The following is a 57671-nucleotide window of genomic DNA, read 5'->3' as shown; positions in this document are numbered from 1 at the left end:
TACGATAGAAGAAGTCGGCATCATCAGGATTGTCTTCTAATCCACTGATAACCAGATCGATAGCTTTATCGTATTCGCCTTGCTCGTAATAGATGTAGGACCAGTTGAGCCAGATCTCTTTGTCCTCAGGGGTAAGCATGCTGGCCTCTTCATACGCATCAATGCTGGATACAATATTTCCGATCTGATATTCTGTTTGCGCTACTGCTTTCCAATATTCAGGATTTTCGTGGTCCAGCTTTAGCGCTTTATTGTAAAAGTGCAGTGATTGATACCATTTTTGCTGTTTGTTGAGGCACTTACCTGCTCCGAACCAGGCTTCGTCATACAGGTTGTCGAGCTTGGTAGCTTTTTGAAAATATTTCAGGCCTAACTCATACTGCTCCATTTTTTCGTAAACGGTAGCCATCTGGCAGTATACTTCGGGGCTTGGACCTTCTATGTCTATAGTTTTTTTATAGGCATCCAGCGCCTGAGGATATTTTTCCATTTGAGCATAAGTATTGCCCATGTTAAAATATGCTGAAGAAAAATTCTCTTCAATGACAATGGCATAGTCATAAGCATGGATGGCCTCGTCAAACCTACCCAGTTTATTATAAACGATGCCCAGGTTGTACCAGGCCGCCTGGGAATAAGGATCGGCATCTATGAACTTTTTATAGTACGAGATACTGCTTTCCAACTCACCACAAATATCCAGACAGTATGCCAGCTCATACAGGGCGCCATCATGGAAAATATTTTCTTCGATAGCGTTTTTATAGGCATCGATAGCTTCCTGGTACTTTTCCATGCTTTGGTAAGCAAGGCCTATACTATAGTATACCTCGTCTGTGTCTTCAGCAAAGGGCAAGGCCTGAAAATACGTTTCAATAGCAGCCTCATATTGTGCTTGCAGGGAATAGATCGATCCTTTCAGAAAATATATTTCAGAGTCATTAGGTTGGAAAGATTCAGCTTTGTCTAGCAGGTCAAGAGCCTCCTCATATTCCTCGAGGTTGGTTAAAACCTGTGCTTTGGTAATAATTAATTCTGTGGAGAAGGGGTATTGCTCGGCTGCCAGGTTGATGGCGCTAAGTGCCTTTTTGTATTGACCACGCTCAATATATAAACCTATGATCTGCTCGAAGCTGTCAAGCTCAAAGAAATATGTGGCTCTATTTTTAACGTGATCCTCAAACCTTTTTATCAGTTCGTTCTCTTCTTTTCTCTTAAAATTCTCAGCCATTCAATCACCTCAAAAGTTTAAACAATTTAACTAATTAAACCCTAAAATAAATAAGAAAGTTGCTTAAATTTTAATCAGGATCTTTTTTATAAACCTCGCAGGTCCAATCAATTGTTTGTGAAAGCGGCACAAAGTTATAATTTAATTCCTTCCTTATCTTACTATTATCGAAGTATATTTTATTGTCGCCTATTTTGGTTGTTTCCCGGGTAATTAATGGCTTCTGACCTGTAAATATTGACTTAATGCCTTCCAATACCATGGCGAGCCTGACCAGCGAGGGAGTGGCCCTGGTACCAGGTGCTTTTTTCCCGGACTTGTTTGCTACTTCATCAAAAAAGTTTTTATAGGTTACTCCATCTGCATTTATAATGTATCGCTGGCCGGTGGTCCTTTTTTTTAGAAATGTGAATACAATATCAGCTACATCACGAACGTCAACATAATTGAGCAACCCTTCGGTGTAAAATTTTTTCTCATCCCAAACATATTTAAAAAGCCTGGCGCTGCTCCGTGACCAGTCGCCGGGTCCCAGTATCACTGAAGGGTTGAGGATAACGGCATTCAGTCCCTCCATTATTCCCCGCCAAACCTCTAGCTCAGCCAGGTATTTGGATTCGCCATAGCTGGTATTCCATTTGGAATGTTGCCATTTATTGTTTTCAGATATAGTGCCTGAAGGCTGATTCCTTCCCAGTGCCGCTACCGAACTGATGTGAACAAAATATTTGATGTTGTGGGCCAATGCCAGGTCTACCATATACTTTGTGCCGGTGACATTTACCTCATTCATTTGCTTTCTGTCACCCCTGTGATAAGACACCACGGCCGCGCAATGAATGATCGTGTCTATTTCCTCTATTATGCCTACAATACTGTCAGGATCGAGTACATCGCCGTGGTGTATTCTTATATCATCCTGAATGTCTTGCAGCATGCTAATATCGCTGGAAGGGCGTACCAAAGCTATAAATGGCTCCTTTTCACTGAGAAGCTTTTTGCATATATAGCTCCCTAAAAAACCATTTGCACCAGTAACCAGAATCATAAGTTGTAATTAATCAGAGGTAATTCTAATGCTTTAATATAGTATTTCTCTTGTCTGGCCTTTTTCAAAACCTCAAAATGCCGTAAGTTATGACAATCGCTGCCTAATAAATGAACTAATCCTTTGTCAACCAACTTTTCGGCAGTTTTCTTTACTTGTTTGGAGTAATAACCTGTAAATGAATTGATATTCACCTGTAGTAATACCTCCCGGTCTATGAGGTCAGATACCATATCAAAATCATTATAAATGAATGCGTATCGCTCCGGGTGTGCCATTACAGGGGTTATGCCTCTTGACCGCACCTCAAAAATAAACTCTTTCAGGTACATGGGCTCATTCATGAAAGAGGTTTCAAAAAGAAGGTAGTTATTTCCGAAGGTTAAAAGATCACCGGATCGATTTTTTACTTTGTGCAGGAGGTGATCATCCAGGTAATATTCTGCCCCGGCCAATACCTCTACAGGGATGCCTGCTTCCGCGACTTTGGCATTAAGCTCCTTTACCTTTTGTGTGATGCTGGCTTCGGAATTATTGTAAAAATCCTGCATGATATGAGGGGTGGTGATTAGTTTTCTGTACCCCATTTCATGAAAGCCGTTAATAATGACCAGAGATTCTTCATAATCCTCAACCCCGTCATCAAGGTCCGGCAGCAGGTGTGAATGTATATCAACCTGAATAGACCTGGCTGATCCCGATTGTTTTTTTCTAAAAAAATTAAACACCTTTATTGATCATTCTCTTGATGAAATTGCCGGATTTTTCCGGCTTCTCTTCATAGTAACCATAACCATAGCTGTCAGCTCCTGTATTGGAGGTAGCATTTAATACTACGGCAAGTTTCTTAAAATGGTTGATGTGGATCAATCTATTCAGTGTATTCATAAATATTTTTCTGGAATAATGTGCCCTGACGATGTATATCGCAAGATCAGCTTTTTTCATAGCCAGAATACCGTCAGTTACCAGTCCGACAGGTGGAGTGTCTAATAGAATAACATCGTAATCCAAACGAAGCCGTCTCAAAAGGCTATCAAACTCACCATTAAGCAAAAGTTCGGAAGGATTAGGAGGGGTGGGGCCGGCCGGAATATAATCCAGGTTTTCTATTACTGTCTTTTGTATGCATTCATCAACGCCATGCTTATTGATAAGAATAGTGCTTACCCCCTTGGCATGCGATGCATCCTGAAAGGCCATGTGTACCCGGGGTTTTCTCATATCGAGATCCAGGAGCAGTACCTTCTTCTTAGAGAGGGCCATTATTGCTCCGAGATTTACAGCCACAAATGTTTTTCCTTCACCGCCGATCGTTGATGTTACAGAGATCACCTGGTTTTTTCCCCCGGTCACCATAAACTCTATATTGGTCCGGATTGACCGCAATGCTTCGCTTACTGCAGACTTCGGTTTTTTGTCAATGATCAGTTGGGTTGCTTCGATTTTTTCCAAAGCAGTAGGCACGGTACCCAATATTGGCGCTGTAGTAAGCCTTTCGATTTCTTTTAAGGCGCTGATCTTGTTGTGCAGCAGGTATCTGACACTAACAAATATAAAGCTGAATATAAAGCCAGCCACAAGTCCTATACCATAAATAATGATCACATTGGGTGATATAGGCCGCTGCGGAAGTGTTGCGGAGGATAATATTTTAAATTCAGTAGTTGTACCCGCCTCGGCTATCTGAAACTGGGCCTTACTCTGCATCAATGACAGGTAAAATTCTTCATAAAGTTTAAAGAACCGCTGATTCTTATTGTATTCTGTGCCTTTTCCGGGTAGCTCAACGAAGTTGTCCTCTAACCTTCTTCTTCTTACCAGTAGATCTCGGACCTCTGATTCATCACGTGTTTTTAGTTTTTCAAGCTGGGCCTTTAGCGCTGTTTTTGAGTTTTTTATTTCTTCCTCCTTTCTTGTCAGCGCAAAAGTAGTTTCGTTATAGGAGAGCCTTAACTTATCTCTTTCGCTGATCTGAACCGAAAGCTCATTATAAGCGTCAGCAATGTGTTTTGGGTAGGTTTCCTGACTGATGCCAAGAAATTCTGTTTTATTATTTTCAAGATCTGCTAATAGCTGATCGAAAGCCTGAATTCTTTTTGTCAACTGAAACCTTTGAGAATCCAGGGCATTGATGGTTTCAATGGTTCTTTTCAGATCTTCGTTCAGGTCGCTGGTCCTGTTTTTGATAGTGAAGTTTTCAAAGTAGTGCTCATACCCTTCGAGTTGTGTTTCAATTTGCCGGAGTTCACTATTAAGCCATTCTATTTTCTGTTTATTTTCCAGGTTCTTTTCTTCTTCAGAATATTTCAGGTAGAGTGTGTCTATGGCATTTACCAGATCTCTTGCCTTAAGCGGGTTGTAGTCTTTGAAGGCGATGCGGATGGTGTTGGCATTCAGGTTAAGAGGCTCTACTGTCAGGTTGCTACCGAGGTATTTTATCTGTGCGGCTTTGCTATTGATTATAAAAAAGAAGTTTTTATCACCCTTTGGATCGAAATAGTTGGTTAGATATATGATAAATTCGATATCAGGGAGGTTTGCATGCTCGCCAAAGTTATACTTCATTGCTTTTTCCTGCTCGTCACCTGAGAAATTGATCGTATATGTCTTTTCATCAACTATATTGACAAAAATCCTTCTATCAAGTAGTTGCGGATTTTTCAGGTTATAATCAACAATAAAGGGAGAGGTTTTGAATTTTTCATCGTTCAGCACCTGGCCGGCCGTATAATAGCTAAGATCCAGGTCAACTGTTTCTATAACTTTGCTGAAGAAAAGTTTTGACTTGATCAACTCAATTTCTCCGGAAATAATATTCAGATTTTTATTCTCTGAAAGGCCCAAAAGCCCCAGTTCAGAAGCATCGGATTTTACATCCAGCTTCAGCTCCGATTCGGATTCATACAAGGGTTTGGTCCACCTGATGTAGAGGTAAGCCGAGAGGTTGGTAACAATAAAAATAAGTAAGATCCAGGGAATACTTTTTCTGAGCACTGTCAGCGCCTTGTCAAGGTCTATCCCTTCCGTGGGTTTTTCTGTGTCAGAATATATGTTTTTGTTTTCCAAATTACTTAATGCTTATCAGTACGGCTATTAATGATGCCACACTACTTAAAGCCGATATTACAGGGCCATTTTCGCGCATAAACTCCGTAAACGGTCTACGGATGGGTTCCACATATACGATATCTCCCGGCCTTACGATCATATTGGAAGCTTTGTATCCTTCAATAGTGCTGAGGTCTATAATATACGCCTCTTCACCCCTGAGTAACCTGATGTTTTGCACTTTTGCATTATTGTCTATGCCTTCTGAGAGTGCCAATACTTCGGTGACCTTAATGTTTTCGTTCTGCAGAGGTATTACATGTCCACCCAGAGCGCCTAATACGATCACTCTTTTGTTGATATATTTCAGGTTTACGAACGGGTCTTTATAATAGACTTCATATTTCTTTTGCAGTACCTCTTCAGCTTCTATAATGGTCATGCCTGTCAACTTCACTTCTCCGATCATCGGAAGTTTAACAAACCCATCGCGTCTTACCAGGTATTGCAGTTGCGGCCTTGCATTTTGTTGATTAATTCTGCTTTCACCAATTAGTTCAAACTCAGGGTCAACCAGTCGCTCGCCACTTTTTGTATATACCTGTAATTCTAAAAAATCGTTCTCTTTAATGATATAATTATTCTCAGCCTCCTGTAATGCAAGGTCGATATCGGCAATTGTGCTGTTTTCACCCTTTTTGAACATTATGTTCTGCTTATAGGATCCACAGGCTGATAACAGCATGGCTGCCAGTAGCAGGATTAAGCAGGATTTTTTCAAAGAGAACGGGTTAATATGCGATTTCATACTTTTCTAGAAACTCCTCAAAGGTAGGAAGTATTGCGTCCTTTTCCGAAACTATCGGATTTTCTACTTCCCAATCGATATTCAGAGTCTTATCGTTCCATATGATGCCGGTTTCCGAAGGTTTGTGATAAAAATTGCTACACTTATAATAAAAAACGGCGTCTTCTAATGCTGAAAACCCATGAGCGAAACCTTCCGGTACAAGAAGCGCATTATTTATCTTACTGTCAAGAATACATTTATATACTTTTCCGAAAGTTTTGGATGCAGGACGCATATCCACGGCTACATCACAAACTTTTCCTGTCATTACTTTTACAAACTTTGCTTGTGAGAATGGCGCCAATTGCATGTGCAGGCCGCGCACCACACCTTTAATGGAGAAGGATTGATTATCCTGTACGAAATCGTATTGTATACCGGCCTTTCTGAAAGCCTCCTCATTGTACGCTTCAAAGAAAAAGCCTCTTTCATCCTCAATGATTTTCGGGTACATTTCAACAAGCCCTTCAAAGCCGGTTTCTTTTATTATCATAGCGCTCAGTTTAATAGCTCAAAATTACTACGAATCCATTAATGATTTAAAGCTTTTAAACTTTTAAATTCACTAATGGACTGCAAGTAGCGTGAGATCACAATTTTTTCGCTAAACTCTCTTTCCACTTTCGTCCTGCTATTTTTGCCAAAAAGTTCTATTTTTTCGTCTTCCAGGCTCATCATGGTATACATCTTATCCGCAAGGTCATCGGCATTTTTTAGCTCGCACAAATAGCCGTTGTAGTTATTTTCAACAATATTATTGCAGCCCGGTACATCTGTAGCTACTATGGGTTTTGCAGAGCTTGCTGCTTCGAGCAGTGTTCTGGGTGTGCCTTCCCGGTATGAGGGCAGTACTACACAATCAGCATCATGGATAAATGATCTGACATCATCTGTTGTTCCCAGGTACTCGATGATATTGTTATCGATCCATTCATCAATAATCTCAGTTTTTATACCCCTTCGATGCTCAGGGTCTTTGGCCCCCAGTATCTGAAATCTGGCATCCACACCTTGCGACCGGAGTTTTTTTACTGCATCAATATACTCAATGATCCCCTTGTCATGTATGAGGCGGGATATTAACAGGAAGGTAAATTTCTTATTCCTTTTAAACTGCGATGGCGGAAAATGGTCAAGGTCGATCCCCGAACCAGGCAGTACATCACTTATGTTTTCTTTGACGAGCTTTTCCTTTAGAAAAAGATCAAAATCATGGTGATTCTGGAAAAATACTTTTTTGGGGAACCGGAAAGCCACTTTGTACATAAAAAGGGCTATTTTGGAAACCAGACCCTTTTGCAGAAATACGGTTCCCAATCCGCAAACATTGTTGATTACCGGTAGCCTAAGCGTACTTGCCGCAATGGTACCGTAGATATTAGGCTTTATGGTGTAATGGAGGATAATATCAGGATTTATTCTTTTGTATATCCCACGAAGCTCCATGGTGAGCGCAAAATCCTTGATAGGATTGGCCCCTCTGCTATCCATTCTTACCGGGTGAAATTCACAGCCTGCTTCTTTAATTTTTTGGGTGTAGTCATCTTCAGGTGCTACTACCAGCACATCATGCCCATTTTCCTGCAAAGCCCGGATCAACCCCATACGGAAGTTGTAAACATTCCAGGAAGTGTTTAAAACAATTGCAACTCTCATATTCGCCAACTATTATTCTTTCTACTGATATTAAATAATGCTAGGGGGATTTCATAGCTTTGCTTAAGATCGTATTTCATTTATTTTTTATTCTGAAAAAGTAAACAAAGTAACCAATTTTATTACATGTTTGGAAGTAAGTACGTAATTCTATTTCAGGTTCCAATATGAATTAAGTTAGTTTAATATGCCAGCTTTTTAAGATAAACAAATAAAATTTTCGATAGTTATATATTTATTGTATATGAAAGAAAAAAGTAACAAAGGAGTACTCGTGGCGGTGGCCAAGAAAGGGGAGAACGACAATGTTGTAGAGGAACACCTGGATGAGCTGGCATTTCTTGCCCTAACTGCTGATATAACTACCGAAAAAGTATTTATTCAGAAGCTGGAGCAGCCGGACACCCGGACTTTTATCGGTAAAGGTAAGCTGGAGGATGTTAAAGCTTATGTTGTAGCCAGAGAAATAGACATGGTGATCTTTGATGATGACCTGTCTCCATCGCAATTGCGCAACCTTGAGCGGGAGCTGAAATGCCAGATCTATGATAGGAGTTTGTTGATCCTTGATATTTTCCTGAACAGAGCGCAAACAGCACAAGCCAAAACCCAGGTGGAGCTGGCCAGGTATCAGTATCTGATGCCCAGGCTAACCCGTATGTGGACTCACCTGGAAAGGCAGCGCGGAGGAACAGGGACACGTGGTGGTGCGGGTGAGAAAGAAATAGAAACAGATAGGCGGAACATTCGAAACCAGATATCTGTGCTGAAGAAGAAGCTGGAGAAGATCGAAAAGCAAAATGCCGTACAGCGAAAATCCCGGTCTAATATTGTGCGGGTGGCGCTGGTAGGATATACCAACGTAGGTAAGTCTACGCTGATGCGTGTGCTATCGAAGAGCGATGTAAAGGCGGAGGATAAGCTATTTGCCACAGTAGATGCCACTGTAAGGAAGGTGATGCTCAATCATATTCCGTTTTTGCTTTCTGATACCGTTGGATTTATACGAAAGCTTCCGCACCACCTGATAGAATCGTTTAAATCTACCCTGGCGGAAGTGAGGGAAGCTGATATTTTACTACATGTAGTGGATATTTCGCACCCGGCTTATGAAGATCACATCAGGGTGGTGAAAGAAACATTGCGTGACATTGACGCTACTGATAAGCCGATTATTTATGTATTTAACAAAATCGATCTTCTGGAGCCCGAAGAAGATGGTGAACCGGTCGAAAAAATGCATTCGGTACATATAGAGCAAGGTGACGAGAAGGTGTTTATATCAGCAGAGAAGGGGATTAATATTGGAGGGCTGAAAGAGATGCTCTTTAAAAAGATAAAAAAGAGACACAACCAGATCTATCCGAATTATTTGAAGGATGAGTATTACAGCGGCTAATTCATTTGCCACCAAAAATTAACATCGACTGAAATTTGTCTGATTAAATTCATTTTTACCTATATTTGCATCCCCAAAGACTATGGCCCCGTAGTTCAATGGATAGAATAGAAGTTTCCTAAACTCCTAAGCTGATATAGATAATATAGAAATCTCTCTTATTTCGCTTTAAATCCAACTTTTTTAATCAGGTTCCCGTACAAAACAGAGTGCGAAATCCAGTATTTATGGTTTTTGTTCACTAATAGTTCACTAATTTTTGTCGGATTTTAAAGCCTGATTATCGAGCAATATAAGGGAGGTTTCTTATGAAAATAACTGTTCACTTGGACTGTAAAACTGGATATGTTTCAAAAGCCGGAGAGATTCCATTAACTCTTAGGGTTACAATCAATAGAAAGAATAACTATCTGCCGCTGGGAAGAAAGATTAAGCTTGAGCACTATGATGCTGAAAATAAAAAAATACGCAGGGGAATTAAGGGCTACTCTCAGGTTACATCATTTATAAAAAGACAAGAAGTTAAGGTTGACAAAATTATATCTGATCTTGAAAGACAGGGAGATGTTATTACCTTCAAAAAGATCAAAAGTCATTACAATTCAGAAACGGATAAGAAGCACGACACTGATTTCTATACCTATGTTAGCCAGGAATTGCAAAAGGAGGTTGAGGAGACAGAAATTAAATCTTCAACCGTAGGATATTGGGAGAAGCAAAGGGATAGGGTCAAGGCATATAGAAGTTCATTAAGTATCCATGAAGTTGATAAGGAATTCATTGAAGGGTTGGTTGCCGACTTAAAAAGGAAGGGTAAATCTGAAACTACCAGGTTTCACGTGTTGAGCTTTCTCAGGAAATATACTTTACGGCTTTACAAAGCTGGCCAAATTAAAAAGTATCCTTTCGATGACTACGTCATTGGTGTGCCCGAGACTAATGAGGCAGAGTATCTGGAGCCAGAAGAGATTGCTTTATTGCACGATTTATACGATAGTGGTGAATTATTAAAACAAGTGAAGAAAGCCAAGAGCAAATACGCTAAGGACTTTCACATTGGCGCTCGCTATCAAAGTACATTGCAGCAAGCGCTGACTGCTTGTTATTGTGGCTTTAGACATTCCGATATCAAGACCCTGCATAAAAGTCACTTAAAAAATGGCTATATCGTAAAACAGTTGCAAAAGGGAAGGCTAGGGAAGGTTAAAACTGTGCGGGTTCCCATAAGGAAGAGACTTTACTCATTATTGGATATGAGCAATCCACAAGGGCTGTTGTTTTCACAAGCCGTACAAGAGAATGGTACCACGAACAACTACTTGAAAGAAATTATGGAGATAGCAGGAATAAAAAAGAAAATAACTTTTCACTGCTGTCGCCATACGTTTGCCATCAATTCTTTATTGCTAGGAATCAAAATAGAGGTTATTAGGGATATTCTCGGTCACTCTTCTCTTGAAACCACTCAGCGGTATGCAAGAGTTGTGGATCGATTAAGAGATAAGGAAATGGACAAATGGGATCAAATGTTAGAAGAAGAATCTCAGCATGGTATTCATTGTCCGAATTGTAAAGCCTTTTTATTAGAGTACAGGCCAAAGTTGTTTTTGATGAATGAACTTAAGCTAAAGTGTTTTCGCTGTAACAACGAGTTTACGCATGAAATACCAACCGAAAGCATGCAATCTGCTGAAATTTAAGTTTCTTGGCCAAGTGAGGAAAAAAAGTTTGATTTTTTTTGAATTTTTTTTTCTGTCTTAATTTTCTGTAAACCAATTGTTTACGTGATGATAATATCCCCCCTATATACCCTCCTTCTACCATAATATACCCCCTATATACATGTTTTATATATGAAAAAATTGTATTTTATTTGTTTTCATAAGTTAAAATATTTGACAAATGAGAGCAGATGAATTAGCAACACTAGTAACCAAAAAGGATCTACTGGAACTACAGTATAGCTTAGAGGAAAGCCTACGAAAAATACTTAAAGAGAATCAACGAAAAGAGAAATTTCTGACTCCAAGAAAATTTTCAGAATTAACCGGTATGGCTTATAGTACCGTGGTTCAACATTGCAACTATGGCCTTTTAAAGGCGAGGCAGGACAGGCCGGGATCTTCGTGGCAAATAGACAGCAGTGAATTAGATAGATATACGGATGAATCAGCACAGAATGTATCTTAAATCACTGCATTCATGATGATTAACACAATAAATTGCAACATTTCGTGTTAATTTTGCGTCCTAACGAAGTTATTTTTATGTATTAGTTAAACCTTTGTTACTTTTTTGCCCCCTAACCTATGTCCGAAAAGAGATTTTACACCCCGACAGAACTGTTGAAAAAGTATCCCCAGGTAGCTGATAAGCTACGTTGGAGTAGAAATGATTTGGGTCACCTGGTTCGTACAGGTGTGATATATGGAGAACGAGTAAAAGGTAAAACAATTATTGACGAACAGTCCTTTTTAAACGCTGTACGCTTTACTAATTCTGTAATAGAATCGAGACTGATCAAAGTCTAATTCACTAGAGCTTTCAGGTATTACGGGTTTTGAACCCAACTTAAGAGGCACTTAAAAATGGTGTCAGGGGAAAATATTGTCCAAAAATTTTTGTGAACGAATTATTTCCCTTCGCGCGGGGAAGCAACAAGTGACATTATACCAATGAGTTTGTGACGTGTAAACATTTGTAAACATGATCAATATACATCACCAGATAGACTATATAAACCAAGAGCTTGAAAAGTATAGGACAGCCTATGATATATCGCTGAACAGTCTGATAGACGGCAATAAAGGTATGCTCCCTGTCATCGTCCTTATCCAAAACACTATTGATAACCTCCAAAGTATTAAAATATCATTGGAAACCTTAAAGAACATTGACTAATGACAGCAGTTACCCCAACAACTCCGCTTCACCTAAGTTTCGATTTCGGTGTAGTATTCAAAGCCCTTAAAGAGTACGTTGACAGCTATAACAAGCAGCACCCGGACTTAAAAGAAAAGATCAATGCAAGCCACCGGGGTACCGCGGAACTCATTGTTCGACTTTACATGAAGCAGTTGAACGACTTAACAAGTGTTGCACCTTATAGCCTTTCCGAAATGCCAGCTTTCAGAACGTATGTATCAAGCCTGGCAAGCTGCAAGGACTGCACTACACGCACTATATACAACCACAAGGAACGGTTGATGAAAGCTAACCTGATTACCGCAGAAAACCATCACGGTGGCGAAGGATTGGACTTGTGGATAAATCCAGAAATCATGTGGAAAGGGGCTTATATGATCACTTATTTGCCCGAAGGCGGCCTTCAAAGGACCCCTGTTTACCCTTTGATTACAAAGGATCGGAAAATAATTCAGCCTTTAGCACATGTGCTACAGGAGCAAGACAATATTAATAGCAATGTGGATAACAAAGGTGTCCTAACGGACATGTGTGGCTTGCCTAAAGGCGAAGCCGAAACAGGAGCATATGACAAGAGCACCAGAAAAAATGCCCATGACCTGGATGAAAAGCAAGCGAAAGAAGCTGTAGCCACCGCCTTGAATGCCTGTTTTTTGAAAAAAAATGAAGCAGCTCCTGCTAGAGAACCAGAAAAAATGCCGCAGCCGTGCTTACCAGAGAGGAAACAAGAGCAGCAGGCCGGGGGGGCGGCGCGCATTTTTTTACTTGCACTGGTGCAGGAGTTCTGGGCATACGCAAAAGCAGTATTATACCCGGACACGGATTACAAGCCGTATGAGGAATCTTCGATCCTGAACATGATTTACGTCTCGGTGTATGGTAGGTTTAATTCGCAAAAGACTCAGGAGGAATGGCAAGTATACCAGGAAACGCTTTTAGAGCGGGTGAATATTGTTAGGAAATGGCTGGATCGGTCACCGGACAGGTGGATACCCTCTGCCGATTTTTACTTTTCACCCGATAACCACAAAAATGGATTCGACAAAAACCGGATATGGTATGAGAGGCAGGAAACTTTAAAGCTGCAGGTCAGGAATGAGCTGGCCCTGCAGAAGATGAAAAAGGAACTGGATCTTCATAACCAGGGCAAAGGGGTTTATGGTCAAATGAGCCGCTATCAATTGTTCGTAGCCCATAAGAGAAGGCTGGATAAAATCAATGATGCTGGTATACGGGTGGCTTATGAAATTGCTTTTCGCAAAAGTCTGAACTTAAAAATGAAACCACATGCCTGAAAATCTCAAGAACACTTCGCTTACCCGGTGTTGGGTGGTAAAAAAGGATGGTACTAAAAGAGTGTTCTATTCCAGGGACAAGCGCAGTAGAAAAAGCAGGCCGGATATGGCCTTGGGTATCAAAAGGCTAAGAAAGATGTTGCTTGTGGGTGCCTTAAAAGATGATTGGTCGAAAGCAATTATTTATGAGAACAAGCCGGGAGGCACGGAAATAGAACGGGTAAACCCTACAGACAAGTATCAGGGATAAGGCCGCGGCGTGGAAATTGGTGACCCCTCAAGTAAAAACATCACTTATGCAATTAGAAAAGAAGAAAACCAGCTTTTTTGAGAGAATAGAGAACTTTATGTTCTCACGCAAGTTCATTTTCATAGGGGTGCTATCCATTACTTTGCCCCTGACGGTCAACCTTTATCAGTTGTATTACAACATATCCCCGGTTGAGGGTAACCATTTTAAGCACATCTATGCATTCGCTTACGCCTTTGCCTTTGCCATAGCTGTTCTGGTGTTTACCTTCCACTATATCCGGCATAAGCCTGTCATCTTCGCCATATTCATTCTCATCGTGGAGATCCTGTTTTTTGACCCTTTTGATCCCTCAGAAAATTATTTAATACGACTGACTAAAATATTTCTCTGTGTTTTCGGTTCATATACTGGATATAGCTATGCGGAGTTATACGCTAAAAAGGCGGCTGAATCGAGGAAAAAGGAAGTAAACGAAGCTGTTTACACAGCCGTAAACAAAGCTGAAAACATCCGTGGGTCTTGAAGCTTCAAAGCTATAAAATTCTTCGTTTACACTGTTTACATTTCTGCTTCCTTTCAAGTTAAAAAATTAAGCTCTGCAAATTGCTAATTATTTTAGTATTTACTAAAATTGTAAGTATGAAATACGGCAAGTTTGAGTTGGAAGAAGGAATTTATAAGGTTAGGCAATACGGAGTTTATTGCTTGATGAAAGTAATGAAACAAGAAGGAAGGCTGCACTACTCAATGGGAGCTGGCCCCGAGTTGCCGATAAGTGAACTGGACAAGTACTTTTCGCACCCAGTTGAAATCATTAACAAGGTGGCTGAACACCATCCTCTTATTAATGTAAAAGTCTTGGTAAAGTGGCAGGATCAGAATCTTGATCATTTTGAGATTGTATCCACTACCACTAAACATCTCCGGAATGTTTTTGATGAATATCCGCAGTTATTAGAAAGATTAAAGAATAAATACTGAAAAATACTCAAAATGAAAGCAAGGAAGAAAAGCCAAAAAGGAAAACACTGGATCAAAGAGAATAAAGTTTTTTTCGATATACTTACAACGCTCGTTTTAACCACAGCAACTGTATATGCTATTATTGACAATCATGTTCAGCAGAAAGCTATTACTCGTTTAACTCAAGTTCAATATGAACCGGATCTTAAAATGACTGTTGGGCATGTGGATTCAACCAATTGTTTTAGAGGTGAAACCGGAACATGGTTTATTATGTCATTGATCAATGAAGGATACAAGGTGAACGTTGACTATGTTCGGGTTATTCCTTTTATAGATATTTATCACATGGATACGACTAAGTATATTCCACTAGGACAAATGATATGTGTTAACGAGAAGAAAGTAACAACAGGGCTAATAGGGACTTATACAGTAAAGAACGTATTTGATTTTGTTGAGAAAATCAAAGATAACACACATGTCAACATTCAACACCTGTATAAAGACGATGAATTGTATGCGAGTAAAATGAAATATGTAGTGAAGGTCCGGTATAAGGATTACTTAAATGATGCTTATAAAATCAAGTTTTTTGATATTGATGAATATGGTAGTGAAGAATTAGATTTAGCCCAAGGGAATCTTTATTATGATAATCTTAATGGCACGTATAAGGTTTCAACAGAGCACTTAAATGAGCATATTTTTGAAAAAATGCTTTTGGTGAATTAGTCATTGATCTTTGTAAAGTTTTTTCCAATATTCCTTATCCGAAATTAATTCCATTATCAAGTTTGAAATATTTTCTAATGTTATGCTCCGTTTATTGTGGATAGAATCAGGGTGAGTGTTATCAAACAAAAAAAGCTCACCTAGTTTATTAAACCCTATCAGGTAACCCTCACCCATTTTTAACCGCATTTTGTTTATATGCTCATTGTGACGTACAATGTTTAGAAACATGGGACAAAGAGTTTGGTCCCATCGCGTGTAATTTCTTAAAGTAGAAGTTTTATAATAGAGGAGTTGAATATCAACAATAAGTGAATGCGGATCATCTCCACAAATTATTCTGAATGACTTTTCATTACAAGCAAAGGAACCTGCAGGAGATGTTAATTTTTCCATTATCTTGGTATAAAATTTTTCCAGATTGAAGGAGGAGGAGAATGACTTGATAAATGCTTTATCTTCATTGGCCAAAACCCCATTGATCTGATCAGATATATCACTACATATTTTTGAAAACAAATCTTTGAAGCATGTAAATTCCCTCATTTCATCTGTGTTTTTGATGGATATGGAGGCATATCCTGCTTGTTGGATTTTCTTTATTTCTTCTAGGTTTATCCTTGAATCAGATCTTTCGTTTTTTTTCATAAATAAATTTTCTAGTAATTTAATCAACTCTTTGCCGTCTGTAGGACAACTTAAATAATCGCTACACAAACCAGCCAATGCTAAAATTTTTATGACTCTGTCTTGTCCCAAATCCTTGGGGAGTTTAACAAACCTATAATCTATCGGTCTACTCCATGTTTTTCCCGGTTTTTCTGCTATCATCCAAAGCAGTAGCTGAGCCATTTGAAAAATGTCGTACCATTTGGAATTTATCTCATCTTCTCTAAATATCGGAAATGGACTAGTAAATTGATTCCCTACTGCTTCTCCCTCTTCGGTTAACCGACTGTCCTCATCATTGAAGGCAATACCAAAATCTATAAACTGTGGTTGGTCATCAATGATAATAATATTTGACGGCTTAATATCCCGGTGCATTTTTCCAGCATCGTGAAGTCTGACTAGGGGATAGGCAAGCGAGTGAATTACTGAAACAGCTTTCCCATAAATATTGTCAATATCATTTTCTTCTTTTTGACCTTTCCACCACTTTTCAAAAGATTTTCCCTTTTGAGTGATTATAATTCCACTATCCTTGTCATAATAAAGTAGTTTAACTATCCCAGGTTCATTTTTAAATTCCTCCAATATTTCGACTTCCCGTAAAAACCGTTCTCTGGAATTTAAATTTTTATAGAGATTAAAAATTTTTAGTTTGCCATGCAACTTATTCTCCTCATAATAAACGTCGCACGTAATACTCTGGCCAGAAGGATTATCAACATTTCCTACAATCCATTTATCCATATTTTTCGTGTTGAGGAAATCTTGAATAATTTTTTTACCATTAGGCTTTTCATCTTTCGATAATGACTTTAATCTCTGGTATAAATCCATATACGGGAACAATTTAGCGTTAAAAGGAATGTAATAAGTTACATCGAAATACATGTTATAAACAAACTCCATTTCCCATTTTAGGCGGAATAGGGAATGAGAATGGTGCCACCTTGCAATTATAAATCTGGTGTACGCCAAAAACAGCAATAATAAATTTTTTTACTGATTTCACTTAAAAATACCCAACCTTGGGTATTGACAAGGTCCTGGATTGTTAATACCTTGATTTTAAAACCTCAATAAATTGAAAGTTAGTCATACATTACTTCGCGACGCAATTAATTTTGCATTTGATAACGAACAGATTTCCCGTAATTTAAAAAGCAGAGATAAAAATACATACACCGAATGGCCTTACGCGACTTACAGAATGATCGGCTAAGAATTGATATTACCTTTGATTATTATAATGATGGAACCAGAAGACCGGAAGATTATGAGGTTATTTTGTTTTGGACTAAATCCGGTGACTTTGAATTATATAGACATGGACCGGTACCAGAATTACGTTAATTAAAAGAGAGGACTTAATGACAAAATTGCATATTTTATGACCGAAAGAATTAGAAGAGTATTGCTAAAACATGCTAGGGTAAATAGCACGATCACGTATTCCGATTTAAATCAAAAATGTGAGTTAGGGTTGAATTTTGAATTAGGTCAGGATCGAGATTACATAGGTGAATTGTTAGGTGAGATTTCAGAATATGAACATTCAAAAGGTAGACCTCTTTTGAGTGCGATGGTATTGCATAAATCCAAAGACCTGGATCAAGGTGACGGGTTCTATAAACTATGTGAAAGATTAGGGTTTGGTAATGCTTATGAACTAAAAGCTGATAGGCGATTTGAGAAATTACAAAGAGATAAAGTCTACGAGTTTTGGAATGATGAAAGCAACTTTAATAAATACAAAGATGACTATGCCTGATTTCCCTAACTTAACATCAAGCACATGTTCTGGTTTATCCTAATTTTAGGAGCTTCTATTTTATTAATTAGGTTCTTTTCGGCCTACAATAAAGATAATTATGATTTAGAAAATCAGACTTTGGATCAAAAATTTGCTGTAATTGTAAACCTTGTTAACGAGCATGCTTTTGATGGTAACGGAACAGTTACTCGATTAGATAAGAGAAGTTTTAACCTTTATCAAGAAGGTCAAAACCAGATTATTCACTTCATGTACGGAACAGGTCACTTGACTTTGACCTGGAAATATAAATATTTTCAAAAGGAGATTGTTCATGAGCACCAGTTTAATGATGTGAGAAATATTAGCCTTTTCGAACAGCAGAAACTTGGAAGAATTATGATAGAGGAAATGAAAAGAAAGGTATTGGAGCATCAAGCCAATGTTTTGGCGGATGTTCCCGAACTCTTTACTGATGTAGAAGTCACTTATAACGAAATATTAAAGAAGAGTTTGGCTGATAGGTTAAGAGAAGACATACTGAAATCTCTGAGCGATTCAACTCTTCCTGATAACTTGCTCGGTGTGATAGTGATGAATACCGTCGGTGAATTTTGCCTTGAAATGAAAAACAATTATCATCATTTCAAGGTAGAGTTGCGGGATTTAGGGCACGATTTTAGGCTGAGCCAAAGCGAGTATATGAAACTAATAGACGATATTGCCTCAGACATACTCGAAGAATTTCTTGAAACTCCAAAATCTAAGCCAAAAATTTTCGACGATGACGATGATGATTTGCCATTTTAGTTGATCTCTTTTAGTAGTAACTAATTAATTAGTTACGTCACATTTTATTTCGTGAAAATGGTTTTCATGATAATTGACATTCTTTGTAGATGTTTCAGAAGTGTCCTGGTCCCAAAAAAACTTCAACATTTCTGGGCGACAAAATGATGTAATCATAGTTAGAAAAGTAGTTATAGCTATCATAAGAGGTAGAAGATAACCTATTATCCAGTTTACACTACGTCTGGTAAGATAGCAACCCTTGGTATTGGCTTCACCATGTGCAATTGCTTCAGCGGAACATTTATGCTCATCTCGAATTCTTTTCAAATGAATAGAGAGCTTTTTCTGTGCTCTCATTATAACAAGAGTAAGTGAGACTAGAATTATTGCACCTGAAAGCAATACCAACCGAAGCTGTTGGATGTTTTTTACTACAAGGATTGCTGCTACCATTGATCCAAACAAAACGATAAAAAAATTGAATCGGCTATTCAGTAAGTTTTCAATGTGATTCCTTTCATTAATTAAATCAGTATAAATTGGTTGTTTATCAGTACATTTCTTTAAAGCCTCTTTGACCCTTTTGGAAACTTCCAGTTCAACCAAGTGTTCAAAACATTTTTTTCTAAGTTTTGAAAGAAGGCTTTTTATCCACTTCATATAGCAATTTAAATTATCCAGACTTATCCACCAAACTCCCTATAAATCACCATCAACTCCCACGGATAAAGTAACTGTCTCCTACCGGTATCCAGCCCTTCAATCTGCTTTAACTTTAATCTCAAAGTTTCTCTGCTTATCCCGAAGTCCCTTGCTAATTCTGCCTTGCTTTTGAACCTTAAACATTCCATACCCCTAATATAAGTCCAATAGTTCAGAACGATCTATGAGAATCTACACAAGAGCCAAAAAGTAACAAAAAGTGCCTTTGGGTAAGATTTAAGGCCATAAAAAAACTTCTGTTTACAATAAACACCATCCCTTTCCAGCACTTGCCAAGGGTGCTTTGATCCCCTCTTTTTGAGGCTAATATTTGGAGAAAAAACACCAGGTATTATGCTGAAATGGATCATAGGTGCGGGTGCGGGAATTTTTGCATTTAGCTATCTGCTCAAGCTCAACCGGGCATCACAAACAGTACAAACGGAAGTCAACGCCAAAGTGCATAAGGTAAGCCTGTCAGGTCTGGCGGTCAAAATCTTTGCGACCATCAAAAACCCCAATAAGCTTACCATCACCTTGCAAAAACCGCTGGTGACCATTAGTTACGGTGGCAAAAGCCTGGGCACTTCGCAACTCGAAGACGAAAAGATCACCGTTCCACAGTTCGGCCAAACGACTTTTGAAATCGACATGAATTTCGGGTGGCTTGCATTGACGCAAACACTTGGCCTATCGGTTGTCGATGCCATCCGAAACAAGGACAAATCAAGCATTGATGTTGATGTGGTGGTGACCACCACCGTTAACGGCATCCCCTATACCGATACGCAAACCACAACCCTTACTTTCTGATGCAAGCCCTCAAAAAAAGAAAGATCAAACCCGGTTACAAGTACGACCGGCTTTTTCCTAAAAGCCGTGGCGTGGACACCGTTGTTCAGCCGGAAGGCAAGGCGAAGCTTCACCACACGATCAACCTCATTAAAGAGGTGGTGGCAACTACCTTAAAGGACACTGAAAAAGTAGCCCCTACCCTGAAAGCCTCAACCCTTCGGGAGACCTGCTGCAATGTCTGGCAATTTGTTTACGACCATTTTCAGTATCAACTTGATAAAAAGGGAGTTGAGCAGGTCAGACGACCGTCAAGAATGTGGAAAGACCGTCTTGGCGATTGCGACTGCATGACTGTCATGATCTGTAGTATCCTGACCAATTTGAATATTGGTCATAAGGTCAGGATCACCAAATATGCCAAGAACAATCCCTGGCTGTTGCCTCGTTACCAGCACATTTATCCTATTGTGCCCACAGGTAACGGAAAATATATCACAATGGATTGTGTAACCGATTGGTTCGACTATGAAGTGCCCTACCTGGAAAAGAAGGACTTCACCATGAATGACGGGGTACTTGTCGGAACAATAGAAGGCATTCCGTCAGGTTTCAGTGGGGTAGATTCATTGGCGCTCAGGGAGGTAATCGGTGCAAAGCTGAAACACCAAAAAGCAAAAGAAAGGAACCGCCCCGCATACCGCATAAGACCCATCAGCCCGGCAGTAAACATCAATATCCTGGTAGGCCAAAATAAGCCCCACCAACCAAAGCAGGTAGTGCCTAAAACCCCAAGCCCGCTAAAGGAAATGCAGCAGTTGCCGTCTTCCGCTCCCCAGACTATGACAACCAGCCGGAGCATACTGCCGGAGGACACACCGCAGGTAAACACGACCAGCCCAACGCTTATTCAGTCACGGCCTAACACAACGGTAAAAAAAGGCGGGGTTTTGAAGAAGATACTCATTGCCGGAGCCGTGGGGATCGGGACTTATCAGTTAATCAAAATGCTTACTTAATCAACAGGAATATGGAATTACACAGATTAGACGGATTACCAATATCAGGGCTTGACAACGTAGACATTCAGGACATTGACCTGGACGGCTACGACAGCGAAGAAATCGACTTTGAGGAACTCGATGATGACTACCAGGAACTGGACTTTTCCGGTTTAGGCTATGTAAAAGACCCCGTTATCGCTTATGAGATCCTCGATGAGAATGGCAACGTGATCATGTATGCCGATGAAGATGAGAACATCTATGCCATAGACGGTCTTGGAGAGCTTGGTTTCCTGAAAAAAATAGGCAAAGGCCTGAAAAATGCCTCCAAGTTCATGACCAAAAAGGCAAATCCTGTGCTCAAGAAGGTAGGTACCGGTGTCAAGAATGCCGCAAAGTTCACTGTAAAAAAGGTAGTAAAGCCAGTAGTAGAATTCACCAATCGCTATTTGAACCCCGCTACCATATTGCTACGAAATGGGTTTTTGCTTGCCATGAAAGTCAATTTTATGAAAGTGGCTGAGAAGCTACGGTTTGGCTACCTGTCCGATGCCGAAGCCCGGAAACGCGGTGTAAACATGGGTGAGTTCTCGAAGCTTAAAAAAGCTATTTCCAGCGCTGAAAAAGTGTACGAGACTGCCGGGGGAAAGAAGGAAAACCTTCGTAAAACCATACTTTCCGGTAAAGGGAATAGTGACAAGGCCGTGCCTACGTCAGGTTCTCAGTTGGCAGGTTTGGGACTGGCCGATGAAGGGGAATATGTGGATGAATTTGAAAGATTTATTGCGGAAGCTGACAATGAGGAAGTAGAAGCCCTCTTGCAGGGAGTAATGAGCGTTGAAGGCCTTGGAGAAGTGGCTACAGGATCAGCCCTTGCCGCAGCGAGTAGTGCAGTGGCGGCAGTTGCCACTGTGCTCAACAAGATTACCGGAGTTTTTGATAAGGCGAAAAAGACCAAAGAAGATGTAACCAATGTAGTGAACACCGGCAAGAGCCTGGTGAGTACCGCTAAAAACCTGGTGAGTACCAAGCCTTCCAGTCCTGTTACACCATACCAGCTACCGGCACCCCCAAAGATCGTAGCGTTATCAACGCCAAAGCCTGCCCTTCCTGCTACTGTCAAGACGATAGCAGAGCGAACAGTAACACCGGCTCCAAAACCGGCCCCAAAACCAGCGCCTGTACCCGCCCCGAAACCGGCAACATCACAAAAGATGCTCGATAGTCAAAGCACGACAAAAGAGGTGGCAAAAAAAGAAAGCTGGGCATCAAAAAACAAGATACTCCTGATAGGCACAGGTATCCTGCTTGCCGGTGGTGGAGTAGCCTATGCGGTGGTGAAATCGAAAAAGAAAAAGCCGGCTGCAAAAGCATTGGCCGGATTACCAAGAGGTAAAAACGGCAAGTTCAAAAGCAGAAAGAAAAAGACTGTCAAAAAAAAGGTGGTAGCCCCAAAAGTACTGCTTTGACAGTAATGTAAACAGTAAGTAAGATCAAGTAAACATCAATACAATGGAAAAGTCAAAAACCAAAAAAAAGGATACCAAAAAAGTATTAACAGCATCCGGCCTTAATATCGCCAGTGGCTTGGGCGGTGTCGTAGTGGGAAGCGCACTAGGCACCTGGCCCAGCCTCCTTGCCGGACTGGCCGCAACTCTGGCCGGTGCATATTATGAAAAGCCCTGGGCGATGACAGGCGGAGTAGCCATGATGACCAGCATAGCCCCGAATTTAAAAAAACGTGGGGATAGCGTTGACGGCTTCAAAGATGAAGTGAATGAAGCTAAAGACAGAGTGTTCAACACCTTGAAAATGCTCGGCAGAAAGATCATGCTACACAAAGTCTCACCCGAAATGGCCAGAAATATGGAATTGAGTGGTGCCGAGGACGGCATTCTCCTGGCGGGAGGTGAGATGGGCGACTTTGATACCTCCGAAGTAGATGAGATCATTCGCCAGTTGGAAGAAGGAAATGCGGACCAGCTTATCGAAGAAAGCAGCTATACCAATGGACTTATCGAGGGCTTTGATGGTGTGGACAGTGCGGAAATCAATGGCCTCGATGCCATTTCACTGGCGGCCACGGCATAGAGGGTTCGGTCAAAACCCTAACAATAACAACATACATAAAAACTTAATCATCCAATAACAACAACTATGAGAGGAGCAATGAGAAAATCATCCAGAGAGCAATTTTTAGAAATTGTTAATGCGCACGTTCAGTTGGCCAAAGAAGGTAAAAAACACGACCCTGAAATGGTACGTGTAGCTGAAAAGATCAAAGACGGGAGGCTACAATTGGCCGATACTGCATACTACAGTATCAAGTATGGCGGGGACAAGGCCACGATCCACATGTTCGAAACCCAGGACGCGAAAGAAAGGGGTATTACCAATGTTACGCAGGCGAAGCTACCCAAAGACAGGCTGTTCCTTTGTAACAGGATCATCCTCCTGGCTACAGAGTTTGCAGGGGATCTGCCACAAAGTGACTTTGCCTGGAAGAAGCTGAAACTTACCGCTGATTTTGATTCCATCAAAAAGGTGGCCGGACTTCAAAACGGTGACTTCACTTTCATGGCAAACAAGAAGATCATTGTGGACGAAAGGTCACTGACAGACTTTGTTACAGACAATGACCTGACCGTCAACCTGGGTACCTACTACCTGGAAAACCCAAGGTTCATCAGGGACGATGAAGAATTCGAGTTTATGATCGAATTAGGAGATGATGCGCCCGAAAAGACCCTCATCAAGGTGATGCTTGCCGGAACCTCAACCGTACCCGCTTAATCATTTTGGAAATGGATAACCAAAAAACGGTCGAGAGATACCCCTTCTTCTCCTTTCGGGTGGAAGAAGCGGGTAAGCTTATCACAAAGGATTGGGAGCTGTCCAAACGGACAGTACTGGTAAAAGGCATCCAGCTTTCGAGCAGCTATTACGAAAAGTTGTTTCTAAGAGGCACACAAAAGATAGAGATCGGAGGTGAAGAGATCATTTCCGAAGGTTTTGTAAGCCGGGCGCTCCTTTCAACAGGTAATGTGAGTCCTTTTAAACGCTTCTTTCCATTTAAAGCCGTACAGCCCGGAGACCTGTCTTTCAAGCTCAGGTTTCAGGACAATGATCACCCAAGGGCGCCCTTTGAAAATGGCTATGATATTCATGTATTACTTATAACAGATGAGAAGGCATGATGCGGGAGATCCGGAGGAGTGAAGGGTTAAACGGAGAAGATGAAAAGTACCTTATCAGAAGAAAGCTTTTACCTGTTGAAGTCATTATAGACAAGTCAGGACAGGTAAAAACCTTCCGGGTAAAGCTTTCACCAGGTATCATGAGAATAACCGGGGTAATGACAACAATGGATACAATGGTGCCGGCAGTGCAGGGAGATCCGGTCTGGTATTTCGGTCCGGGAAATGCGCCCAACCTGTTTAACAGCGCCTTCATTACCAGGCTTAGATCAGGAGCATTCAACAGGTCTTTTTTCAGCTTCCGCCATACCCTTGACAAAGGACAGTGGCTGTATTACGCCCAGCCTGTCAGCATGAACTTCTTTTTTGTATGGGGAGGGGCGGAATTTCGAAAGCGGGCGACAGTCCCCATTACAGATCCTGACACCGGGTTTACAGAAGACTATGACATATGGGTGAGTGAGGAAGGACCAGGACAAATGCACATAACAGTAGAGATAGAAGAATGAGTACGTGTGAAGTAAAGCTATACAACGGCAGAAGCCTTTTTTACGCCTGCAATCCTACAGAAGGCATAAAGTCCGGTGAATTTTCCGAGCTGCAAAAAGCAGTGGGCGAGCACCTGGAAACCCCGCAGTTCATGCCGGTAGACGTGGCCAACGATACCGGTGTGATCCGGGGAACAGTGAAGGATTTGGATAATGAGGAAACACCTTACAAAATAAGGGTATGGCTATTGGCAGAATACGAACCTGAAAAGCTATGACTGAACAGTTTGTAATCAGCTATGCACCACAACGGGCAAAGGAAAGAGGCTTTGACAAATACCGGCTGGACTACCGGGATATTAATGTGTCACCCGGAGAAAGGAAAGAGATCCCCGCCTACAACCAGATATGGTTTGTGGTGGAAACAGGGGAAGGGATTCAGATAAGCAGCGATTACGGAGAGTTTGATGCGGATAATCCTTTGCTTCAGGAAAACGCGCACGAACATGGAGATTGGATAGTGATCGAAAATACAAGCCAGGCAATTAGCCAGGTAAAATTGATAGTAGTAACACTGGAAGAATGATTATGGACACTTACAGAGAAAGAAAGCCCGGTTCGGTAAGGCTTAACGATGAGCAGTATGAGGAAATGGAGCTATTGGGTTTGGAGAATGAAAGCCAGTACCTCCGGTATAAGCTCAATGAAGCTACACCCATGCATGTATCACGGAGCTATGATAATAACCACCAGACTGACAACATCTCCGATAAGCTGGCGCTGCAAAGGGCGGAGTTGGAGAACGAACGGCTCAGGGAGAAGCTCAGCGAGTTAAGCAGGAACCAGGAAGAAGCCCTGAGCGGGGTAAACAACCATGTTTCCCAACTCCTGCAGGAGGAGCTGATGAAACGTGACTTTGAAGCTCTGAAAAAGGAGAGCGCTCAGCAAACCAGGCAAATAGAGAAGCTGGAAAGTAAGTTGAAAAGAGCCGAAGACCAGGTAGATGAAAAGGATTCAGAAATCGCTGAACTGGTGCGCAAGCTTGGGATCATTGAGTTAGGCAAAGCCCTGATACCCGGAGCAGTGAGCGGACTTGCCAAACGATACCCGAAGCAGCTTCAAGGACTTGCTGAAACTTTGGGCGAGCTGGGCGGCCAAATGGCGGCTTTGCCGGAATCCTCGCAAAGCCTGACAGAAGAACAGCAGGAGCTAATAGAATTTGCAGAATACTTCCAGAGCCTTTTTGAAGAAGACCAGTTACAGGAAATAGTGCTGCTATTAGGGCAGATCAGCGAAGCCCTGAAAGCTGATGATACCACCATTCAAAAGATGACTTACTACCTGAATCATTTGGGAAAGGTGAGAAAAGCAAATGCCAATCAATCAGAACTGAACGAAGAAAACGAAAACAAGGAAATTAACCATGAAGGAATTTAAACTCAACATCACCCTGACTGCAAATGACGAGCAGGAGGCCAGGCAGGTCAAAGGAGCTTTTGAAACCATGATCAAAAACTTCAAAGCCGAAGGCATCATCAAAATGGAAAAAATCTTCAAGACCGATGCCTTCATACGAAACATGGTAAAGATGAAGCTTAAAGTAAAATAATAATGCTCCCCTTACTCAAAGCGGTAAATATGGCAAGAGGTCAGGATGGTAATGAGGATCAGAACAGCGAGTTCACCGATAAGGTATTGAATGGGCTATTGGCAGGTGCTATTGGCTTGGGCAGTTTTCTCCTTATCCGTAAGGTTGTTCGGAATATGAAGCAAAGAAAGCAGCAAAAAAATGCGCTTAATCCCGGAGATCCTGCCAGTGATGCCATACAGCTAAAAATGGCTTTTGAGAACGACAATTACTTTGGGTGGGGAACCAATGAAGAATTGGTTTTCAATGTATTGGAGAGCATACCGGACAGCAGCTTTATGCGCAAGGTACAAAAGGCTTACAGGAACCTCTATAACACAGAGCTTGTCGCTGATATGCAGTCTGAACTGGACACCAAAGAATTTGCCAAAGCCCTTGCCATCATTAACTCAAAACCTTAACAACAATGAAAAAAACTCAAAACAGGAAACGCAACCGGCAGCCCTCTGAGAAAAGGAAGAAGCAGAGAAAGGCCATCGTTTACGGTTTAGGCATAGGAGCATTGCTTGGCGGTGGATACCTGGCATATACCTTTATCAGGAATAAAGCAGCTACCGGGCGCGGTGATGTGATCATTAACCACCTTCCCGCCATCAACCAGGTGAAGCAAGTAGTGGAGCAAAACAAAAGCAACTTTCCTTTGACCACCGGGGCAAAAGGGACACTTGTGAAAATGCTGCAATCTGCCCTGCTTGCTATGGGTGGTGAAGCTGCCGAAGCTATAAAAGCAACTTCCATCAAACCCAACGGGGAGCCGGACGGTATTTTTGGCAGTGGCACGGTCAAAGCACTGTTAGCCGCCGGTCTCCCTGCTATGGTTTCGGAAAGCACCTTCACCCAACTGATAGCAAAAAACAAAAGCCAAGGCTCACTTGATAGCAAGGCTATAGCAGACGGGATAAAAGCGGGTGCAGAAAAGCAAAACATCTTTACCGTACTCAATGAGCTGGCAAAAATCAAGGATGTAGCAGGCTACCGGGAAGTGAGCAGCCATTTTAATGGGGCGCGGATACGAGGCACAAAGGTAACAACCCTGGTGAATGCTCTGCTCAGCGTTGCCTTTGCTTCCAACGAAGCAGCAAAAGTGAAGATCAGGGCAGAATTCAGCCGCATGGGGCTGGTAAATAGAAATGGCGTATGGTCATTGTCGGGCTTTGGTATGCCTGCCAATTATAGCCGGGAACTGTTTAAGCTGGCTGTAACCAGGAAACCAACACTATTGAAGGAAGGAGACGGCAGATTTTTACCCCCTGTGGTAAAGTCTAAAAAGGTGGTGGGTTATGTCACCGGTGGCAAATCCGGAGTTGTCCAGGTATATACACCGCAGGGGCAGATCGTCTATGCCCCTGAAAAGAACCTCACACTCATTTGATATCAACTCAATTAAATAATAACAACATGAAACACTTTAAGTCATTCATTAAAGACCTCTGGAACTACGTCAAGATATGGCGTGAGCTTTCCAGTATAGCTGTGGGCATCATCCTGTGGATGAAGAGCCACATCTTGCTCAGGTGGATAGATCCTACCAGTGCCACTTATGACGCGGGCATTTTTCAGATCATCCTTTTTGCAGTCATAGCGCTTTTCGTGCTACATGGCGTAATTAGGATCTTAATGAAGCTGATTTGGCCGACTACAGATGCTTACCTGGATAATCAATTTGCTAACGACTTTAAAACTTTGGAATCATGGCAAAAGCTAAAGCTAACTACCTCTATCTTCTTTGCTTTCTTGTTTGCAGCAGTGCTTCTAGCACGGGTGCTGTAGCTCAGGGTTGCGATGAAGCTGATTATAGCAGCACACCGGGCAAAGAGGTTTGCTATGTAGCAAGTGAAGCTAGCCCGGAAGCAAAAGAAAAGCAGCTTCGGGCAAAGCTAAAGCAAATCTATAGCAGCCAGGTAGGTGTCCGGGAGGAAGGGGGAGCAAACCGGGGCAAAATGGTGGAGCAGTATTTAGCTGTTACCGGGCTTGGACCCTCTTTTCCCTGGTGCGCTGCTTTTGTTTCCTGGTGCTATATACATGCCGGTGTGGATGCTCCGGTAAGCGCGTGGGTTCCTTCCTTTGCCATTCAGCGAAACATTATCTATAAGCGGGGGAAGCCAACAAAGAAGATCCCACAGACAGGTGATGTGTTCATGATCTGGTATGACCGGCTCAACAGACCGGCGCATATCGGCTTTGTAGATACATGGGGAAACGAGTATGTCATAACGGTAGAAGGTAATACTAACGACAATGGCTCCCGCGAGGGTGATGGTGTGTATCGGAAAAAGAGATTGAAACGGCAGGTATGGGCGGTAAGCGACTTTGTTAGCAGTGCTGAATAATGCGAAGCAAATATTAAAAGCAAAGGGCTATCTGGTATATCAGAGGCCGTGGCAATTAAATATTGTTGCCTTCCGGAGCAGGTTCTTGCGCAGCAATGCCTTTGACGACTGGCTGATTGTCTTCTACCGGAATGACGGGGGCAAGTGGGTTTACCACCACTTCCCCTGCACTACAGATCCGGGGCAGTACTGGCTTGATAACCCTATGCACCCGAAAGGGACAGCATTTCTTAAAGCAAACCAATACGTGGACAGTTATGCCATCGGGTTTCACAAAGCAAGCTATGAAGCACTTGTCCAGGTGAAGCCGGTTACAGTAATCCGGGACTATGATCGAGGCGGCCTGTTCAACTGGTTTTCTTCCGGCTATCCTGACACCGGGCTGTTCGGTATCAATGTGCATCGGGCTACTGCCAATGGCACGAGCGTACAGGTAGACAGTTACTCCGCAGGTTGTATTGTACTAGCCAACTCTACCGATTTTGCCATTTTAATGAAGCTGGCCAGGGTACATAAAAGCCTTTATGGAAACCGCTTTACCCTTACCCTGATCGACTACAGGGACAGAAGAAAAAGAATGTTATCAACAGTAGCCTGGGGAGCAGCATTAGCTTCTACCGCATTTATGGGCTACCAACTTTATAACAACTATGAAGCTATCGAAAAATACCAAAAAGGCGGCATTGGCCGTAGCCGGAAGCCTGGCAGGATTGGCTATAGGCAAATGGCGGAAGTGTGAGGACACCTATCCCTACATCCTGATCGGTGGCTTCATTGGTAATTTTATTGGAGAAGAATACCTGCTGGAGGATAATCCTCTACACAGGATTGACCGGTGAAAAAGAACGATGGAAGCAACAACTAAAACTACATATAAAAAAATTGAAGCTATTGAATTAGAGGAGTGCCTCAACCTGGAAAGGCATACCTTGTATAAATACGAGTTGGCAAAACTCTACAATGTGGATATTAAAACGATGGTCGCCTGGATGGATCTCTTTATTGAAAAGCTGGAGAGATTGGGCTACCATAAGCACATGAAGAAGCTGACACCTAAGATGGTGAGGTGTATTATTGATCATTTGGGGGAGCCGTGAGATATTTCCCACTAACACAGAGAGACCAAATTATCGGCCATTTTCCTTGAGCTAATCTATTCCACTTTTTGTATTCTCAATAATCACCATCATTCCCCCAGGGGCATTTAGTCGGATAGTTTTGTAATCGCCTTCTATCAGGTAATCAACAAGTTTTAGCCCGGCATAATCCGATTTCTCTAGTTTTCGCACGTTTTCATCAAGAAGAGTGATCTCAATCGTATTATACTCTCCAGAGCTAATTATCTGCAAAACTTTTAGCTCTACCGGAGTAAACAAGTTCAGTTCATGAATAATGAGTCCTGCCTTTGGATGGGAGAAAAATCCCCTGATAATTCTTGTCAATGAAATAGTAACATGGCTTTCATATAGTACCTTTTCCCTATGTTCGATTGGAAAAATGCTAGCGTCATTATTAAATAAAGGAAGCCAACCTCCGTCTGCAAATATAAGCAGGTTAACAGGGGTCTTATTAAAAATAGCCTCACTAACCAGGAGTTGAAATATGTTGAACTGCTTGCTGGCGCGCTTCCTTTTTACGCCATTCTTTATTATTTCAAGCAATTCCACTTTATGTGAACCATCAGGCCAACTGTCCACCAACTCCTGATCCATTCGGATAAGGCGCTTCATAATTTTATAATCCACATGGTAGAAAAGCTCTTTTTTGGTACGTCTGAGCGCCTTGCCTTTTACCCCTATATTTTGAATGTCAGCCAAAACTTTGATCCACACATATTCAAGAAAGTTGAACCTGCGATGAATACCTTTGTTTTTCCGGGGAGTAATAATTAACTTTTTGCCGTCCCAGGTGTCAATGGTGCGGTTATGAACCCCTGTATCGGTAACTGACAGAATAGGATCTGAATTGAAAAGCCGGTTGAACTGAATGGCCTTTACAGTTCCTGCGATTGAAAAAACATTTTCCAGTTTTTGTAGCATAAGTCAAAAATACAAAAAATGTATTTTTATTTCTTCATTCTTTGTATTTTCTTCGAAAATAAGGAGGTATGTCACAATCCTTATACGGGATTTGGTAAATAAGTCTAATAAAAGAAATCTCCCAGTTTATCATTCTTGTATGTGACTTTTCAGCATGTTTTGTGCAAATCTATCCTGCAATTTACCGCTTCGATGCAATAGTGGTACATCGTTTTACCCGGATAAGAATAAAATAAAATTTATCTAATACCCATATTTCAAAAGCAGTTATGAACTGAGAATACATTGAAGTTCCGCAAAGGTGGAATAATTGTAAGAGCTTAATTACCAACGTAATTAACACCTCCAAGTCACCGTATATAATTCTTCGGAAACCCCTAGGTTTGTAACTGAAAATCAAAATCCAAAAAACTATGAATGCTAAAAAACTATTAATGATCGTATTATTTGCAACGTTCGGAACCCTTTTAATGTCTTGTAATGAAGAAGAGGTTGAGCCAACAATGAAATTTCCTAAAGAACTGGCTACGGAAGGTGACAAGGGACATGTTGAAACGCCTGATGGTCTATGAAATTCAAATTTAAAAAGCAGGTGATTATTTTTATGGCACTTATGTAAGGTTTAGGGGCAAAAATATGGGTTGGAAGTAAAAGAATATTCTCACTTTTGTTAATGTGAATTATTCTAATCTGATCATTGAATATTTATGTTAGTCCCTAAACCTACTATAGTACTACCCATACTGCTTTTAATATTTGCTTCATGCACTGACAAAGGCACGTCACCTGCACCAAAAAACGTTGCGAGTGAGGAATTGAAAGCTGTTTTTGATGAGTTTCAAAAAAAGTACAATAATCATTCCGAAGCTTATGAATTAATAACTCGGGTTAAAACTCTGGCAGAGGAAGAAGGTAACCAGGAGTACCTTGCCAAGTACTATGCCGGATTTGGATATCTTCAGCATATTGATAAACAATACAACGAAGCGGTTTTAGCTTATCAACATGCGCTTATAATTTATAACCTGTTAGGGGATTCTCTTCGTCAAGGCTGGGTACTTAATAATTTGGGCGACATCTACCGTGTTACTTATATGCCTGAACAAGCTCTTTCTTTTTTCAATCGGGCCGAAACACTTTATGAAGAAATAGGAAGGCAAGACAAACTTACTGGGCTTTACGAAAATATTGGTTTGACTTTTTTAGATCACTCAAATTATGAAGCTGCGGAAAGCTATCTGCAAAAGGGATTGTATTTCAGCGAAGAGTATGATAATAATGAAAAAATTACTGTGTTTAATAACATATTTGGAAAGCTTCATTTTAAGCAGGGCCAGTATGAGGAAGCAAGAAAAAGGTATCTAAAAGCCTTGGATTTTGTAAAAAGCGAGCTTCAAAAAGCGTTTATCTATGGAAATATAGGAGAAACTTATCTTTTGGAGAAAAATCCAGATGCTGCCGAAGAATGGATTACTAAAGCCATGCAAGTAAAAGAGAATATCGAGAATGCCGACATCCGACCAAATCTCAACTACCTGGGCATCTATCATGCACAAAAGGGCAACTATGAGAAAGCTCTCAATCTATTTGATCAGGTAGTAAGGCTTTCAGAAGAGGACTTATTGGAAAAGGAACTTGGTGTAGCTATGGAAAATAGCAATAATATATACAATACTCAAAGTAGCCTCCGAACAGATGATTCTTTTAAACAAACTCTACACTATTCTGACATTTTACGTAGGAGCAATGCTTTGCTAATGGAGCTACAAGAGCAACTGAATATACTATACAGTCAAAGCTTGGTGAAAAAAGGTGAAGCCGATTTTGCGGAGATTAAAAAACAAAAACAAATTGCACGGGAGAAAGCTATAACACATATGCTATATGGCGGGGCGATAACCCTGAGTATAGTTCTAATAATCGGAAGTGCTGTCTACTACAGGAAAAGGTTAAAAAGAATGTGGGAAGAGCGTGAGAGAATACGAAAAGAGCAGGAAGAATATAGAAATGAAAACAGCGTGCAAAAACATACTATTGATAAATTAGAGAAATGCACAAGGGCTATTAAGGAGGCTATTGCTGAAAGCGGCCTCAACTAAAACTTCAATCGTACCCTAGTAGGTCTATGTACTTGCTTATTTTCTTTATTGTTGGTTTTACCTTTTCAAGTTCTGCTTTATAAGTTTCCGCTTCATTCTTGTAATTCTTTATCTGATCTTTCAGGTTTTGAATTTCTTTTTGTGCCTCTTCCAAGCGGTTGAGTGCCTCTACCACGGCTTTGGCAGGATCGTTTTCAGCCATTTTGCGGTAGTCAGCAAGATTGGTGGTAAGTGTATCTATATGTTTCAATTCATGAAGCTCAGCTTCTGTATAAAATAACATATCAGTGGTAACTCCAAAAATACGAGCTAGTACCGGGATAAGTTCAGCAGGTACTTTACGTTGCCCTTTTTCGTAGCTCCATACCACATGTCTGTCATAACCTTTGCCGGTTATTTCTTCGATTTTGTTGCCCAGTTCTGCCAATGTTAGATTCTGTTGATTGCGGAAATACAAAATTCTATCGGCAATTGTTTCTTTTTTGGACACAATTATATATATTTGGTTTTAGTATTAAAAATGAGAACTGATTATAACGATTTTTAGTGGTGTTTAATCAGTAGCCAAAACCAAATATATACAAATAAAACCAATTGCCATGTACCGTTCATTAAAACCTCCAACACTGGAAATGGGGAAAATAAATGCCCATTCTTCTTCTGTTAAAAAAGCATTTGAGCACATTAACCAAACTCCTATTTGTTGGCTTGCCAACGAAGGTTTAGAAGAAGTATTTAATGGAAATAGAATAAGTGATGGGCTTACTTTCGAGGTATCCGATGGAAGGATAGTTTTTGTTGCTGATAGACAGGAAGAACCCGTAGCTACTATCCATTTCGATCAACAATATGTTGCCTTTGACCCTCCAAAGACCAAAGAAGAATCGCTCATGGAGAATGAGAGTGTAAGACACAATCGCCAACCCATTAAATACTCCTTTGAGTACTTTAAGCGAAAATTAACAGGAGCTAAGTTAAGCTGATAGCAACCTTGGGAAGACCAATGATTATAGGAAGGCTTTTGCAGTTGGAAGACCTGATTGCGGAAAAAAGCACAGGGCCACTGGAAGAGTTGGCCGAGAAAATGGAAATGAGTATTGAATTAACAAAGGCATATATAGAATCTTTGGAGGAGTTGAGAGATTGTAAAATTGATTATAGCCCCGAGTATTCAAGCTTCGTATTTAAGACCCCATGTTAGGTATTGGTTTAGGTTGAGGTCGTCAGGGGAAGGTAGCCCTACCTTCCCCGATGGCCCTATAAAATAAATTGCTTATGAAAACAACATGGGAAAATTCTCAGGAGCAATACAGGTTGCTGATACAGGAAATGAACCATTTGATCAATAATACAGATGGCCTGATACAGTCCTTTGAAGGCATCAATATGGAGTTCGGTCAATCTATATATGAGAATGAGCTGGACAAGATCATGGCGAAGGATGGCAGCTTAAAGGACTATGAGCGGGAGTTCCGGCTTTTATACTATAGCTTCAAAGGTTATGCGGAACGACTAAAGATTTATAGAGAGAGAATTCGCCTGCTCACTATTAAAGACCCAGTTAACTACCCATATAATTAGAAAAATTATGGTTAAAATTTATGACTATACGACTCACTGCAAGGATTCCTATCTGATCAGGGAAGGCTCCACTACAGTTCTATTTAACACTAAGGAAAAACTCATACAAAGAGGTGCCGGTTTGCGGTTTCAGCTTATGTTTTTGTACTACTCAATTCCAGAACTTAAACCAGGTACGAAGGAATATGAAAAGGTGCTGAAACAATACGAAAAGATGCTTTCTGTTCTTCCTCTCCCCAACCGCTATCAGTTTCGCATCCTGCGACCGGATACGATCTGTAAAATGGAGGAACAACTTAAAGAACTAAAGATTTCACTGCCAGAGGCGTGGATCTAAAAATATTCAACTCAAAACAACTTACAAACAAACAACTAAAACCAAATGAAAAACTATGTCTATTGCCTGATGCTCATGGCCGTCCTTGGCGGCCTTGCATCCTGCTCCACTGAACCGGAGCAAGTTGAACCAGACAAGAACCTCTTGTCTTCCCTGACCGGTTACTTTGAATCCAAAGGTATTACGGTAAACCGACACGCTGACAGGATTGAAATTGATGAATCTACTATCAATGACTATGCTCAGGTGATCAAAGATATTGAATGGCTGTACCGTGAAAACGGATACGAAACTATTGATCTCAGCGGATTAAAAAAAGAAGCCAGGGCGAGATCCTACGCAAGCGAATCATCTACATGCAAGGCAAGCTGGTGGTTTGTCTATTTTAATACGGGAGGCTCAGGGGTTATGGTGTGTAGCGATTGTAATGGTGGAGTATATCAATGCCAATGGACTTGGCTAACTTGAAATATTTAGCTAGCTTAAAATTATGAAAAAGCCAATTATCATTGCTTGTATTGTATTAGTTGTCCTGTCGTTATTGTTTGCTTTTTATCAAAACCAAAAGGCGAATAAGTGGAAAAGAGAAGCTATTCGCACCGAAAAGGAGCTTAATACGAAACTAACAGTGCTACAGGATTCGCTGCAATTGGTAAAGAAAGATTTAGAGAGAGAAAAGGAAAAGACAAAAGAGGCTAAAAAAATAGCCGAAACCATGTCTAAGCGATTCAAAGAATCTTTCGATAAACTTTAAGCTACCGTCTAACCCCTGCGGCATAGATCAGTGTCGCAGGGATTTTCAAAAGGAAACCCATAGATAAAGTTATTCCTCACTATAAAGGTGGGGTGGGAAAATACTATTCATGACAACCAACTATTGTCCAATCAACTAATAGAATGATCAAGATATATGATCATACGAAGGTAATGAAGAACAGCTATTTCGTTCGGGAAGGCTATAGAGTGGCGCTTGTGGATTTGGATAGAGACGAGGTTCGGGTTTCGAGGTGGGGTTTACGACTTTACTTTGTATTTATCCGCATCCAGTGTGTACGCCTCAGCGAAGGTACCAAACGATATAGCGAGGTACTGTCCTGTTATCTTAACATTCTGGATTGCCTGGTCATTCCAAACGCTAACGGCTTTAGTTTCACTTTAAAAGCCCGGAATAATGATTGAGATATATGACTACCGACACGCGCGCAGGAACTCCTTTATTATAAAGGACGAAAAACGGTTTGTTTTGTTTGACCTGGAATTGAAAACCCTGTCGGCGTCCCGGCCTACAATGTTAGAGTACATTATTTCAAGAGATGAAACTGGAAGTATTAATGAATGGTCATCGCTCTACAAAACAGTATTACGCGCTTATAACGCTGTACTTGGAAAGCTGCCTGGAACAGACAATCCCGCAAGGGAACTAACGACAACACCGATAAACAACAACTAATAACTTAACCAACTAAAACCAATGAAACAATTATCAACCTTTTGGTATGGCAGTAAGTTAATTGCCGCCCTGCTAATCCTTACCTTCTTCTCCTGTAGCGAGAATGACATTTCATTCAATAGCGATGAAAACATGCTCACCCTGGACAACCAGGAGCAGTTCGATGATCTGGTGAATTTTGTGATGACGGCTGATTCTGCCGAAATAGCCGATTACACCAGTTCACTGGACTTCAAATCTCTGAAAGTGATCATGCAAGAAGTGGAAGCAGCCGAGGAAGCACTATTAGCCGAACTGGAAGCGAAATATGACCCTGACATACCCCGTGAAAGAGAGTATGCGGCAATCACTAAACAATATTTAGAGAAAGGGGTACTGCGGTTGGATGAATTTGGTATTCCTGAACTCAATATCCCTATACCCGCGTTCGCCCTGTTTCTTAATGAAGAAAGGGAAGTGAAAATTGGCGATCAGACCTATCAGTTTGACTACGATAATATCAGGATAATAGAACCTGAAAGCAGGACAGAATTAGCCGTAAATCCTGTTGAGAGAATAAGCCATGAAGGTGGAAAAGCAGGTTTGGAGAATGGTAAATCATGCACCAGTACATCGGGAAAGTACCGTTTGATTACCTATGAAAATAACCTGATATGGAGTACAGGAAATGGAGTTCCTTGCGGTGATTCCAAATTTAGTCACTGGCTTTTGCTCAGAAGCCTGAAAAAAGTGTTTGGCTCATGGCATAACCATAAGACCTCCGCCCTGAAAATAAGAGGCAGCGTACGTATTGCACATTATCAAATCCTCTATCCAAGTGGTGAATTAAAATTTATCAGGTATATGACCTTTGAGAATAACTATTTTTATAATTTACCATACGATCATACTGAGGATCATTATTTCGTGAGGGATTACCCTTTAAAGTATGGAATAAATAATGAGTGTATTTCTTATCAAATTAAGTTTGACTATACTTATCATACGGGAATTGGAAAAAACGGGACCGGCTGTAGCCTTTAATAACATGAAAAGACCGATCTTTTATTTGTCCTTAGCGATATTTGGCTTTATCGTTGTTTTATCTAACCCTGTTCCGGCCCAAGAACTGGAATGGGGCATTATCACCGGCCCGTTAATAACGAGGCCAATATCCGAAAGCTATTCTATATCGGGGCTTATTAACGAAGACTTTCAGGGTGAAACCAATATGTTTTTCAGTATTTATGTCAAAAGACAAATTAAAGGAAGATTGTCAGGAGAAGCGCAGTTAGGATATTATGGCTACTCTTATATCGTTGAGTCCCACTACGAAAGCACGCAGCATGTTGTTTACTCTAAGGAAGATAAGCGATACAGGTTTGTTGAGTTTCTTTTGAACAGTCATTTCGACATTCTTAGGGGCAAGCATAATTTATCAGTGTTGGGAGGCATAGGTTTAGGCTCCGCAGTTCGTTCGATATTGACCTATGAACAGCACCTGGAAAACCAATATGTGATTATAAGCAGCCATGACTTTAAAAATGAAGAAGCTGGCATGCAGTTCCTTTATCAATTAGGTCTTCAGTATATGGTTCATTTAAACAAATTTTCCATACTTATCAGACCTGTTTATAAACGTTTTAAAGAAGCCCAATACCAGCCACCTCCAAGGGTGCTGTCTGGATTCGGGTTGGGCATTGGTATACAATTCTAGCTTTATCAGAGCAAAATAACCAACTATGAAAAAAACAGTAATCATTCTTTTAACACTTCTGTCAACACTCAGCATCGCCTACGCGATATACGAGAACGCGAAGACAAGAAGCTGCCAACACAAAGCAGCAACAAAAGAAATAGCGCTCAATGAAAAGATCCGGCTATTGGAAGATTCCCTGGCCAATGTGCATGAACGGCTTGAAATGGAAAGAAAAAGCGCAACAGAAGCCAGAAAAACAGCCCTGGATCTTTTCACCAAATATGAGAAGGAAATGGCTGGCAAAAGTGAATAAAACAAAAATTATCTTTTTTTAATTAAAATTGAGAATTATATTTGAAATCTGTCTGAAATGTTGGCGGAAGTATTAACCACTTGTTTGGTTATTATATTTGAGGAGCTTAAGTATTTGAATATGACATAGGTTTACAACCACAAGAGCTAACATCAAAAAACTTACTTATTAACCGAGTATGGCCTTACCTGCTATGGAATAGTTATGTTCCGGCAGGCCATGCTTTGCTTTAAATGATCAACCTGATATGAACCGATTACGGGCATTTATATTATTCTTCCCTTTGCTGATCCACAGCAGTGTCTTTGCAGATACACCCGGCGACACCACCGACCTGGAAGCCAAAATTCACGCCCTTCATCAAAAGGTGGTGAGTGAAGGTAGGTTAACAACCGTATTCCGTGAAACCGACCTGGCGAGCCTGCCCATAGGTATAGTAAAAGAAGTAGGCGGGAAACAATACATCATAGCCATTGACCAGGCCAGATACACCCCGCAGGGAGCCTTCTTTGACGCTTACATTTCCCTACCCGTACCCTTTTCCAAAAAACCGTTAGCTTTCAAAGCGCAGAACGTTGCGTTTTCACCCGGAGGACTTGCCAAGAGCGGCATGATGCGCCTTACCCTGGCCTCAAAGCACGAAAGGGACATCACCAGCAAAATTAAACTGGTACTGCCTGCCGAGGGTGAAAGGAACTTTATAGAATGGGACTGCAACGGTTTTAAATCCGTTAACCTGAAAGGCGAATTTGAATTCAGCAGGGATATGCTTATTTCAGATGATCCCCAAAAGGAGAAGGTTACTGCTACCTTTGAAGTAAATACCGGAGACCCCGGTTCGATCATAACAGCGGTAAGCATCACCCCTTTCCAGGTAAAAACCCTAAAAGGCTTCTCTTTTGAAGTACAGGAAGCCATTGTTGACTACAGTGATATTGCCAACCCTGCTAATATCCGGTTTCCCAAAGATTATGAAAATGACCCTCAACTGTCATTGCTGTGGCAGGGCTTTTATCTGAAGAAGCTATCCGTTACCCTTCCCGAAGAGCTACTCACCAAAAATGGCAGAGCGAAGATAGCGGCAGAAAATCTTATTATAGACAAGGCTGGCGTTTCGGGGACCTTCAGTGCAACGAATATTTTTAACAGCGAAACCGGCACACTGGACGGCTGGCCGCTTTCGGTCACCGACCTGAGCGTAACCCTGTTGAAAGGCAAACTGGCCGGAGCCGGATTTAAAGGCGAGCTGACCCTACCCATATTTGAACAGCCTATGGGCTATGAAGCCCTGATCTATGAAGAAAATAACGAAACCAATTACATGTTTTCCGTTCAGACCGGGAAAAGCTTCAGAGCGCCAATACTTGGAGCAGATATAGCATTAGATCCTACTTCTTTCATCAAGATATCAAAAGTGGAAGGGCGCTTCAGACCCGAAGCCATACTCAACGGCAAGGCCAGTGTAAAATCAGGAGGCGTTAATTTCAGAGAATTGCAGTTCAGAGACCTGCACCTGGCCACGGTAAAACCATATGTGCGAAGCGGAGTCTGGTCGCTGGTGGGTGAGAAGCAGGAGGTGGCCGACTTCCCCGTAAGCATTCGGAATATAGTTGTCCAGCATAACCAGCAGATCATGAAGCTTACGGCAGATGTGAGCCTGGCGCTGATGAACAAGTCTGACAAAGGTTTCGGGGCCACCACCCGTGTGGCCGTATTCGGAGAGATAGAAGAAGAAGTAGTGACTATAGGAGAAGAAACAGTAACGGAGCAAAAGTGGGTATACGGAGGCACCAATATAGACGATATTGACATCAAGGTTAACGGAGGGTGCTATGCGCTGGAAGGCAGACTAAGCCTCTTTGATAACGACCAGGTGTATGGTTCAGGCTTCCGTGGACAGATAAAAGCCACCTTTAAGCCCGGCCCGATGGTGGAAGCTACCGCGCAGTTCGGTTCGGTCAATGGCATGCGTTACTGGTATGCCGATGCCAAAGTAAAACTCCCTTCACCCGTAGGCACCGGGTTTGGCATATATGGTTTTGGTGGCGGTATGTACTACCACATGAAGATGCAGAAATTTGATCAGGTGAAGCTGAGTGACGCATCCACTTCCGGGAATCATACACTGCAGGTAGGGAAAACCCAAAGTGGAGTAGTGTTCGTACCTGATGCAGCCATAGGTTTAGGATTCAGGGCTACGGTGATTTTAGGTACTATCCCTTCACCAAAACCTTTCAATGGAGACGCCACCTTTGAAATGGCATTCAACAGCTCAGGAGGATTACGCTATGTAGGCTTCACCGGTCAGGGATACTTCATGACCGATATGGAAAAACGCAGTATGGAAGCGCCCATTTTCGCAGACCTGATGATGCTCTACGATTTCGACAACAAAACCTTCCACGCTACACTGGATACCTACGTCAATGCCTATGGCCTTATCAAGGGAATCCACGAACGTGGCCTTGCCGGTTCTGCGGTGATCCACTTCTCACCTGAAGAATGGTATATCCATATCGGAACACCAGATCAACGTATCGGGCTGGAATTTGTTGGCCTGGTCAGAGCAGGCTCCTACTTTATGGTAGGCACCAACATACCCGGTATGCCTGCACCACCAGCGCAGGTATCCAAAATCCTGGGAGACATGGACCTTGACTTCATGCGGGATGAAAACGCCCTGGGTAGCGGAGCAGGATTTGCCTTTGGCACCGCCATGCAGGTAGGTACAGGTAAGCTGCGCTTCCTCATGTTCTACGGAGAGTTCGAAGCAGGCCTGGGCTTTGATATTATGCTCAAAAATTATGGCAATGCCCAATGTGCCGGGCGAAGCGGCCCAATCGGTATCAATGGCTGGTATGCCTCCGGTCAGGCGTGGGCATATGTGATGGGGCGTATAGGTATAAAAGTAAAGCTGAAATTCATCAAAGGCGAGTTTGACATCCTCCGCATCGGAGCGGCAGCAGTACTGCAAGCCAAGCTGCCCAACCCAGTATATATGCAGGGAGTAGTTGGAGGTGAATTTTCTATACTCGGAGGGCTGGTCAAAGGGAAATGCCGCTTTAAGCTGACCATTGGAGAAGAGTGCGAGATCATGGGCGTGAGCGAAAGCACCGGCATTAAAGTGATATCCGATGTTTCACCAACTGAAGGAGAAAATGAAGTGAGCGTATTCACAACACCGCAGGTAGCCTTTACCATGAGTATTGGCAAAGCCTATGAAATACTGGATAAGGAAAATGAATTCAGATCCTATCGTGTGAAACTTGATTATTTCAGAGTGAAGCACAATGGTCAGGCGCTGGAAGGCGAGATCGTGTGGAATGACAATAAAGATGTAGCCATATTTAAATCATTCGAAATACTGCCTCCTAAAGCACCCGTGACAGCCGAAGTAAAAGTACTGTGGGAAGAAAAGATCAGTGGCTCCTGGAAACCTCTGGGCGGCAGCAACTCGCAGGAGTATGAAACAGAGACCCGGCAATTCAGAACCTCAGAGGCCCCAAAAAATATTCCCGAAGAAAACGTACTGTACACCTATCCGGCCAAAGGACAGTATAACTTCCATAAAAGTGAACACAACAGCAACTATATCACCCTGAAAAGTGGCCAGGCATACCTGTTCAAGTCAACAGATGAACAGGGAGTGAAATGGAAATACCAGGCCAGGCTCTACAGCATACATGCCTCCCATGTGGTAGATGTGCCGGTGAGCTATTCCAATTTCTCAGGCCGTGCCGGTGGTGAGGTAACCTGGGCTGTACCACAGCAACTTCAGCCGGAAACAGTGTACAGCATCAGGATATTGAAAGTGCCTGCTGACGGCAAGAGCCTGGATAGCAATGTTACTTTTGGCGCAGATAATATCTACGAAGGCGATGATACCTCCGTAGAAGTAGCTAAGGCCAAAATAGAAGGTACACTGGCGCTGGCTGATGACTTTGTGCTCTATGAAACCTACTTCAGGACCAGTAAGTACAATACATTTTCCGAAAAACTGGCTGCCGCCACTGCTGAACAGTCCATCGCAGTATTCATAGAAGGATGGAACCTTGTCAAGCTTGGCTATTCTTTCGACAGCGATGAGATTCTTGACCAGTCAGAGATATACGGATGGAAAGGAGCGAAACCACTGGTGCAGTTGGAAGCCCTGACTAACAACAACTGGTACAAAAACCACATTTACCCACACATCTACCAGCACTACCCGCCAGACAGCGAGGTGATTATCAGTGACTGGAAGCGGAGCGACAGGCCACAGGGAATACCTCCGCTGCGTGCTATGAACATATACCAGCACAACCGTGAGCTGAAGGTAGGAGAAAATGAAGTAATAGGCGCTGCAATACCGGGAACCGTGTATTTCACCTACGATCTGGAATACTACACCTACAGAGATTACCATGAACTGACCAACAAAGCCATTAACAAATATTTAGATGCCGGTCGTTCACAGCCCATTGGTATCAAAACCCTATTAGACAACCGGTACACCAACCTGCTGTCCAATCAGAACTACGGCTTCATGATCATGTATGTGCTGCCGGGTGGAAAAATAACGACAACCAGAAACTACAATATCAAATTCTAGGATGAGGAGACTGCAATACTATATCACAGCATTGGCGTTTACAGCAGCGCTGGCGGCCAACGGGCAAGACGACAAGAAACCCTCCATCAAGGTGATCACCGCCCCGGCAGCAGAAGGAGTGATCGTTCGCTGGGCGCCCACTACACCGGTAGCCTGGCAACTGGCTAATGAATATGGCTATACGGTGACCCGGTACACCCTCAGCGATAAGGACACTTTAGGTTTTTCAGAAAAGATCAACCTGACCCCCGGCGGTCTATACGTACTTCCAGAAAATGATTGGGAAGCCATAGCCCATGAGGACAAATGGGCAGCCATAGCAGCCCAGGCGATATATGGCGAAGACTTTGTTTTATCTGATCCCGGTCAAGGAGCTACCTCTTTGGTGAATGCAGCCGCAGAACAGGAAAACAGGTTCAGCTTTTCACTGCTGGCCGCAGACATATCGGCCCCTACCGCAGAAGCAATGGCTCTCCGATGGCTGGATAAAACTGCTATACGAGGCGCCACCTACGTCTACCGGGTAGAGCTTAACAAGCAACGGGAAGGATACCCTGTTGAGAGAGGAAGCAGCAAGGTCACTTTTACCGGGCCCAGGCCGCTACCACAACCTTCCGAAGTAGAAGCCACATTTGGTGACCAGAGTGTTTCCATTTCGTGGAATACCTTCTACCTGGATGGCATATATTCTTCCTATGTGGTGGAAAGATCAGACGATGGAGGCAAGACCTTCCACCTGCCCGATGAGTTACAATTCTTCAGCCTGAAAAAAGAAGGTTCCGGCCCTTTGGAAAAGATGTACTACATGGATTCTATTCCCGACAATGCCACCACGTATCAATACAGGGTAAAAGGAATTACACCTTTTGGTGAGACAGGCCCACCATCAGTACCCGTAACCGGCCAGGGATATGTGAGCCTGGGGGATGCCATACCAGTGATCGCGGAAACCGTAGTGATGCAGGATGGTACGGTGAACATCACCTGGAAGTTTAGCCAGGCGCTGACAGGTCAGGTAAGACACTTTACTGTAGATCGCGGACCAAAAGCGGGTGGCCCTTACCGGTTGATCAGCGGTGAGATACCCCCTGCGAACAGCACATTTCAGGACACAAAGCCCCTGCGTGTCAACTATTACGTGATCAAAGCTTATGGCAAACATGGCGAAGTAAGACAGTCATTCCCGGCAATGGTACAGTTGGAAGACAGCATACCCCCGGCAGTACCTACCGGGCTTAAAGGTATGGTTGACAACAACGGCATTGTAAAGATCACATGGGATGCTAACAAAGAAGCCGATCTATATGGCTACAGGGTATTCCGGTCAAATGCCCTGAAGGAAGAGTACATACAGGTTACCGAAGAAGCGCTTACTACAACAGGCTTTACAGACAGTGTCAACCTGGAAACACTGACAGAAGAAGTGATATATACCATCACCGCCCAGGACAGAAGATACAACCAGTCTGACTATGCAAAACCCCTGGTATTGAAAAGACCTGACATTGTGCCACCCGATCAGCCCGTACTGAAAAGTGTGACGCCTGGTGAAGGAACCGTATTTATAGATTGGTATCCTGCCTCTGCTACCGATATTGCCGGTTACAAGCTCTTTAGAAAGAGAGCTGGTTCAACGATCTGGAAAGAATTTCTGCTCCCCGGAGATTCCACCTCCTTTATGGACGAGTTGGCAGATACAGGTTTCCGGTACAACTATTCCCTGATGGCGATAGATGATGACAATCTTGCTTCCGAAGCTACCCAATTTTCAGCGCAGCCCTTAGCCAGGCCGATGCCTGCTATCTCCAAAATCAGTCATAAAGTAGACAGGGAGAAAAAGCAGATAGACCTGACCTGGAAATACCCGGTGGCTTATGAAGAAGTGATCGTATACCGCAGCGAGAATAATGGCCCGTTGAGACAATACGCCAGGATTGACAGCGGAGAAAAGACATTTACAGACCACCAGTTAAAAGTAGGTGGTATCTACAAATACAGATTTAAGGTAATTGATAAAAATGGCGAAGAAAGCCCTGTAAGCGATGAAATTGAAATTCAATATTAAAGAGATGTTGACAAACAATACTGTGGTCATACTTGGTCTGTACCTGATGCTGTTTACTCAAAATACGTTGGCCCAAAGAGAGGGAAGAGGCAATATCAGCGTAAGAGTAACAAAGACAATCGGCTACTATCATGATAATGACGGAAGTAACAGCAGCCCTGAATATAGGCATCGTTTTTCCTTCAATGGCGCTACGCCTGAAAAAGAAGTCAACGGAGGGGCACGGGCAACATGGCATCCCGCAGGTGTTTTATTGCACAGCGGTACATACACCAATGCTCCAGAGCAATTTAATATTGACTACAGAGCGTATGAATATGATGAAGGAGGTGGCAGCTCTAACGATGATGCCAAACTCGGGCCTTTACCGTTTTACTTTGACCCTTTAAACTACACACCAGGCGCGGCAAATAAGGTCTACATCCTCATGTATAAGGAAGATTGTATTTCCAAAGTCGGGACGTTCACTTCCCTGACTGCATACGAAAACAAGGTAACAGCGCTAAGAAGCAAGATAAGCTGCATGGTAGGCGGTGTCGTACCCGTTGCCGACTGGATATGGGGAGCCGAGATCACTATACAATATACCACACCGGTGCCTTCACTGACTATTTTAGGCTTCCCTGCTCAAAAGTGTTTTAATGATAATATACATTTAAAGGCCAATATTCCTCCTTCTTTCGATAAGTCTACCATCTTCTACTATCAATATCGCTTTGAAAATGAAGATGAAGAGTATACTGAATGCTATCCAAACCCGGATTATTGTGGTCCTTGCAGTGGTGGTACCCCACTTTCGGCAGACAACCCATTTGGCGTTGTTACAAACGCTGCTCCCCCAGGGGATGGCAGCCCGTGCTGTGATGAACCACCAACCATATGCGAAACAAAGTTAAGGGACAAATGGAGAACGCTACCAACATCCAGCTATTCAGTTTTCCCCGAGAGTGTCCTTACAATGGATTCGATTGCAGTGAAAATAGGTGATATTCCAGGAATCTCATCCTGGGTTAAGGAAAGTGCTAATTTACCCTTGTCCTTTCGGGTACGGGCAAAAACCGGCACTTCTACCAGTGATTATTCAGACCCTGACGCTACAGTGGTATCAGCGGCAGCCCCTACATTTAACATAGGGTCGATAACTCCTTCTTGTCAGGGATTAGAAACGGGTACAATACAACTCACCAATGTGCAGGGGATTGGCGATTACAAGTATTTTGTTCAGACAGGGCAATGCACTGACCCGGAAGATGATTCCTGTGTGGGTATAGGAGCTGTGCATGGAACATTCAGCGGTACTGACTATACCATTACAGGTGTGCCTCCCGGTAAAATGTACATTTACATTGCCAACATAGGAGGTGAAGTTGGAAATTGCGCTACTTCCGCAGTAAGAACAGTGGACGCCATAGCACTTCCCGTACTGGATACAGACCCTCCAAATGATGCTTCATGTCCGGAGGGCAGTGATGGAAGCGTTGCCTTCTCTGTAACCGGAGGCAAAACGAACTTTACCTATACCATCTCTGACGGTGCAGGCACCTTTAATGCAGGTAATACGGTCAGAGAAGGGAGTTTTACAGGGTTGGAAGCAGGAGAATATAAAGTAACTGTACAGGATGGCTGTTCGAAGGAAGATAGTGGAGACATTATTATCTACCAACCCCCGAAAGTTAAAGCAACAACAGACCCTACAACTCCAAGATGCACTAACGAACCGGATGGAAGTATTAGCATTAGCGCCAGCTATGATAAAACCTATGGCAGTTATGTAAAGAATAGTTCAGGAAGGTTTAACTACAGGCTTTATAACAGCAAAGGTACAAAGGTGCGGGAAAGGCTTAATACAACCCTCACCAGTGTTACATTTACAGGCCTTGCCGGAGATACCTATACCCTTAAAGTCACCGATGTGGATCAACCCGGTTGTGCAGCATATGAAAAGACGCAAAAGGTGGACGTAGTAGTACCTCTTGCGGCCTCCGTTACAGACGAAAGGAATATCTCATGTTACGGTGCTGCCGATGGACAGATCACTATATCCGGTTCAGGGGGTTATGGCAATTACCTGTATACAATAAAACATATAAGTTCAGGCGAAGAGCTGACCAACGCGACAGGAGATTTTTCATCGCTGGAACCAGGGGACTATCAAATCTCAATCAAAAATGATGTCACTACATGCAGCGATGAATACCAGTTACCGGACCCTGTGACCCTCATCCAGCCAGAGCAAATGACAGTTGCGCTTGCCCCTGAGAAGATCACATGTTTTGAAGCCGATAACGGACAAATTAACGTGACAGCCGAAGGGCTACTTACCAGCTATACCTTTCAATGGAGATGGAACGGAGCCTCCTACAGAAGTGGCAATCAGAACCAGTCTATGTCTCTGACCGGTCTTTTTCCCGGTACTTATGAGCTGACCATCACCAATAGCAACGGCTGTAGTGTGACCTCAGAAAGCGTCACCCTTGTAGAACCGGAGATATTAACCATTGACGCAGTAGAGGTGGAGAGGCCGGAGTGCTTTGGAGAAATAGATGGTAGCATCATACCGCACATTTCAGGGGGTTGGGGAGATTATACCTGGTATTATTCGGATGATGACCGGGCCACCTGGACAGCCTATGTTGCGACCAGGCAATTCGGCCCTTCCACATACTATATCAAGGTGGTGGATATCGAAGGGTGTGAGACCATATATCCCGATGTGATTGAATTCCTTGCCCCTGACGCCCCATTGGATATGCACATGTCGATCACCTCCCGAACGGGCTATGGCATAAGCTGCTTTGGAGGCTCTGACGGAGAGGTAAATCTGGAAGGCTTCGGTGGTATTGCTTTTGATGCCGGTGCGTCATACCTGTACAGCGTGAATGATGGAGAATTCGCTACGGAACCTGTAATCACCGGCCTCCCGGCAGGAGACCATACCTTTTACATTAAAGATGCCAATGGTTGTATCGAACAAAAGATACTGAACCTGCCAGAACCGGAAGTATTGGAGCTGGCGATGACCGATAAAGCCGATGTGAAATGCTTTGGCGATAACAGCGGCCATATTACAGTGGAAGCAACAGGCGGTGTGGGTGGCTATACCTATAATATCAACGGAGGAGATTATGGTACGGAACCCGCTTTCGAATCCATCTCCTCCGGCGCCTATACCTTGGGAGTAATCGACCTGAATGGTTGTGAAGCCCATACAGAGGTAACTGTGATAGAGCTGAACAACCCGATGACCCTGGATGCTACCGTGGCGGATATTTCCTGCTACACCTATGATGACGGGCAGATCATAACAACTATGGAGGGTGGCGCCCTGCCCTATACTTATGAATGGTCAAATGGTGCAGACACAAAGGATATTTCAGGCCTGGAGCAAGGCGTTTATCAACTGACAGTAACAGATGCCGAAGGCTGTAAAGTACAGGCCGAATATGAAATTACAGAACCGGAAAACATTTCCATTGACCGGGAGGCCACCTTATGCCAGGGGCAGACCTACACTGTAGATGCTACCTACAATGCGGAAGGCGCTCAGTATTCCTGGTCATCCCCCAACGGTTTTACCAGCCATGAGGCCCGTATCACCATTGATCAGGCAGGTATATATACCGCAGAAGTAACGCTGCCTAACGGCTGCCTGATGAGTGAACAGTTCGAATTAAGAACAAGAGATGTGCTCTTTGAGGTCAACTTCCTTACGGCTACGGAACTGGAAGCCGGAGACACTGTAATACTGGTAGATGTGACTGATCCCAGGCCAGATAGTGTGGAGTGGCATTTTGGCGGAGATATAACAGTTATTGACGGCTCGGCAGCGCACCCACAGATAATATACAGCCAGGCAGGCGAATATGAAATTGGCTTTACTGCCTACCTCGGAGGTTGTGTGGATTATCAGACCAAGGCGATCAAAGTTTACAATAAAAATGAAAAGCCGGATAATGGCCGCATCCTCTTTGGGGAAATAGGCATCAAAACAGCCAAAGTATACCCCAATCCCAACCAGGGCAGATTTGAAGCGGCTATAGAATTGCATCAGCGCACAGACCTTGCGCTGGAAATATACGACATGTTCGGATTAAAGGTACAAGAGCAACAGTTTTCAGGACGTGACTTCTACATGGCCTCGTTCGACCTTTCCGACAGACAAAGTGGTGTTTACCTGCTCAGGGCAGTAACAGGAGAGGCAGAAACCGTGATAAAAGTGCTGGTGAACAAATGATACAAATGAAAAAGATGAGATACCAAAATACAGAAGATAAACCATCCCTGCTCATGACGTTGCTGGTAGCAGTTATCATGTTCCTGGGCGTGGTACACAACACTTTTTCACAGGTGTATCCTGTAAATGCTACCACACAGATAGCCCCGCCCTATTCGGTTTTCCTTAGTGACTATGTAGCGCCCGGTTCGGAGCAGTTGAAACTCAACCTTTTTCTCAGGGATCTGACAGAACCATTGTACGATGTCAGGATCAGGATGGTGATAGAAGGACAGGGAGTAAGAATAGAAACATCCCCTGCATTTAACCCGCCACCTGTAACCATAGAAGGAGGAGTTTCCACCTGGCTGGATGCCAATGACCTGGCTCCATGGTTTGACAGCAGAAATTTAATATTCAGTGGCTACAGCAAGGCGCAATTTGAAAGGTCGGGAAGACTGCCCGAAGGTTTTTACCAGTTTTGTTTTACCGTTTATGACTACCGGCACCCGGAGATACAACTTTCGCAGTCGAGTTGCCAAAGTGTGTGGCTGGTACGCCCTGACCCGCCTATGCTCAACCAGCCCGCCTGTGCAGCAGAGCTGAAGCTGAACGAAATGCAGCAATCGGTGATCTTCCAATGGACTCCGATGGCTATATCGCCTAACTCCAGTTTTACTACGGATTATATTTTCAGGTTGTACGAGATCAGGCCTGAAGGCAGGAACCCGGCAGACATAGTATTAAGCAGCAACCCGATCTATGAAATTCAAACCCCGGAAACCAACCTGCTCTATGGAGTGGCCGAACCGCCATTGATCCCTGGCATGGAGTACGTATGGCAGGTACAGGCCATAGACCTGGATGGGCGAGACCGGTTTAAAAACAATGGTTACAGCAAGGTATGCACCTTTAAAGTGGCCCAGGATGAACCACCGCTGCCGGAACCAGATGAATTTAAAGCATGGGCTCTCAACGAGAGGATGGGAATGGCCAGTTGGAAACCATCGCTGGAGCCTGACGGCTATACCCTGGAATACAGGCTGTCCAACAACCCGCGAGCAGAATGGTTTGTAGAAGAATTGCAGCTCCCCCTTAATGCCCAACTGGCTGACAGTATGTATGTGGTGCTGAATAACCTGATGCCACAAACACAATATGAAGTACGAATAGGGAGCAAAAGAGGGGCTTTCGTCAGTTCATGGACAGAAACCAAAAGGTTCACCACCTATCCGCCACGGATATTTGCCTGTGGAGACGCACAAGACCTGCAACAGCCTTTGAATACTACACCACTCATTTCAGCTATCCGCGGAGAGGTGTTTACCGTGGGTGATTTCAAAATGAGGTTGATCGAGGTAAAAGGTGGAAATGGTGCTTTCTCTGGTTTAGGCTCTATAGAAACCCCGTTCCTGGGCTTCAATATGGCTGTGAAGTTTGATAATATCCGGGTGAATGAACTCTACCAGGTTGTGGCTGGTGAAGTGATCGCCCTTTCGGATGGAATAGATGGGTTGATTGACAATTGGGAAGACGAAGATGAAGACGATGGCACCGGTACTGATGAAGATGGTTCTGGCAGTGAGGATGATGATTCAGAGGATGATTTCGATGGAGAGGATATTACCTATGATGGTGAGATCGGTGATGTGACCGTGGGTGACGATGGCGTAATTACGGTGACTGATGAAGATGGGACAGCGCATACTTACGAGCAGCCGGTTGATCCCGAAACCGGGGAGAAGGAAGATGTCAGGTTTACTGACAGCTCTGGTGATACGTGGATCGTTGATAGTGACGGAAATGTCACGCAAGGAAACGACAACACTGCGGAGGATGACGCTATTAGCATCGAAAAAGAGTTAATCAAAGAGGCCTTGGAATACTTCAAGCAGGAAATAAACAATTACCTTGAAAACAGTGGCAAAGGGCCTCTGGATGATGTTTTGATCAGAAGAATACAATCATTACCTGATTGTTTGCCAAAAGACGAGGAAAGGTTACAGGTTATATTGGAAAAGGTTGATGAATTGATAAACGATCCAGACAGTCTATTGACCTTAATAAATGAAGATGATATAAATGGGCCCCAAGTTGAACAGATGGTTAATCAACTCAAAGGAAAAAGGCCTCCGTATAGCAGTGAACTTTCTGAGGAGCAGTGGGATCAATTGATTCAGATATTATGTCCATATCTCGTTGAGGAAGAAGAGCGGCCAGAGCTTGTCACCATTGTACCAATTACTGATGAAGAATTTACGGCTGGCATTGATGATGACAAACTAGAAATATCATACTCTATAAAAACAACTGATAAGTATCCCCTAAAATATGCCAAGCTGGAAATCTATAAGAATGATGGAACTTTAGCTTATATAAACGATCAGGATATAAAGATTGCAGAAAATGCAGCATTTCATTGGGATGGGAAAATGAATCAGGGGGATAATAATGGTGAGTATATCAGATACGATGAGTCTCCTTTCGAAGTCAAAATACTTTCAAGTGAGAGTAAGAATTTTACTATGCCTTTTTCAGCGTCAGCTTTAAGTAAGGTCCATCCGTACGCGGACGAGTGGAATGATGCATCTGACGAAATTAAGAAAAGAGTAGTTGTTAACAATGCTCCTTACGGGACGACCAAATTTGAATACTACATGATGTTGCGAGAACAAATGATAGACAATATTTCTATTGAAAATATAGACGGGTCTGGTCCTTTAGGCTATATGGATAAAAATGATACTACATTTTCATTTCTAGGAAAGCAGATAAGCACTCACAAAAATTACCAACCAATTTTAAAGGAGATAGAAGACAAAATTATTGAACAAGGTGACTATAATAAGTATAAAAACAAGTATTCCATCAATGATTATACTATTCGATTTATGAATCATTCTCGAATTATTAGTGACCACTCATTTGGCTTTGCAATAGATATTGATGCAATACGCAATCCCCAAATATCGGAACAGCAGAATTTATTCTTAAAAGTTATAACCAATGTTGATTTCTGGTATACAGACTTGATCTTGGAACAAATGAAAAATGCAAGCGATAACTTTAAACAAAGAATTAATTCTCAATCATTAAGCGAAATTATTTCAGGATTTAATTACCTCACAAAGTATGATAGTGAGTTTAAGGATGCCTTGCCTTTTTGGAAGAGTAGTATTGTGAATCAAGGAAATGCTGTATATTCTGAGTATCAAAAGATTTACCAAAGAACTTCATATTTGATAAATGAGCTATGGTTTGAAAATAAGGTAAGTGAAGAAATGCTTAATGAACTGAGGAGTATTATTCCTGAGAAATGTACTAGTAAAATTGAAGAAGTTGATCAAATTATTGAAGAGTTAAAGACATATCATGATTTACTTAATAATGGATTCGTAAAAGCTTATTTAATGAAATCCAATTTTCATGATGAGTATATTTACTGGAATGGTTATATAACGAATACAATGGATATCCTAAAAGTGTATAAAGAGGCATTTGAGAAGATTATAAGTGAGGTTGAAGAAACGAAAACTGCGGGATATCTTCCAGCTTCATTTGGTATCGATTTAGATTTTGAAGTGATTGAGTCTTTTGATTCTACTCAAATTAATGATTTCATTTCTTTTTTAGAACGTGTTGATGAAATATTGGGAAGCTCGGGAATGGGACGGCTATCGTTTGGGAATTATGTTGAATGGTTAAACAGGAATGGCACGCAAACTGCTATTTCAACGCTTGGAGAGAATGGGTTCTTTAACTTGGATAATGGTTTTGTTGAATATTTCCTCAATTCGGGCAAAATTGACTGGGGCGGAAACTGGACCAGGAAAAGAGATTGGATGCATTTTCAGCCATTAAAAAGATACAGAAACTTTGAATAAAAATAAACGACAATGAAACTAGCTTTTATTTTAACAAGCTTAATCTTGGGGTCAGGATTAACGAATATGAGTGTAGAACCTGGCTCAAAGCTCTATTTGGATCAAACAGGTCCGAAACCTATTGATGAATTTCTAAAGTTGAAATGGGAGGTAGAGGTAACGTGCAATAATGCAGTTCCAGCAACTTATGATAATTACCTTTACACCTGCGAAAATTTTGCAATAGACGCATTAAAAGGTGATAAGGTATCCCTTGAAATGTTTGAAAAGGAGTATTCAGACTCAATTTTAATTTACAGCACTGATTTAAAATTAAAGGTAAGAAATCTAAACAATCGAAACTATTCTTTTGAAGAAACTAGAAAAAGATCCTACTATATAGGTTCGGAACAGATTGAACTTACGAGAGATAGTATCTGGGTGGAAGTGGTGGATGACAAGGAGGTTCGTGGTGTAAATTTGAATGAAAAGAAGATTATATGGAAAGTGGCGACTAATTCTCGGATTTTTAATAAGCCTATTGTTGTAGCAAATGAAATTTATTTAGTTGACCAAACTCATCTTATAGTTTTTGATAAGTTGAACGGTGAGTTAGTTTCAAAGCATCCTTTAGGAGGAACTACGCTTTCTGGTATCACATATCACCAAGGCCACCTTTATATGGTTGTAAAAAATGTGGGTCTCATTGCATTCAATTTGGACGATAAAAAGATTTCTTGGGTGTTTGAGATGTCAACATATTCTAGCAAAATCAATAGAGTGGTTGTTGAAAAAGACAAGATATATGTTACAGATAATAGTTTGTACGCTATTAATAGATTCGATGGAAAACTGATATGGAAAATTGGTGAAGAGGAAGGTATATACATCTATAGAACCGAATTAAATAAAGTTAAAGATTACTTAATTTTTTATTCGCTAGAAGATAATGATCCGATACTGACGGTTGCAAACAAGGCAAATGGAGAAATTTTGTATCAAGGTTTTAACTCTAATATAGTGGGAGGTAATAAGGATAACCCAGATAATGTTGCTAGTGAAGATTTATTCATGATAATGTTTAAAGAGGATTTAATAGATAACAAAATACTAGTAGGGGTTATGGATGGGAAAATATATGGTTTTGAATTACTAAAATAGCATGAAATTATTTATACAAATCGCATGCATCTGGTTCTTTATGAATTTTGTAGCAAGTGCAAAATCTCAACCAGTATCCAATTTTTTTAAACTAAAGTGGGAATTTCAAACAGATGACGCGGATATCATTGAATTGGCTAGAGGATTTATTTTTACTTCTAGCAATCAAGTGGTTGATGCTATTTCCGGTGAGGAAGTTACGGTGCAATTAGATACTTCAATTAGTGATGGCAGTTTGTTAGTTCACGACTCCGAGATGAAGTTGGAGGTGATGGATTTGCGAACTGACAATTATTTGACCAATAAATACAGAAAACGGGCACGATATTTTGAAAACGAGCAGATAAAATTAATTACCGATAGCATTTGGGTAGAGGTCAATCCCAATATGAAAATAGAGGGCTTTAATGTTTATACTCAAAAACAAATATGGTCTACACCCTCTGAAAGTAGAATTGCTGATAGACCCCTTATAAAAGACGACAAAGTGTATGTGGTAAATAGAAATCAAATTATTGTTCTCGATAAATATAATGGCAACGTATTAAATACCTTTTCAATTGGAGGACAACTACTCTCCAAATTAACATTCTATGAAGATTTCCTTTACATGATTGTTCGTAATGTGGGACTGGTTGCAATTAATCTTAACTCGAACAATGTTGCTTGGACATATAATTTGGATAGGTACTCAGGTCATACAAGTAAGATAATTATCGATGGCGAAAATATTTATTTTTCTGATGGAAATTTAAATGCTATTACCAGGAATAGTGGTGATTTGAAGTGGAAATTGGGCTCAGAAGAAGGGGTTTTTGTCAACAGACCTGATTATATAACAGGAGTTGAGGATTGTATTATCTTTTATTCATTGCAAGATAATGACCCTGTACTAACGATTGCTGATAAAAATAATGGAAACATTCTATTCCAAGATTTTAATTCAAATATAGTTGGCGGTGATAAAAATAATCCTGATGGTGTTGCAAAGGAAGATCTACTTCTGATAAATTTTCGAGGAGAGTTAGTGGAGAATAACATATTGGTGGGCACAATGGATAATAAGATTTACGGTTTTGAACTGCTTAGATAGATATTATTTACTTTTATGCGTCCTGCCAACTTTAAAATTTAAAAAGCTAAATCCTACCATTGATTTAGTATTTAAAAATTGTCTATAGATGAATCGTTTCTACTATTTTACTCTTTTGATTTTTATTCCTTTGGTAGCTCAAACCCAAAACCTTGACAATCTCAAAGATCAGGAGCCGGTCAAGGTTTCGGGTTCTGTGAATGCGTCAGGTGTTTTTTACAATGCCTCGGGTATTGAAAACCGCAGAGACCCTTTTAACTGGTTTACCACGGGAAACCTGAACCTGGACATCTATGGGTGGAGTATCCCTTTTTCCTTTAGCTTTAGCAATCAAAATAGGAGTTTTAGCCAGCCCTTCAACCGGTATGGCATTACTCCACAATACAAGTGGGTAAAGGCTTACTTGGGCTACAATAGCATGAATTTTTCAAAATACACCTTGGCAGGCCATGTGTTTTTAGGGGCTGGTGTAGAGCTGACGCCCGGCAAGTGGCAGTTCAGTGCCATGTATGGAGAACTGAATAAAGCAGTACCGGAAGATACATTGGCAGTCACCTCTAACTTACCGGCCTTCAAAAGAATGGGGTATGGCATGAAGGCTGGTTATCATGATCAGGCACATAGTCTTGAAGTGATTATATTCAAAGCGGAAGATGAGGTGGGTTCTATTCCATATGTACCTGTTCAGAATGAAGTGCTGCCAAAGGAAAATCTTGTAGTGAGCTTTTTAGGAAGAAAGCAACTGTTTAAAAGGGTCAGCCTGAATATGGAATATGCTACCAGTGCTTTAACACATGATATCCGAAGTGAAGAGGTTGAATCTGGCCATACTTTAGCGCAGACTCCACTGTTCACGTCAAGGGCATCCAGCCAGTTCAACAATGCTTTTAATACCAGCATAGCCTACAATGGGAATACCTATGTATTGCAATTGAATTACGAGCGAATCGATCCCGGTTTTAACACCTTGGGCGCTTATTTCTTTAATGATGATTTGGAAAACTTAACGGTCAGCGGCTCTGTCAGGGCTTTGAAAAATAAATTGACACTTGGAGCCAATGTAGGAAAGCAAAAGAACAACCTCGAAGAAACAGAGGTGAGTTCTACTGAACGAGTAATCGCTTCATTCAACGCCAACTATATTCCAGATCAACATTGGAATATTAACGCCACCTATTCCAACTTCACCACCTTTACCAATGTAAGGCCAAGATTTGATCCCTTCTTTCAAAACGACCTGGACACGCTTAACTTTTATCAGGTCAATAAAAACGGTTCCATGTCAATAGGCTATTCCTTTGGTTCAAGAGAGAATAAGCAGTCCGTATTGTTTACAGGCTCCTATCAGGAGTCAAGCGATGAGAACGATGAGATAAACGAAACCAATACCTCGTATTTTTACAATGGTAACCTTGCTTATAGGTATATGGTTTCCGCTTCTGGCCTGAGTGTATCCAGTGGAGTAAGCATGTACCGCAGTGAATTAAGCATGGCCGAGTCAACCACCATCGGGCCGAACATTTCAATAACGAAATCCATGTGGAAGAAGGCGCTGCGGAGTACATTGGCCACCTCCTATAACATGCAGGAGTATTCAGATAATCCATCTTCAAAGGTGCTAACGGTGCGGCTGGGGCTAAATTTAACCCCGGAAAAACTGAGAAAGAAGGAAGAGGAACTCAAAGAAGAAAACCAGGAGCACAGCACCACCACAGGAGAAGCTTTGCCGGAAGGGGTTGCTCAAAAAGATTCACTTGCTGAGCCTGTAAAAAAGAAGTGGTCGGGTAGCCATAGACTTGGGCTTAATTTAATCTACCTGAACAAAACCGGAGAGGCTACGACCAATTTTAACGAAATTACAGCAACTTTAACTTATTCGTATTCATTTTAAACATTTGAAAAATAACAATGACTGGTAATTCAATTGCAACTCGCATTCAAGGACATTGGTTCTTGCTCATATTTGTGATTTTCTTAACTGGCTGCTCGCTGTTTGAGGAAGAAAAAGAGCGTCCTGGAATCACAACTATTACTCCATTGGAAGGGGATTATGGCATGGAAGTGAAAATAGAGGGAAGCCGTTTTTCTCCTGAAGTTGAGCAAAATGAAGTGCTATTTGAAGGAGTAAAGGCAGAAATATTATCAGCATCAAATAGTACTCTGGTGGTTAAAGTTCCGGTAGGGGCAACGTCAGGACCAATAACCGTAATAGCTGGAGGTGAAAGTGCCACATCTAGCGAAACGTTTGTTGTGACATCAGGAGAATGGAAAGAAAAAAGTGCTCTTGATGTGACAACAGACAGGCACATTACATATTCGTTTATGATCAATGGCAAGGTTTACCTACATGATCGTCAGCACACATCAAATGGCTCCCCAACAACAACACTATTTTGGGAATTCGACC

62 protein-coding genes (2 of these 62 cut by a window edge) are annotated in these 57671 nt (G+C 41.9%); 51 read left to right on the top strand and 11 right to left on the bottom strand.

Features of this window, described 5'->3' with window-relative positions; translation table 11 throughout:
• From C900_RS10315 to C900_RS10285, 7 genes are all read right to left on the bottom strand, one after another.
• Positions 1 to 1231, bottom strand: the 5' portion of a protein-coding gene (locus tag C900_RS10315) for a tetratricopeptide repeat protein (protein WP_009579769.1). 173 nt of this gene lie to the left of the window's left edge; only the first 1231 of its 1404 coding nucleotides appear in the window; its start codon is at positions 1229 to 1231; its stop codon lies off the left edge, out of view.
• Positions 1232 to 1301: 70 nt separating this feature from the next.
• The gene (locus tag C900_RS10310) at positions 1302 to 2279 is read right to left on the bottom strand and encodes an NAD-dependent epimerase/dehydratase family protein (RefSeq protein ID WP_009579768.1); all 978 of its coding nucleotides are present in this window, start codon (positions 2277 to 2279) and stop codon (positions 1302 to 1304) included.
• Entirely contained in the window at positions 2276 to 3007 is a 732-nt protein-coding gene (locus C900_RS10305) for a tyrosine-protein phosphatase (protein WP_009579767.1), read from the bottom strand. The genes C900_RS10310 and C900_RS10305 overlap by 4 nt, the downstream gene beginning before the upstream one ends.
• Positions 3000 to 5348, bottom strand: coding sequence for a GumC family protein (locus C900_RS10300; protein ID WP_009579766.1), 2349 nt, complete (start codon positions 5346 to 5348; stop codon positions 3000 to 3002). The genes C900_RS10305 and C900_RS10300 overlap by 8 nt, the downstream gene beginning before the upstream one ends.
• A 1-nt stretch (position 5349) precedes the next feature.
• Positions 5350 to 6111 (bottom strand): polysaccharide biosynthesis/export family protein, encoded by a 762-nt coding sequence (locus C900_RS10295; protein ID WP_040496420.1) that lies wholly within the window; start codon positions 6109 to 6111, stop codon positions 5350 to 5352.
• Positions 6112 to 6121: 10 nt separating this feature from the next.
• Positions 6122 to 6673, bottom strand: a complete 552-nt coding sequence (rfbC, locus tag C900_RS10290; protein WP_009579764.1) for a dTDP-4-dehydrorhamnose 3,5-epimerase — start codon at positions 6671 to 6673, stop codon at positions 6122 to 6124.
• A gap of 38 nt (positions 6674 to 6711) precedes the next feature.
• Entirely contained in the window at positions 6712 to 7836 is a 1125-nt protein-coding gene (locus C900_RS10285) for a glycosyltransferase family 4 protein (protein ID WP_040496401.1), read from the bottom strand.
• Positions 7837 to 8080: 244 nt separating this feature from the next.
• On the opposite strand from C900_RS10285, the gene hflX reads away from it, so the two are divergent.
• The 10 genes from hflX to C900_RS10235 all read left to right on the top strand — a co-directional run bounded on the left by hflX (position 8081) and on the right by C900_RS10235 (position 15406).
• Positions 8081 to 9235, top strand: coding sequence for a GTPase HflX (gene hflX, locus C900_RS10280; protein ID WP_009579762.1), 1155 nt, complete (start codon positions 8081 to 8083; stop codon positions 9233 to 9235).
• A 326-nt stretch (positions 9236 to 9561) separates the two neighbouring features.
• Positions 9562 to 10935 (top strand): site-specific integrase, encoded by a 1374-nt coding sequence (locus C900_RS10275; RefSeq protein ID WP_009579761.1) that lies wholly within the window; start codon positions 9562 to 9564, stop codon positions 10933 to 10935.
• A 202-nt stretch (positions 10936 to 11137) separates the two neighbouring features.
• The gene (locus C900_RS10270; protein ID WP_009579760.1) at positions 11138 to 11425 is read left to right on the top strand and encodes a hypothetical protein; all 288 of its coding nucleotides are present in this window, start codon (positions 11138 to 11140) and stop codon (positions 11423 to 11425) included.
• Positions 11426 to 11544: 119 nt separating this feature from the next.
• Complete coding sequence (locus C900_RS10265; protein WP_009579759.1) at positions 11545 to 11766, top strand: hypothetical protein; 222 nt, start codon at positions 11545 to 11547, stop codon at positions 11764 to 11766.
• Positions 11767 to 11941: 175 nt separating this feature from the next.
• Positions 11942 to 12136 (top strand): hypothetical protein, encoded by a 195-nt coding sequence (locus tag C900_RS10260; RefSeq protein WP_009579758.1) that lies wholly within the window; start codon positions 11942 to 11944, stop codon positions 12134 to 12136.
• Entirely contained in the window at positions 12136 to 13455 is a 1320-nt protein-coding gene (locus tag C900_RS10255; protein ID WP_009579757.1) for a hypothetical protein, read from the top strand. The genes C900_RS10260 and C900_RS10255 overlap by 1 nt, the downstream gene beginning before the upstream one ends.
• Positions 13448 to 13705: a hypothetical protein gene (locus C900_RS10250; RefSeq protein WP_009579756.1), complete on the top strand. Its 258-nt coding sequence runs from the start codon at positions 13448 to 13450 to the stop codon at positions 13703 to 13705. Before C900_RS10255 ends, C900_RS10250 begins: the two co-directional genes overlap by 8 nt.
• 46 nt (positions 13706 to 13751) lie before the next feature.
• A complete protein-coding gene (locus C900_RS10245; RefSeq protein ID WP_009579755.1) occupies positions 13752 to 14231 on the top strand; it encodes a hypothetical protein in 480 nt (159 codons plus the stop codon).
• 116 nt (positions 14232 to 14347) lie between these two features.
• The gene (locus C900_RS10240) at positions 14348 to 14689 is read left to right on the top strand and encodes a hypothetical protein (RefSeq protein WP_009579754.1); all 342 of its coding nucleotides are present in this window, start codon (positions 14348 to 14350) and stop codon (positions 14687 to 14689) included.
• Positions 14690 to 14701: 12 nt separating this feature from the next.
• A complete protein-coding gene (locus tag C900_RS10235; protein ID WP_009579753.1) occupies positions 14702 to 15406 on the top strand; it encodes a hypothetical protein in 705 nt (234 codons plus the stop codon).
• Here the strand turns inward: C900_RS10235 and C900_RS10230 are convergent, their stop codons facing one another.
• Positions 15407 to 16912 (bottom strand): protein kinase domain-containing protein, encoded by a 1506-nt coding sequence (locus C900_RS10230; RefSeq protein ID WP_157493984.1) that lies wholly within the window; start codon positions 16910 to 16912, stop codon positions 15407 to 15409. It abuts the gene before it with no gap.
• Positions 16913 to 17465: 553 nt separating this feature from the next.
• Here C900_RS10230 and C900_RS10225 point away from each other — a divergent pair.
• Both C900_RS10225 and C900_RS10220 read left to right on the top strand, forming a co-directional pair.
• A complete protein-coding gene (locus C900_RS10225) occupies positions 17466 to 17846 on the top strand; it encodes a hypothetical protein (RefSeq protein WP_040496395.1) in 381 nt (126 codons plus the stop codon).
• 24 nt (positions 17847 to 17870) lie between these two features.
• Positions 17871 to 18638: a hypothetical protein gene (locus C900_RS10220; RefSeq protein WP_009579750.1), complete on the top strand. Its 768-nt coding sequence runs from the start codon at positions 17871 to 17873 to the stop codon at positions 18636 to 18638.
• A gap of 24 nt (positions 18639 to 18662) precedes the next feature.
• On the opposite strand, the gene C900_RS10215 is transcribed toward C900_RS10220, so the two are convergent.
• A complete protein-coding gene (locus C900_RS10215; RefSeq protein ID WP_009579749.1) occupies positions 18663 to 19280 on the bottom strand; it encodes a hypothetical protein in 618 nt (205 codons plus the stop codon).
• Positions 19281 to 19676: 396 nt separating this feature from the next.
• Between C900_RS10215 and C900_RS10210 the strand changes: the two genes are divergently transcribed.
• The 18 genes from C900_RS10210 to C900_RS10135 all read left to right on the top strand — a co-directional run bounded on the left by C900_RS10210 (position 19677) and on the right by C900_RS10135 (position 29878).
• Positions 19677 to 20135, top strand: coding sequence for an LEA/WHy family protein (locus C900_RS10210; RefSeq protein ID WP_009579748.1), 459 nt, complete (start codon positions 19677 to 19679; stop codon positions 20133 to 20135).
• Positions 20135 to 21133, top strand: a complete 999-nt coding sequence (locus C900_RS10205; RefSeq protein WP_009579747.1) for a hypothetical protein — start codon at positions 20135 to 20137, stop codon at positions 21131 to 21133. Before C900_RS10210 ends, C900_RS10205 begins: the two co-directional genes overlap by 1 nt.
• Before the next feature lie 11 nt (positions 21134 to 21144).
• Positions 21145 to 22587: a hypothetical protein gene (locus C900_RS10200; protein WP_009579746.1), complete on the top strand. Its 1443-nt coding sequence runs from the start codon at positions 21145 to 21147 to the stop codon at positions 22585 to 22587.
• Between the two features lie 43 nt (positions 22588 to 22630).
• Positions 22631 to 23209, top strand: coding sequence for a hypothetical protein (locus C900_RS10195; protein WP_009579745.1), 579 nt, complete (start codon positions 22631 to 22633; stop codon positions 23207 to 23209).
• 66 nt (positions 23210 to 23275) lie between these two features.
• On the top strand, positions 23276 to 23911 hold the full coding sequence (locus tag C900_RS10190; protein WP_009579744.1) for a hypothetical protein: 636 nt from the start codon (positions 23276 to 23278) through the stop codon (positions 23909 to 23911).
• An 11-nt stretch (positions 23912 to 23922) separates the two neighbouring features.
• Positions 23923 to 24315 carry a hypothetical protein gene (locus C900_RS10185; RefSeq protein ID WP_009579743.1) on the top strand — a complete coding sequence of 131 codons (393 nt, stop codon included), beginning with the start codon at positions 23923 to 23925 and terminating at the stop codon, positions 24313 to 24315.
• Positions 24312 to 24824, top strand: a complete 513-nt coding sequence (locus C900_RS10180; RefSeq protein WP_009579742.1) for a hypothetical protein — start codon at positions 24312 to 24314, stop codon at positions 24822 to 24824. The genes C900_RS10185 and C900_RS10180 overlap by 4 nt, the downstream gene beginning before the upstream one ends.
• Positions 24821 to 25081, top strand: a complete 261-nt coding sequence (locus C900_RS10175) for a hypothetical protein (protein ID WP_009579741.1) — start codon at positions 24821 to 24823, stop codon at positions 25079 to 25081. Before C900_RS10180 ends, C900_RS10175 begins: the two co-directional genes overlap by 4 nt.
• Positions 25078 to 25389 carry a hypothetical protein gene (locus C900_RS10170; protein ID WP_009579740.1) on the top strand — a complete coding sequence of 104 codons (312 nt, stop codon included), beginning with the start codon at positions 25078 to 25080 and terminating at the stop codon, positions 25387 to 25389. Before C900_RS10175 ends, C900_RS10170 begins: the two co-directional genes overlap by 4 nt.
• 2 nt (positions 25390 to 25391) lie before the next feature.
• Positions 25392 to 26240: a hypothetical protein gene (locus C900_RS10165; RefSeq protein WP_009579739.1), complete on the top strand. Its 849-nt coding sequence runs from the start codon at positions 25392 to 25394 to the stop codon at positions 26238 to 26240.
• Positions 26227 to 26412 (top strand): hypothetical protein, encoded by a 186-nt coding sequence (locus C900_RS10160; RefSeq protein ID WP_009579738.1) that lies wholly within the window; start codon positions 26227 to 26229, stop codon positions 26410 to 26412. The genes C900_RS10165 and C900_RS10160 overlap by 14 nt, the downstream gene beginning before the upstream one ends.
• Before the next feature lie 2 nt (positions 26413 to 26414).
• On the top strand, positions 26415 to 26852 hold the full coding sequence (locus tag C900_RS10155) for a hypothetical protein (protein ID WP_009579737.1): 438 nt from the start codon (positions 26415 to 26417) through the stop codon (positions 26850 to 26852).
• Positions 26853 to 26857: 5 nt separating this feature from the next.
• Positions 26858 to 27823 (top strand): peptidoglycan-binding domain-containing protein, encoded by a 966-nt coding sequence (locus C900_RS10150; RefSeq protein WP_009579736.1) that lies wholly within the window; start codon positions 26858 to 26860, stop codon positions 27821 to 27823.
• Between the two features lie 26 nt (positions 27824 to 27849).
• Positions 27850 to 28221 carry a hypothetical protein gene (locus C900_RS29360; RefSeq protein ID WP_083867475.1) on the top strand — a complete coding sequence of 124 codons (372 nt, stop codon included), beginning with the start codon at positions 27850 to 27852 and terminating at the stop codon, positions 28219 to 28221.
• Positions 28143 to 28781 (top strand): CHAP domain-containing protein, encoded by a 639-nt coding sequence (locus C900_RS30595; protein WP_009579735.1) that lies wholly within the window; start codon positions 28143 to 28145, stop codon positions 28779 to 28781. Before C900_RS29360 ends, C900_RS30595 begins: the two co-directional genes overlap by 79 nt.
• On the top strand, positions 28771 to 29520 hold the full coding sequence (locus tag C900_RS10140) for a hypothetical protein (protein ID WP_185113969.1): 750 nt from the start codon (positions 28771 to 28773) through the stop codon (positions 29518 to 29520). The genes C900_RS30595 and C900_RS10140 overlap by 11 nt, the downstream gene beginning before the upstream one ends.
• Positions 29432 to 29620 (top strand): hypothetical protein, encoded by a 189-nt coding sequence (locus tag C900_RS29870; protein WP_157493982.1) that lies wholly within the window; start codon positions 29432 to 29434, stop codon positions 29618 to 29620. The genes C900_RS10140 and C900_RS29870 overlap by 89 nt, the downstream gene beginning before the upstream one ends.
• A 9-nt stretch (positions 29621 to 29629) precedes the next feature.
• Positions 29630 to 29878, top strand: a complete 249-nt coding sequence (locus tag C900_RS10135; protein WP_009579732.1) for a DUF4248 domain-containing protein — start codon at positions 29630 to 29632, stop codon at positions 29876 to 29878.
• Positions 29879 to 29929: 51 nt separating this feature from the next.
• Here C900_RS10135 and C900_RS10130 read toward each other — a convergent pair whose 3' ends face one another.
• Positions 29930 to 30820, bottom strand: a complete 891-nt coding sequence (locus tag C900_RS10130) for a hypothetical protein (protein WP_009579731.1) — start codon at positions 30818 to 30820, stop codon at positions 29930 to 29932.
• Positions 30821 to 31233: 413 nt separating this feature from the next.
• Here C900_RS10130 and C900_RS29865 point away from each other — a divergent pair, with 413 nt between their 5' ends.
• Together C900_RS29865 and C900_RS10125 are read left to right on the top strand one after the other, a co-directional pair.
• Positions 31234 to 31392, top strand: coding sequence for a hypothetical protein (locus C900_RS29865; protein WP_157493981.1), 159 nt, complete (start codon positions 31234 to 31236; stop codon positions 31390 to 31392).
• A 135-nt stretch (positions 31393 to 31527) separates the two neighbouring features.
• The gene (locus tag C900_RS10125; RefSeq protein WP_009579729.1) at positions 31528 to 32919 is read left to right on the top strand and encodes a tetratricopeptide repeat protein; all 1392 of its coding nucleotides are present in this window, start codon (positions 31528 to 31530) and stop codon (positions 32917 to 32919) included.
• A gap of 4 nt (positions 32920 to 32923) precedes the next feature.
• Here the strand turns inward: C900_RS10125 and C900_RS10120 are convergent, their stop codons facing one another.
• Positions 32924 to 33409 carry a helix-turn-helix domain-containing protein gene (locus C900_RS10120; RefSeq protein WP_040496393.1) on the bottom strand — a complete coding sequence of 162 codons (486 nt, stop codon included), beginning with the start codon at positions 33407 to 33409 and terminating at the stop codon, positions 32924 to 32926.
• Between the two features lie 109 nt (positions 33410 to 33518).
• Between C900_RS10120 and C900_RS10115 the strand changes: the two genes are divergently transcribed.
• The 19 genes from C900_RS10115 to C900_RS10025 all read left to right on the top strand — a co-directional run.
• Positions 33519 to 33902: a hypothetical protein gene (locus C900_RS10115; RefSeq protein ID WP_009579727.1), complete on the top strand. Its 384-nt coding sequence runs from the start codon at positions 33519 to 33521 to the stop codon at positions 33900 to 33902.
• Between the two features lie 20 nt (positions 33903 to 33922).
• Complete coding sequence (locus tag C900_RS10110; RefSeq protein ID WP_009579726.1) at positions 33923 to 34120, top strand: hypothetical protein; 198 nt, start codon at positions 33923 to 33925, stop codon at positions 34118 to 34120.
• A gap of 74 nt (positions 34121 to 34194) precedes the next feature.
• Positions 34195 to 34500: a hypothetical protein gene (locus C900_RS10105; RefSeq protein ID WP_009579725.1), complete on the top strand. Its 306-nt coding sequence runs from the start codon at positions 34195 to 34197 to the stop codon at positions 34498 to 34500.
• A gap of 7 nt (positions 34501 to 34507) precedes the next feature.
• On the top strand, positions 34508 to 34837 hold the full coding sequence (locus tag C900_RS10100) for a hypothetical protein (RefSeq protein ID WP_009579724.1): 330 nt from the start codon (positions 34508 to 34510) through the stop codon (positions 34835 to 34837).
• A gap of 45 nt (positions 34838 to 34882) precedes the next feature.
• Entirely contained in the window at positions 34883 to 35305 is a 423-nt protein-coding gene (locus C900_RS10095; RefSeq protein ID WP_009579723.1) for a hypothetical protein, read from the top strand.
• 22 nt (positions 35306 to 35327) lie between these two features.
• Positions 35328 to 35591, top strand: a complete 264-nt coding sequence (locus tag C900_RS10090; protein WP_009579722.1) for a hypothetical protein — start codon at positions 35328 to 35330, stop codon at positions 35589 to 35591.
• A 143-nt stretch (positions 35592 to 35734) separates the two neighbouring features.
• The gene (locus tag C900_RS10085; protein ID WP_040496389.1) at positions 35735 to 36016 is read left to right on the top strand and encodes a hypothetical protein; all 282 of its coding nucleotides are present in this window, start codon (positions 35735 to 35737) and stop codon (positions 36014 to 36016) included.
• Positions 36009 to 36287: a hypothetical protein gene (locus C900_RS10080; RefSeq protein ID WP_009579721.1), complete on the top strand. Its 279-nt coding sequence runs from the start codon at positions 36009 to 36011 to the stop codon at positions 36285 to 36287. Before C900_RS10085 ends, C900_RS10080 begins: the two co-directional genes overlap by 8 nt.
• Before the next feature lie 21 nt (positions 36288 to 36308).
• On the top strand, positions 36309 to 37310 hold the full coding sequence (locus tag C900_RS10075; protein WP_009579720.1) for a hypothetical protein: 1002 nt from the start codon (positions 36309 to 36311) through the stop codon (positions 37308 to 37310).
• Between the two features lie 4 nt (positions 37311 to 37314).
• Positions 37315 to 37983, top strand: coding sequence for a hypothetical protein (locus C900_RS10070; RefSeq protein WP_009579719.1), 669 nt, complete (start codon positions 37315 to 37317; stop codon positions 37981 to 37983).
• A gap of 25 nt (positions 37984 to 38008) precedes the next feature.
• Positions 38009 to 38278, top strand: a complete 270-nt coding sequence (locus C900_RS10065; protein WP_009579718.1) for a hypothetical protein — start codon at positions 38009 to 38011, stop codon at positions 38276 to 38278.
• Between the two features lie 247 nt (positions 38279 to 38525).
• Positions 38526 to 42869 (top strand): hypothetical protein, encoded by a 4344-nt coding sequence (locus tag C900_RS10060; RefSeq protein ID WP_009579717.1) that lies wholly within the window; start codon positions 38526 to 38528, stop codon positions 42867 to 42869.
• A gap of 1 nt (position 42870) precedes the next feature.
• Positions 42871 to 44934 carry a fibronectin type III domain-containing protein gene (locus C900_RS10055; protein WP_009579716.1) on the top strand — a complete coding sequence of 688 codons (2064 nt, stop codon included), beginning with the start codon at positions 42871 to 42873 and terminating at the stop codon, positions 44932 to 44934.
• Positions 44912 to 49168: a T9SS type A sorting domain-containing protein gene (locus C900_RS10050; RefSeq protein ID WP_040496387.1), complete on the top strand. Its 4257-nt coding sequence runs from the start codon at positions 44912 to 44914 to the stop codon at positions 49166 to 49168. Before C900_RS10055 ends, C900_RS10050 begins: the two co-directional genes overlap by 23 nt.
• Before the next feature lie 5 nt (positions 49169 to 49173).
• The gene (locus C900_RS10045; RefSeq protein WP_009579714.1) at positions 49174 to 53031 is read left to right on the top strand and encodes a hypothetical protein; all 3858 of its coding nucleotides are present in this window, start codon (positions 49174 to 49176) and stop codon (positions 53029 to 53031) included.
• Between the two features lie 12 nt (positions 53032 to 53043).
• Positions 53044 to 54171, top strand: coding sequence for an outer membrane protein assembly factor BamB family protein (locus C900_RS10040; RefSeq protein ID WP_009579713.1), 1128 nt, complete (start codon positions 53044 to 53046; stop codon positions 54169 to 54171).
• A gap of 1 nt (position 54172) precedes the next feature.
• On the top strand, positions 54173 to 55264 hold the full coding sequence (locus tag C900_RS10035) for an outer membrane protein assembly factor BamB family protein (RefSeq protein ID WP_009579712.1): 1092 nt from the start codon (positions 54173 to 54175) through the stop codon (positions 55262 to 55264).
• An 88-nt stretch (positions 55265 to 55352) separates the two neighbouring features.
• Complete coding sequence (locus tag C900_RS10030; RefSeq protein ID WP_009579711.1) at positions 55353 to 57155, top strand: hypothetical protein; 1803 nt, start codon at positions 55353 to 55355, stop codon at positions 57153 to 57155.
• Between the two features lie 74 nt (positions 57156 to 57229).
• A protein-coding gene (locus C900_RS10025) for an IPT/TIG domain-containing protein (RefSeq protein ID WP_157493980.1) crosses the window boundary here: on the top strand, positions 57230 to 57671 show its 5' portion. It continues 677 nt past the right edge of the window; 442 of the gene's 1119 nt are visible here — the first part of the coding sequence; the start codon lies at positions 57230 to 57232; the stop codon falls past the right edge of the window.

Origin of the sequence: Fulvivirga imtechensis AK7 (assembly GCF_000331535.1) — a bacterium.
In the GTDB taxonomy this organism is placed as follows: domain Bacteria; phylum Bacteroidota; class Bacteroidia; order Cytophagales; family Cyclobacteriaceae; genus Fulvivirga; species Fulvivirga imtechensis.
This window is presented reverse-complemented; position numbering and strand designations above follow the sequence as displayed.

What these genes read in the sequence shown, in the direction of transcription:
- C900_RS10220 (WP_009579750.1), top strand. Translation starts at nt 17,871, where the DNA reads ATGTTCTGGTTTATCCTAATTTTAGGAGCTTCTATTTTATTAATTAGG.
- C900_RS10135 (WP_009579732.1), top strand. Translation starts at nt 29,630, where the DNA reads ATGGAAGCAACAACTAAAACTACATATAAAAAAATTGAAGCTATTGAA.
- C900_RS10160 (WP_009579738.1), top strand. Translation starts at nt 26,227, where the DNA reads ATGAAGGAATTTAAACTCAACATCACCCTGACTGCAAATGACGAGCAG.
- C900_RS10030 (WP_009579711.1), top strand. Translation starts at nt 55,353, where the DNA reads ATGAATCGTTTCTACTATTTTACTCTTTTGATTTTTATTCCTTTGGTA.
- C900_RS10100 (WP_009579724.1), top strand. Translation starts at nt 34,508, where the DNA reads ATGGTTAAAATTTATGACTATACGACTCACTGCAAGGATTCCTATCTG.
- C900_RS10055 (WP_009579716.1), top strand. Translation starts at nt 42,871, where the DNA reads ATGAGGAGACTGCAATACTATATCACAGCATTGGCGTTTACAGCAGCG.
- C900_RS10195 (WP_009579745.1), top strand. Translation starts at nt 22,631, where the DNA reads ATGGAAAAGTCAAAAACCAAAAAAAAGGATACCAAAAAAGTATTAACA.
- C900_RS30595 (WP_009579735.1), top strand. Translation starts at nt 28,143, where the DNA reads ATGGCAAAAGCTAAAGCTAACTACCTCTATCTTCTTTGCTTTCTTGTT.
- C900_RS10065 (WP_009579718.1), top strand. Translation starts at nt 38,009, where the DNA reads ATGAAAAAAACAGTAATCATTCTTTTAACACTTCTGTCAACACTCAGC.
- C900_RS10165 (WP_009579739.1), top strand. Translation starts at nt 25,392, where the DNA reads ATGGACACTTACAGAGAAAGAAAGCCCGGTTCGGTAAGGCTTAACGAT.
- C900_RS10210 (WP_009579748.1), top strand. Translation starts at nt 19,677, where the DNA reads ATGCTGAAATGGATCATAGGTGCGGGTGCGGGAATTTTTGCATTTAGC.
- C900_RS10035 (WP_009579712.1), top strand. Translation starts at nt 54,173, where the DNA reads ATGAAATTATTTATACAAATCGCATGCATCTGGTTCTTTATGAATTTT.
- C900_RS10155 (WP_009579737.1), top strand. Translation starts at nt 26,415, where the DNA reads ATGCTCCCCTTACTCAAAGCGGTAAATATGGCAAGAGGTCAGGATGGT.
- C900_RS10200 (WP_009579746.1), top strand. Translation starts at nt 21,145, where the DNA reads ATGGAATTACACAGATTAGACGGATTACCAATATCAGGGCTTGACAAC.
- C900_RS10260 (WP_009579758.1), top strand. Translation starts at nt 11,942, where the DNA reads ATGATCAATATACATCACCAGATAGACTATATAAACCAAGAGCTTGAA.
- C900_RS10270 (WP_009579760.1), top strand. Translation starts at nt 11,138, where the DNA reads ATGAGAGCAGATGAATTAGCAACACTAGTAACCAAAAAGGATCTACTG.
- C900_RS10225 (WP_040496395.1), top strand. Translation starts at nt 17,466, where the DNA reads ATGACCGAAAGAATTAGAAGAGTATTGCTAAAACATGCTAGGGTAAAT.
- C900_RS10110 (WP_009579726.1), top strand. Translation starts at nt 33,923, where the DNA reads ATGATTATAGGAAGGCTTTTGCAGTTGGAAGACCTGATTGCGGAAAAA.
- C900_RS10040 (WP_009579713.1), top strand. Translation starts at nt 53,044, where the DNA reads ATGAAACTAGCTTTTATTTTAACAAGCTTAATCTTGGGGTCAGGATTA.
- C900_RS10075 (WP_009579720.1), top strand. Translation starts at nt 36,309, where the DNA reads ATGAAACAATTATCAACCTTTTGGTATGGCAGTAAGTTAATTGCCGCC.
- C900_RS10070 (WP_009579719.1), top strand. Translation starts at nt 37,315, where the DNA reads ATGAAAAGACCGATCTTTTATTTGTCCTTAGCGATATTTGGCTTTATC.
- C900_RS10310 (WP_009579768.1), bottom strand. Translation starts at nt 2,279, where the DNA reads ATGATTCTGGTTACTGGTGCAAATGGTTTTTTAGGGAGCTATATATGC.
- C900_RS10150 (WP_009579736.1), top strand. Translation starts at nt 26,858, where the DNA reads ATGAAAAAAACTCAAAACAGGAAACGCAACCGGCAGCCCTCTGAGAAA.
- C900_RS10240 (WP_009579754.1), top strand. Translation starts at nt 14,348, where the DNA reads ATGAAATACGGCAAGTTTGAGTTGGAAGAAGGAATTTATAAGGTTAGG.
- C900_RS10205 (WP_009579747.1), top strand. Translation starts at nt 20,135, where the DNA reads ATGCAAGCCCTCAAAAAAAGAAAGATCAAACCCGGTTACAAGTACGAC.
- C900_RS10090 (WP_009579722.1), top strand. Translation starts at nt 35,328, where the DNA reads ATGAAAAAGCCAATTATCATTGCTTGTATTGTATTAGTTGTCCTGTCG.
- C900_RS10050 (WP_040496387.1), top strand. Translation starts at nt 44,912, where the DNA reads ATGAAATTGAAATTCAATATTAAAGAGATGTTGACAAACAATACTGTG.
- C900_RS10115 (WP_009579727.1), top strand. Translation starts at nt 33,519, where the DNA reads ATGTACCGTTCATTAAAACCTCCAACACTGGAAATGGGGAAAATAAAT.
- C900_RS10245 (WP_009579755.1), top strand. Translation starts at nt 13,752, where the DNA reads ATGCAATTAGAAAAGAAGAAAACCAGCTTTTTTGAGAGAATAGAGAAC.
- C900_RS10045 (WP_009579714.1), top strand. Translation starts at nt 49,174, where the DNA reads ATGAAAAAGATGAGATACCAAAATACAGAAGATAAACCATCCCTGCTC.
- C900_RS10235 (WP_009579753.1), top strand. Translation starts at nt 14,702, where the DNA reads ATGAAAGCAAGGAAGAAAAGCCAAAAAGGAAAACACTGGATCAAAGAG.
- hflX (WP_009579762.1), top strand. Translation starts at nt 8,081, where the DNA reads ATGAAAGAAAAAAGTAACAAAGGAGTACTCGTGGCGGTGGCCAAGAAA.
- C900_RS10060 (WP_009579717.1), top strand. Translation starts at nt 38,526, where the DNA reads ATGAACCGATTACGGGCATTTATATTATTCTTCCCTTTGCTGATCCAC.
- C900_RS10180 (WP_009579742.1), top strand. Translation starts at nt 24,312, where the DNA reads ATGATGCGGGAGATCCGGAGGAGTGAAGGGTTAAACGGAGAAGATGAA.
- C900_RS10230 (WP_157493984.1), bottom strand. Translation starts at nt 16,912, where the DNA reads ATGGATTTATACCAGAGATTAAAGTCATTATCGAAAGATGAAAAGCCT.
- C900_RS10170 (WP_009579740.1), top strand. Translation starts at nt 25,078, where the DNA reads ATGACTGAACAGTTTGTAATCAGCTATGCACCACAACGGGCAAAGGAA.
- C900_RS10125 (WP_009579729.1), top strand. Translation starts at nt 31,528, where the DNA reads ATGTTAGTCCCTAAACCTACTATAGTACTACCCATACTGCTTTTAATA.
- C900_RS10095 (WP_009579723.1), top strand. Translation starts at nt 34,883, where the DNA reads ATGAAAAACTATGTCTATTGCCTGATGCTCATGGCCGTCCTTGGCGGC.
- C900_RS29870 (WP_157493982.1), top strand. Translation starts at nt 29,432, where the DNA reads ATGAAGCTATCGAAAAATACCAAAAAGGCGGCATTGGCCGTAGCCGGA.
- C900_RS29865 (WP_157493981.1), top strand. Translation starts at nt 31,234, where the DNA reads ATGAATGCTAAAAAACTATTAATGATCGTATTATTTGCAACGTTCGGA.
- C900_RS10175 (WP_009579741.1), top strand. Translation starts at nt 24,821, where the DNA reads ATGAGTACGTGTGAAGTAAAGCTATACAACGGCAGAAGCCTTTTTTAC.
- C900_RS10190 (WP_009579744.1), top strand. Translation starts at nt 23,276, where the DNA reads ATGAGAGGAGCAATGAGAAAATCATCCAGAGAGCAATTTTTAGAAATT.
- C900_RS10285 (WP_040496401.1), bottom strand. Translation starts at nt 7,836, where the DNA reads ATGAGAGTTGCAATTGTTTTAAACACTTCCTGGAATGTTTACAACTTC.
- C900_RS10130 (WP_009579731.1), bottom strand. Translation starts at nt 30,820, where the DNA reads ATGCTACAAAAACTGGAAAATGTTTTTTCAATCGCAGGAACTGTAAAG.
- rfbC (WP_009579764.1), bottom strand. Translation starts at nt 6,673, where the DNA reads ATGATAATAAAAGAAACCGGCTTTGAAGGGCTTGTTGAAATGTACCCG.
- C900_RS10265 (WP_009579759.1), top strand. Translation starts at nt 11,545, where the DNA reads ATGTCCGAAAAGAGATTTTACACCCCGACAGAACTGTTGAAAAAGTAT.
- C900_RS10255 (WP_009579757.1), top strand. Translation starts at nt 12,136, where the DNA reads ATGACAGCAGTTACCCCAACAACTCCGCTTCACCTAAGTTTCGATTTC.
- C900_RS29360 (WP_083867475.1), top strand. Translation starts at nt 27,850, where the DNA reads ATGAAACACTTTAAGTCATTCATTAAAGACCTCTGGAACTACGTCAAG.
- C900_RS10085 (WP_040496389.1), top strand. Translation starts at nt 35,735, where the DNA reads ATGATCAAGATATATGATCATACGAAGGTAATGAAGAACAGCTATTTC.
- C900_RS10105 (WP_009579725.1), top strand. Translation starts at nt 34,195, where the DNA reads ATGAAAACAACATGGGAAAATTCTCAGGAGCAATACAGGTTGCTGATA.
- C900_RS10215 (WP_009579749.1), bottom strand. Translation starts at nt 19,280, where the DNA reads ATGAAGTGGATAAAAAGCCTTCTTTCAAAACTTAGAAAAAAATGTTTT.
- C900_RS10080 (WP_009579721.1), top strand. Translation starts at nt 36,009, where the DNA reads ATGATTGAGATATATGACTACCGACACGCGCGCAGGAACTCCTTTATT.
- C900_RS10185 (WP_009579743.1), top strand. Translation starts at nt 23,923, where the DNA reads ATGGATAACCAAAAAACGGTCGAGAGATACCCCTTCTTCTCCTTTCGG.
- C900_RS10250 (WP_009579756.1), top strand. Translation starts at nt 13,448, where the DNA reads ATGCCTGAAAATCTCAAGAACACTTCGCTTACCCGGTGTTGGGTGGTA.